Raw genomic sequence first — 56,526 nt, forward strand, 5'->3', positions numbered from 1 at the left:
CGCTTTATTTCATTAATCGGGATTACAATGATTTTTCTATATTCTAACTCATAATACAAATAAGCCAACATTTCCTCGGGAAATTCAATATCCTTTTCATATAACATATATTCAATATAGGTTTCAGCCCATTCATGATGATCTTCAAAAAGCTCCCGTACTCTATTTTTAAACAATTCATCCATTTTATCTTTTTCATAACGAGGCTTCGGAACGCCTTGCCAACTAAGAAGGTCATACCCAAAATGCTCGACTAAACCCATATTTATTGACCGATTATAGACATCCTCCAAAAATAACCGATCATGGATGCCGACTTTTCGAATAAAAAATTGTTTTGCCTCTTGTGAGCTATTCGCTTCTACAATAAAGCATTGATTGTGTATTGTGTTTTGATTGACTTGTTCCCCTTCTATAACCAGATAAGAAGCCATCAAATTCACTCCTCAACAGAATTTAAATAAAATCTGAAAATGATAATTACATTTTATACAATGATATAATGAGAGTATATCCGAAATGCCAATAAGAAGCGATAAGAATGCCTAGAGTCAAACCAAGACCAGAATGGATCGAACTGGAGTTAAAAGAAGAAGGAAAGCCAGTCCGCAGAAATATCTCTTGCTGACTATCTTGGTGTATCGAAGCGATGATCAGCTTCGATATGGTCCTTATATAATTGATCGGTACTTGGCTGCAACGGATAGAGGTGGAACGTCCAAGCGCCAGGACAAAAACCTTTTATCAGTCGGGATCCCCAGCAGATTTTAAAACATATCTCAATACAAGATGAAATAGAGGATCTTGCTTTTAAGAGGCGGGGAAAGTGTGACTTATCATGAAGCGAAAAACGTTATCCAGAAATATATCCGCCAGTAAACTCCAATATTAAATGTGGAAAGAGTTTTTAAGGTGGTGGGGGGAGAGGGCACCCAAGGATCTTGGATGAGGGAGTAGAAGCGATGATAGTATCACGGTCCGGAGTGTGCGAGTAAGCTGTAATCGTGTTGTCAGGATTGATGAGATAGGGCTTTTTGGAGAGGTAATGGCCAAGGGACAATTCCAACGGATGTTTGATTGTGTTCAACAGATTTTGTTTGAATGAGAAAAGGCCCGTGTGGGCCTTTTTTATTTCTGTTCTCCTTTTGCTACATGCTCCAAAGTCTTTCAAATCTTCGCGAATCACTTCTTCATATAACCTACGACCCGTCATAAGCCCCAAGACTTGGTATTGTTGGGCTATCTGTATGACCGCTTTGGGGCTTATCTCGAATTTCCCCCCTTGTTTATTTTCAGCCATTTTTCCAGTTCCATATTGGGGAATTCATCTGCGGTATCGATTTGAAGCGGAGAAATTAGTTCTAAAAGATTTCCATCAGGATCTTTAAAATAGACAGCTGCATGTGCGTGAGGAACGTTTGACAATACAAGAGGTTGTCTATCGGGTGAAAATTCAAAGAAAGGACTCACTTCAACCCCAATCGATTGTAACCATTCTTTTGCTTTTTTAATGTCCTCTACATAAAAGGCAATATGACGTAAAGAAACATGATAAGGCGTATGAACTTGTTCACATTGCCATAACCCTAACCAACTCTTGCTTTTTTGAATCCAAAAAAAAGCTAAATTTTCACTACGGTGAGCCAATTCAAGACCTAAGTTTTTATAAAACTCAATTGAACGATCTAAATCACTGACAGGCAAATGGGCTTCATATAATCCTTGAATCATTTTGTCCCCTCCCTCAATATCCGGAATAGCCGAAGGTAATAAAAATCAGAAAAATGAGGTTACTCAATCGATAACATATTTACTCACCCAGTCTTATGATATTCTAATACCCCCTTAAATATATTTTATAAACATATTTATTTATTAAATATAAAAATAAAAGAGAGCAACGCTGTCTTCCATCCCACGATTCAAACACTTCCCGGGGAATTCAGGATTGGTTCGATTGTCCAAGCGCCGGGACAAAAAACGTTTATCAGTAGGGATCCCAAGCAAATTTTAAAACATATCACAATACAAGATGAAATAAAGAATTTTGCTTTGAAAAGGCGGTGGGCATTGCGACCGAGGTTTGAATTTTTCATCTGCTTTGAAAAGGGCCCGGACCTGGGATAAAGTCTCTTGGACCTTCCAAAGTAGCAAAATTTTCTTTGGTCAAAAGAAGAAAGTCCGGTTATCCGTCGAAATCTCTTGAAATTCAAGAGCCAATGCGGTTCAAAAGTACCCGGAATTTTTGAAGATGAATCTAATCCAAACTGGATTCAATGAACCTTTAGATATTATCATCGCTGAAAACCCTTGACAAAAACTAACAAAACCCTGCTGATGGCAGGTTTTTTTAATGGAACACATGTCAATGGCGGATACTTCTGGGAGATCAAGCACGACCCGGAGTTTGAGGGGTATAAACCGTTTGACAGTTGATCAGTTTGCGGAAGCCCGGATGGAAGAGTTTTATAATGCGTTACGTGCTTTAGTTGTTCCCGAAGAAATGATATCCCATCGCATACGCGTCGTTTCTTGGAGACCGGGCGTGAATGGTTACTAGTTTCCCGAACTCCTACATTTAAGCGGTGGGGTGTTACTGCAGAACAAATTAAAGAATTGCGGTCTCCTATAAGCGAGGTAAGATTTGTTAATCCAAGAGGACAACATGGTAAAAGAGGATCTACGACGGCTCATAATGAATTAATAGAAATCATTGATACCTCTCCGGATTTCGATACATTTAAGAGACGTCTTCAAAATTGGGCAAATTACCGGCTTGAAGGTGGAGCTGAAGCTTTACCAGAAGGTCTTAGGCCATAATCTTTAGGAGGAGAGCAAGTATGCAGAAAGAAGGATTTGTGTCATTGTTTATTGGCAACATGAGTTCATCTGAGGAACTGGATCAGTATGTTTTAATAGAGTATACAGAAGACGGAGATGCCATACCTTCTCAGTTCGAAAAGGACTTTGGCATAGATTACTACGATGAGGATTTTAGAGAGGTTGAATTTTATAAAGAACCATTGGATGACTTACGTAATCTCCTTGAGGGATTTTCTTATGATGAGGAAATAGTTTGGAAGTTTATAGATCTTTGTGGTGTTTATTTAGATCATAAAGTAAACTCTGTGATTTTACTTTATAATTTTCAGTATACCGGTACGATAAAGCGGGCGAATCAGTTTCAATTTTTGGGTGCAGTACAATATAAATCGTAATCAAATAATGAGATCTGGCTTCATGCTTAGATCTCATTATTTTAGGATACTTATGGGTTCGTTTCCGCTATATTTGGCGTAATATATGAGGAGGATTTCTCCCTTTAATCGTCCCGATTGCACAGAAGCAATTGAGAAAAAAGACTTTTAGATGATTTCCAAAGCCGATACAATGAAGTCTTTCATGACTTCCAAAGCTGATATTCTGAAATCATCAAACCCTTTCCCATGGTCATTTTTGGCTGTGGGATTCTTTATTTTGTTAAAGCACAGTTCATTTCACAGTTCAAACCACAGTTACACAGACAACATTATAAATAACTATAAAAAGAAAAATATAAATAATTAAGACTAAAAAACAAAATGTTTTTTAGTCTTGAATCAAGGTTTATTTAACAAGTCTTTTTATAAGAAATCAATCACGAAGAGAAAAGGGTTAAAATAAAAATTCTTCATTCATTCAACTTTTTTGCTGTGAGAATCTTCAAGTCAAAAAATATATAAGTCAAAGTTTCGCCAGCGAAGAGGTGGCCGCCACCTGCACGAACGTGACACAATGGCATTTTCGTTCACTGTGAAAGTGGCGTGCCAGGAGATTGACTAAAGAAAAAGGAGGTTATCGTATGAAAAAATTAGACGAGAGACAAAGCCGGTTCATTGAATCCAGTTTGGAATAAAAAAAGACCGTCCGATATGGACGGTCTTTTTTTATGCATGCAAAAATACATGCTGATCCAATATTAAAGTTCCCGGGTATTTTTCATAACCACTCGACATTTGAATTTCAAGAGGTTTCGGTGGTTATCTGGACTTTCCTCTTTTGAAAAGTAACGTAAGATTTTTTGTTACTTATTAAATCTAGCCAATCCGTTCCATCATTCTGACGGAACCTTGTTTGGTTTCTCCTTTTGTTTATGATCATCACGGTGGGAACAGGTTCCTGGGTTCATGCCCTTGTTCATGCTGACGGGGGTTTTGATGTTCCTGAAATCAATGATGATTTTAATCAATTTGAGCAAAAGACTCCGGTTCAGAAGGAACAACCCGTTCAGCCTCCACCAGTTAAGGAAGAGAAAGGATTTTTCGATTCTGTTACCGAATCATTGTCAAAGGCAGGAGATTGGTTCGGGGACAAAATTTCCGGAGCATGGGAATGGACCAAGGTAAAAAGCGTCTGCCTTTTGGGATTGGTTTACTGAAATTTGCTCCAAAATAGCAGAAGTCGTAATTGATACACTGTCTGCAGTTTGGGACTGGATCGTCAAATTTAAGGAATACATAGCGTTTGCCGGTGTCCTGATTTTGGGCATTGTCTTGTGCATCTTTGCCACACCGTTAGGGATTGCCGTACTCAGTGGTATGGCTTTGTCATTTGTGATCAGTATGGCCCTGAATGGTTGGGAAATTAACAAAATGACCTTCTTGGAAGCAGCCATTGGCGGCCTCTTGGGATTGATCGGAGGAGGCATCACTGCAGGAGCTTCCCGGGGATTGGCGAGTGGCATCGGGCAAAAACTGATCATGGGTGCCAAAAATTCCAAATTCTTGGGTCCTGTTCTTCGCGGAGGACAGAAACTGGTTTCCAAGATGCCTGCTCCCATTCAAAAAATGTTTACCAAAGGCGGATTCATCGGAGCAGCCGAGGGTGCTGGAACCAGTGTGGCGGACGATATCCTGCATGGGCGGAAGATCAATTGGAAAAATGCCGTTTTGGCAGGTTTTTTCGGAGCCGGTTCTGTCGTAGTGGTTCATTTTGCCCAGCCAGCGGTCAATAAAGCCGTCGCATCAATGGAACCGGTTTTGGCCAAAACCCCGATTGTCAAAAATCTTTTCACCAAAGTTGACGATTGCATTGCTGCTCGGCAAACCGGAGGATATCATGCCTTCTTCCTGGTGGTTAAACCCGGATGTGTTGATACAGGCATAACAGACCTACTAAAAAGTGATTTGAAAAAATGGAGAGAAACAGTAGGTACTGATTTAAATACGATTGCTGTCGCCAGAACGGATATTGAAGGTTTGGAAAATAAAGTGTTTGAAGGTGCTTCTACACGAGTTATAGAAGCAGCACCACCAGCAGCTGGATTAGAGCCTTTGGATCCGAATAGAAAAATAAAAGCACCATATGATGAAAACAATCCTTTCCTTAAACAATACACCAATCATGCTGAAGAAATGATTGTTAATAAGTTTGCTGACGCTGTTGATGATTTATATCCAAACCTCCTCGATGTAAAAGGTAAACTATATTTACATCAATCTAATCCAAAAGGTATGTGGAGCATGTAAAGCAGGGTTTGGAAAAAGCTCTAAAAGACAAGGGGTTTTATACCAACTTAGTAAGTGGTATCCAAATCTTGAGATCATTGTATCATCTGAAGTTAAAGAGGGGCAAAAAGTAACTAAGAGTCATTTTTTTATAGTAAAAGATGGTAAACAATATGATTATCCGGAAGATAGGAGGAAATAGAGTATGAGATGGTATGAAAAGGTAAACATAGATGCGAAAGCAGCATATTTTTTAGCGTTATCAGACAAAATAATAGATAAACTTACTCCTTATGAGAATTGGTATTCAATTGCGAGAAGTACCCTTGATTTGTGTTGGGAATGGGTCGAGGATAAGAAGGTGGATGAAGATGATATTTATATGAAAGTTAACGATGAAGATGAAGGGTTCTTTATGGTTGGTTTGGCTGAAATCGATCCTTTTCAAGGAAATTCACAGGCGGAATCTGCTTATTGGTGTATCTTTGGTGCTGTAAGTTATGTCATATGGCTGGGTCATATCTTGAACAACAAGGAAAATGAACTTCCACAAGAGCTTGAAAGTTTAGATGATGAATTCAATGAACAGCGTTTCATGGAAGAAATAAGAAAAGTAGAAGGATACCGAGAAGAATGGTCCGAGTACTTAAAGCAATACCTGTTGGAAAACTATCCGGCAGGCAGTGATAGGAAAATTAAGAGAGAAGAATTGTTGAGATTGATTGCATAAAAAAATGATTAAGTGGAAACATTTCCGCTATATTTGGCGTAATATATGAAGGGGATTTTCCCCTTTTAATCGTCCCAATTGTTCAGAAGCAATTGAGTAAAAGACTTTTTGATGATTTCCAAAGCCGATACACTGAAGTCTTTCACGACTTCCAAAGCCGATACTCTGAAATCATCAAACCCTTTCCCATGACCATTTTTGGCTGTGGGATTCTTTATTTTGTTAAAGCACAGTTCATTTCACAGTTCAAACCACAGTTACACAGACAACATTATAAATAAATAACTATAAAAAGAAAAATATAAATAATTCCAGCTTAAAAAAACAAAACGTTTTTGTTTATTTATCAAGAGTTTTATAAGAAATCAATCACAGAGAGAAAAGAGTTAAAATAAAAATTCTTCATTCATTCAACTTTTCTGCTGTGAGAATCTTCAATTCAAAAAATATCAGTCAGAGTTTCGCCAGCAAAGAAGGCGGCCACCTGTACGAAGTTGACACAATGGCATTTTCGTTCACTGTGAAAGTGGCGTGCTGGGAGATTGACTAAAGAAAAAGGAGGTTATCGTATGAAAAAATTAGACGAGAGACAAAGCCGGTTCATTGAATTCAGTTTGGAATAAAAAAAGACCGTCCGATATGGACGGTCTTTTTTATGCATGCAAAAATACATGCTGATCCAATATTAAAGTTCCCTGGTATTTTTCATAACCACTCGACATTTGAATTTCAAGAGGTTTCGGTGGTTATCTGGACTTTCCTCTTTTGAAAAGTAACGTAAGATTTTTTGTTACTTATTAAATCTGGCCAAATCCGTTCCATTATCTCCACATGCCAGGACAATAATTAAAAGCCCTCTCCATATCCGGAGAGGGCTTTTTGTTTCAATCCTCTAGAAGAGGTGTAACCATTTTGACAGCATGCGTCTGAAACCCTTGACACGCTTGAGGTTCAATATCGTTTTTCGAGCACCTTCGTTTTTTAAAGAGCATTTTATGTATCAAGTCAAAACGAAGGTGGCTTTTTCCTTTATTTCATACGGGTTTCAGCTTTTACGAGCAACCCCGGGGATTTTTGACATATCAAGGCGCTCGATAAATCCTTGTATGAACATCAAAAATATCAACTAATTTCAGTCTACAAAAAAATAAAATTCTTGTAAACCTTCAGTTCTAATATTAAAGCCCTCTCCGGGAAATGGAGAGGGCTGTTTTTGTAATCCTCTAGGTTCATGCTGACATTTCTTTTTGTTTATCCTTGCGGAAGATTCCCATTAATCCTGCAATTACAAGGAACATGGTTGCTAATACATAGAATATCGAGATGCTAATTATTCCGCCGATCCCTGAAATCAGCATCAAAGTGCCGCCGATCTTTGGATTGATCTTTACTACAATTGCTCCTACGATTGCCAAGATGGAAAAAAGGAAAGCTCCCCAACCTAACCCGGTTACCTCCGATGTACCGCCTGAAACAGCCTCATCCACAGCTCCAAAAAAGATAGCAAACAGTGCACCACCAAAACCGAAAATCCCACCGATAAGCCCAAGAACAAATTCTGTTGTCCGGCTCATTGTCTATCCTCCTTATTGCACTTTGATTTCAAACTTAACCTTTTTAGTGTTCATAAAATCGGATGACATCACTTCGCCTAAATCCATTTTGATTTCTTTGGCTGACTTGGGGTCCAGATGGTCATTATTATTGATCAAGAAAGTTAGAACGCCATTTTGTTTGACACCGCCAGCAATCTTGCCGTCAACCGAATCACCCATAAACATGTTGGCGTTTAATTGCTTATCGCCGACAACGATTTTCCCTTCTTGATGAGGCCGGGCATGTGACCGAAACCCCTGACACGCTTGAGGGTCAACACCGTTTTTCGGCACCTTCTTTGAGTTTGGAATGGGTAGACAGCACAAGTAACCTAAGGGATTGATGAACTGTTTGTTACGTATTATCTATATACAGGTCTTCGAGAAATTGTTTAAATGTATTCCTTACCACTACAACAGCTTCCGGATTAAATTTATTTTCACGGAAAAGATCCTGTGCTGCATGATTTGAGTCTACCCAAACAATAATAGGGTCATTTTCGTTATTGGCTGGGTAAAAGAAACAATACTGATTGATGAATCAAAAGCGAACGGAATGAGTTTGCCTTTGCTTTGAATTGATTCATCCTCATCCAATCTGACGTCATATTCTTCAATCATTTGGTCTGGCAAATAAAACCCATCCAGTTGAAGGGGATATGGGTAACCTTTTGCCTTTATGTATATTTCTCCTTCAAGATTTTCCGGCAAATCATATTGGCTGTAGAATCTTACAAAGTCTGGTGGCAATTTTATTCCACAATGTTCTTCTACTTCAGCCAATTCATCATCAGCAGGTTTCTCAGTTTCCTCTAATATCCGAAATTCAATCATATTTGTTTTTACCTCATTTTTTAAATGTCCAAAATTCCAAGAATGTCATCTTTCTTTATTTATTCAAGGCTTACACGTAATCAATGACCCGACACAGCCAAATCATATGATGGCGATCTTTTCCCCAGTAATCTTTGGCGATGTGATAAGGCTTGCCAAATTTCCTTAACCACTTTTTTTGTGCATGCATGTAACCGCTGTCCAAACAAAATTGTTCAATTCCGAATTGATGAAGCCGTTGCATCATGGAATGAATCAAAGCGGACGCCACGCCTTTTCCTTGAAAGCCGGGCAATACATAAAGACTGCCAAGTTCCCCGATGGACTCCAGCTTGCCACGGGTCAATTTTTTGATTTCACTTCCGCAAGGCCCGAAAGAAATCGTTCCGATCAGGCGGCCGTTCATTTTGGCAACCAGAAAGGAAATACCCGGGTTGGCATTCTCCAGTGAAGAGGTGAGCAGTTTCTTTTTGGAATCAATCTCAAAGGCCATATCATTGGTTAAATCTCCAAGGCCTTCTTTTTCAAAAGCGTCAATGATTGAGGCTTCAAACACGTCAAACGCTGCTTGGGTATCTTCTTTTGCCAGTTTGGCAATGGATAAATGATTCATCATATTGATTGTCCTTTCATGGAGAAGTAGGTGGGTTAAGACATCAAGTGGATTCAGTTGGATTGAAGCGGGGTTCTTGGAATTATTCGAATACTATGATACTGGTTTTATCTTATAAATGACGCTGAATGCCTTCAATGGTTTATTTGATAAATTTTTGCCTGCAGGTTGGAAGAAGGGGGAGATGATTAATTACAGCCGGCACTGGGGGCAATGGATTCAAGATAAAAACCATTATTTAATAAAAACAAGTTTGTAAAACAAACTAAATCAACAAAATACAAAGGACATAAAGCACACTTAGAGAAGTATATTTTGATCGCATCAAGTTAAACAAAGGAATAAATCATCTTAAACAAGGAAAAGGGAGGAAACCCCGATGAAAATTGTTGTGATGAGCTTGTTGGTGAAAGACCAGGACAAAGCACTTCGGTTTTATACCGAAAAACTGGGGTTTATAAAAAAGGAGGATATCCAAGCCGGTGAATACCGATGGTTGACACTGGTCTCCCCGGAGAATCCGGATGGCACAAAATTGTTGCTGGAACCTGCCCATCATCCGGCCGGCAAGGAATACCAAGAGAAATTATATGCTGACGGGCTCCCGGCCGTTCAGTTTGGGGTCGCAGATGTTCATCAGGAGTATGAGCGTTTAAAAGAGAAAGGTGTGAAATTTACCATGGAGCCGACCAACATCGATGGAATCTCCCTGGCAGTATTTGATGATACATGCGGGAACCTGATCCAGATTGTCCAAAGTTGAAGGGGGCTTTTTGGTTATTTGTATTGCTTTCTAAGAGGTATTCGATCCAAACAGATTTATCACATTTACCAAAGGGCAGTAAGAACCACATGGATTCCAGAAATGTCAATGATAAAACACCATTATATGCCCAAACCAGTTTGTAACACAAACACTCATCAACAATAAACATAAAAAACAAAAAACTATCACATACAAACAGCCTTGTCAAAAGGTTTGTATAAAAAGGACTTGGAATGCCCAAGTCCTTTTTATATGACATTGGAGTGCAAAACAAACTTGCCGAGCCGGTATTGCACAAGTCAATGAATGCCGCATAAGAAAGAGATGATCCCGATAACAAGCCCGGTAACGGAAATTCCCAGTTGCTCGTAAGCCCATCCGGATACAATATAGGATAATTGCATCACTCCGCCATAGGTTGCCATATGCAGAGAGAAGACACGGCCGCGAACGGCTTCGGTTGTATTCATTTGCAGCATGTATGTATCAAGCGGGATGATGATGCCGGAAAACAGCCGCATCAAGTAAAGCATGAAGATTCCCGTGAGCAGCGTATTGGTATGTGCAGAAAAGCGAAAAAAACGGCTTGGAAGAGATACGAAGCCCCGTACCACACAATCCCCCGGCGATATTGATGATTCACGAATTTCTTGACAAGATACGCCCCGGTCAAAACGCCCAATCCGTCAACGGCATACAGGATGCCGATCCCCAACCCCTGCATTTGATAAACATTGTTACCGAGCAAAGGGATCAATATGTAATATCCTCCGCCGGCAAAACCCCAACTGATGCCGATGAGGATGATGGCCCTGGCGACTTGATTGCGGGAGGCTTCATGAACCCCTTTTTTGAGTGATTTGAAATACGAATCAGAGTGTGAAGGAGAGACGGATTCGGACCATTTCATCTGAAAAATGCAAAAAGCGGACCAGAAATAAGAGATTGCATTGATGACAAAACAAACCAAAGGGTTGAAAGCTGTGGATACAATTCCGCCCAAAACCGCTCCCAGAATCCCGATCATGCTGTCCGTTGCGGAGGAAAATGAATTGGCTTCCGCCAAGTCTTTTCTGGCCACCACCGAAGGAATGGCTGCTTGGCGGGAAGGGTTAAAAAAAGCACTCAGGCATCCGATCAAAAAAGAACCGGCATACAAGATCCAAACTTGCTTGAAAAGAAAGGCAAACATAAAAGAGGATACTATCAGGCCACGCGCCAAATCCGAGAGAATCATGATTTTTTTCTTGGAAACATGATTTTTTTCTTGGAAAAATGATCAATCACGGGACCGGTGAACACCCCCAAAAGGGCAGAAGGCAGGGCGCGGCACATCAAAAGAATACCGACCGACAAGGCGGAATCAGACAAAAAAAAGAACGGTTTGTGCCAGCGCGACCTGATTAAACCAATCCCCCAAGACGCTTCCTGTTTGTCCCAACCACAGAAAACGGTAATTGCGGTTTCTGGATATGAGTCTTTTTTTCATCGGTGATCCATCGGTGATCCTCCTGTTGTGCGCAGGTTTATCTGCTTGAAGATGTTGTGATTTAAAGCACCGGCTCCTCGTTAGCGATAACCGGGGAACCGGTACCTGGAAGATTTAAAAATCGAGTTTCAATTGTTCGTATTTTAAAAAAGGTGGTGGCGCCATGGACGAGTTTAACGATTCCAACAAATATGGATCGGACAACACATTCTCTGCTGAAACCTCAAGCCAACGGGAAGATGGGAGACGGGGACTTTGTGCTTCATCAATGATTCCGATATAAAGAAGGGCTTTTCCGTCTTCGTCATGCAGGGAAAGATGGGAGGTGCGGTCACGGAAGCGTTGATCCCATTTGATCTGATAAACCGGGTTTAAGGGAATGGGATGCGGAGGTTGGAAGAAGAAACTGATTTGAATGGGAGTGGTGTTTTTTTGTGCCAACCATTGCTGAAAAACATGGCGGAGAGCCCATTTCGCCAAGGTGACCTGTGAATGGTACAGCAAACATTCGCTGTCTTTCATGTGATGATGGGAGAAATGTGTTTTTCTGCGGTTGCTTTTCCTTAATTTCAGCGGTTCTCTACACTCCGGACACCGGTATTTTTGAAAAGAGTCGGCATCCCGGGGGGCAATGAGTGTTTTGCCGTCGGGCGAAAGTCCACATGGGACCAACCCGTATAACTGACGAAACTTCGCTGGGATTCCGGAAGCCAAGCAGACAACCCCCGTTCCATTCGAATTAAAATTTTTATCTTCTAACAATATTATAAATATTTTATCCGAATAAAACTATTGTTTTCAGAGCTGTTTTTATCGGAATACAGACGTTGAACCATAAACTCCCTGGATGACTCCGCAAGCCAGGCGTTTTCCGGCATTTCCCGAAGGTTGGGAGCGGAAGTCATCCGGGTTTTGATGGATCATGACCGATTTTCCGATCACTTGGGATGGACGGAAGCGGTTGGTGAAAAAGTTCATCCGTGCATACCCGTTATTTGAAAAAAGAACGGGGAAATCGCCGGGATGATTGCCATGAGGTTGGTTGTCCGGATTCCAATGATTACCGGCCGCTTGAAACGGATCGCCAGGATTTCCAACGGCACAGCTGCCGTTTTCATGGAGATGGAATCCAAACGGACCAACGGGTTGCCGGCCGTTTCCTCCCGGTTGATAGGGAGGCAGTCCGCTCACTTCAATAAACACTTCGGTGCCGCCCGGCACTTCTGTAAACGTCACATAACCTCTGAGTTCCGGTGCAAGCGGACCTCCTTGGATCCAAGCATAAGCTTGATAATTGGGTTGATTGGCCAAATAACCGCCAACAGGGTAATGAGCAAGGTACATGTCATGCCACCTCCGGATGAAAAAAGAAGTTTCTTTTTATTCTATGAAGGGATTTCTGGATATCGACCCATTTTGCCGCCCATTTTTGCAGGTTGATACTTTACCGGTTTCCGGGCGTCATTTGTTGTCTTGGATAGTTCCAAGACGATCGCTTTGGACAATATGAAGGAGTGACGGTCTTCTTTTGGATGTTCCCGAAGAAAATCGACATATCAAATATCTTGATATGAACAGCGACGGCCGGGGAAAGTGGTGACAGGAATGAAGCCATTTGATCCATTCCTAGCCAATCTGTTCCATTATGCCGGGACAATAAAAAAGCCTTCTCCAGTCATGGAGAGGCTTTTTTCTATGGGTAAAAGTATGCGAGTTACGATAAAAAAGCACCGGAAATTGTACTACATTTACGATAGCGCTGTAGAAAAGATATTAAAGTTCATACAGACTTTCCAATAATTCATTAAACGATTCTTTTATAAAGGTTACAACGTAGTCCGGATCATCTTCATAATGAGCTTCCCAGTTAATAAGCACAATTGCGGGGGATTCAGTGGATTCCCGATAATCAAAACAATACCATTTATTCTGTCCATCCAATGCGAAAGGGACAAATCCTTCAGGAAGAGTCGGATCTGAGTTTTCGTCCAAGTACATATGTCTATAGGCTCCGATTACATGGCAAAAATCCTCTTCTTCTCCGTCTTCTTTTGAAACAGATAACAATTGATCAAATGGGTAAGGTTCCCCATCAACATCAATGCATACTCCTGGAACACTTCCGTGATAAACCTTCGCCAATTATACATAATCTCCAGGCAACTTTTTACCAACAAAATCCTCAATATGTTGAATATCTTCATCTGTCGCTGGTTGCTTTACAGCTTCCCATTTAATCATCTTTTTTACTCCTTTCTGTTTTTCCTGAATACAATACTTCGCTTGTATGATGATTCCTTTTACGATGCCACGCATAACTTCCGATTGGATGGGGTGTTGGATTCCGGGTAACGGATTGACAAAAGGCAGTTGGTAACCTATTATACTTATTAAAAGTAAGTTAATTACACAAATGTATGAAAGGAGAGGGGAAATAATCATTTTCATCAACCATAGCAAAGAAAGAATAGAAGAATCGGAAAGGCTGTGAACCATGATTCAAATTTATCCTGCCGAAAACCGTTTTGTGTCTGATCACGGTTGGTTGAAAAGTTATTTCAGCTTTTCATTTGCTGAATATTTTGACCCCGGGAATATGCACTTTGGGCCTATGCGTGTGCTCAATGATGACACCGTCCAACCGGGGACGGGATTTGGCATGCATCCCCACAAGGAAATGGAGATTGTCTCCATTGTGTTGAAAGGGCAATTAAGGCATGAGGACAGTGCCGGCCACATGGAAACATTATCTTTTGGTGAAGTGCAACGCATGAGTGCCGGTACGGGAATTATTCATTCCGAGATGAATCCGTCAGAAACGGAAGAAGTGAATTTCCTGCAGATGTGGTTTTTGCCGGAAACCAGCGGGCTTCAACCTTCCTATGAACAGATATCTTTTGACCCGGAAAACATGAAAAACCGTTTGTTGCCGGTGGTATCCAAGCATCCTGCATCGGATCAGACGGCATCGATTCATCAGGATATGACGATTTATCTTTCCAAACTGGAAGCCGGCAAATCCCTTACGTTTGAGCAGAAAGAAAACCGCCGGATCTTTTTCTTTGTGATCGAAGGCGATGTCCTTCTCAACGGGGATCATGTGTTAAAGCGCCGGGACTCGGCAAGAATAACAGATGTATCTTCGTTAACGGCGGAGACCGATAAAGGTTGTTTTGTGATGTTGATTGATCTTCCTTAACCGGGTGAATTTCCGGTGAGGATCAACCATGACCAACAGGAGGCATGAGCATGGAAAATGTGAAATTGGCGATCATTTATTACAGCTCGACCGGCACCAACTACAAGATGGCTCAAATCGCTGCAGAAACAGCCAAAAAAGAAGGAGCCGAAGTCCGTCTGTTGAGAGTGCAGGAATTGGCCCCGGAAGAAGCCATTGCATCCAATCCGGCATGGAAAGCCCACTATGAAGCCACCAAAAATGTTCCGGTTGCGACGCCGGATGACATTGTTTGGGCGGATGCGATTATTTTCTGCACCCCCACCCGCTTTGGCATTGTCTCATCCCAAATGAAACAATTCCTGGATACAACAGGGGGCATCTGGGCCCAAGGAAAGACGGTCAACAAAGTGGTCAGTGCGATGACTTCGGCCAATAACCCAAACGGTGGGCAAGAAGAGACGGTTTTGTCCTTGTACACAACGATGTACCATTGGGGAGCGATTGTCGTTGCACCGGGATATACCGATCCTTCCATCCCGGCATCCGGCGGCAACCCGTATGGCACTTCCGTGACCATTGACAATAACGGCAATTGGAAAGATGATGCGGAAAAGGCGGTTCAACATCAAACCCGGCGCGTCCTCACCGTGGCGGGCTGGATCAAAAAAGGGCAAAGCCAAAGCTGATTTTATGGCTTTCGGGAAAAAGCACCGGACTTCAATCACCGGTGCTTTTTCATATTATAATGGAAGGGATGGAACATCTTGAGAAAACAAGGAGAGTCTTCACAGTGAAAACAAGAGAAACCGCCCGTATTGTATTACTCAACGAACAAGACCGGATTTTGCTGTTTAAGATGAAAGACCCTTCCGTCACCAGCAAAGAGAATCCGGCCGGAGAGCCGGTTTGGTTTCCGCCGGGAGGCGGGGTGGAAGAAAACGAGTCTTATCTCGAAGCGGCCAAACGGGAGCTGTGGGAAGAAACCGGATTGGCGGACGGTGTGCATTGGGGGCCGTTGGTATGGATCCGGGATATTCATCTGTTCGTCCATCAAAGGAAAACCCGTTTTATTGAATATTATTATGTGGCACGGGTGCAGGGAAAGCAGATTTCGACGGATCATTTTACAGAGGTGGAGAAAGAGACTTACCAAGCCCACCATTGGTGGAGTGTGGATGAAATCTTGAACACCGGGGAACTGATTTTCCCCAAGCAGTTGGGACAAAAATTGATTCCGCTTTTAAAAGGGGAGTATCCTGCCGAACCCATTGCCATTGAATAACCGAATCCATTCTGAACTTTATTCGCATACAGATGCAAATGGGGTGAGTTGGAAAAAGCCGATTCCTGATAAAGGAACGGCTTTACAATATTTATATTTTCAGAAATGTCATACTCTAGGTCCTTGCCCACCTTACAAAATGAGTTCTTTTAATTGCATGGATTCAACTCCTACATCGATCCAAAAGAAACAAAATCATAAAAATATTCAGGGGGACATGAAAATTGCAATCAATTTTACAAAGCGTATGTCGGTTGCTTAGAACCACGGTTAATGACTGATTAACGGAAATAAAAAGTTCGCAATTCTCATTTATATGGGGGAGTAGTTTAAATGGAACCATTAAATCTTTGGAACAAAAACTTTATTTTGTTATGGTTAGGAAACGCACAATCTGGAATAGGAAATACATTTTATATTATTGCCCTGAGTTACTTAATGCTGGAACTAACGGGCTCACCTAAATATACCGCTTTTACTATGGCAGCCTTTGCTGTTCCTTTTGTACTCAGTCCATTAGTGGGCACGATGGTAGACCGGGTGAATATGAAACCATTTCTTGTGGTCGGCGATATAATCTGGGGTTTTTGTATGTTTTTGATTTGTTATTTATATGAGATAAACCTTTTGTCATCGTCTGTCATTGTCTGTTTAGGGTTTGTTTCAGGGGTGGTTGGTTTGATTTACCGTCCTTCTTTTGGTGCGCTGTTACCAAACTTAGTTCCTAAAAAAGATATTTCCAGAGCGAATGCATTAAATGCTTTAGCGGGGCAAATTTCGAGTCTTTTTGGTTTTGCATTCGGGGGATTGATGATTGGTTTTATAGGTACCATACCAGCGATATTTGTTAATGGGGCAACATTTATTATTATGGCCCTGTTATTATGCTTTATTGATTTCCCAATGGTAAAAAAAGAAAGTCAAGAAAGAAAATCTGTTTTGAATGAAACAATTGAAGGGATTAAATATGTTATTTCTTCAAAATTACTTTTTATCGTCCCTGTTATTTTCTTTGTATTAAGCGCTACTTACAGTCCATTGGAGTTTCTTATGCCTGTTAAGTTGAAAAGTATTAATGTAGGTGCAGAAGGTTATGGTGTATTTTTTACTATCCTGACCATTGGTTCCATTTTAGCCAGTGGAGTTATATCAAAGATTGGTAATCATTTGTCAGTTGCAAAAGGGACACTGACGGGTTTAGTCATAATAGCCGTTTCATTACTGGGGATTGCTTTATCAAATTCTTATATCTTGTTTTGTGTTTTTGCATTTACATTGGGATTTGGGATCTCCCTGTCTTCTGTTAATGTTATCAGTTATGCTCAAACGAATGTCAGCGAGAAGTTCAGAGGCAGAATGTTTGGTATATTTGGAGCGATTGAACAAGTTGCAATGCCGGCAACATTAGCTGGTGCCGGCATATTGGTTGATTATTTTCCGGTTCATTTTATATTTATTATGGGAACTATCGTTATTGCTGTTGTTTCAATATGGTGGTTTGTCCTTAATAATTTTGCAAGGTATGCAAATTAAGTTAAAGAATGAGCGGCATTCCGGCAGTGGTGGGCCGATGAAACGGATCCAAGACGGACAAAGAATCCGTGTGGATGGAAATCAAGGGAGCGTGTAAATTTTGGATGACGTATCATGAAGGGGAAATGGGGTCCGGTTTGGGCCCCGTTTTTTTGTCATTTTGAAGGTTTCCACTCGAACCAACGGCCATGCCCCTCGGTTTTGGCCAAAACCTCATGGTTTTTCCTTCCGCCAATATACGACTCCAAATGAAGAACGTCCCGGTCCTCCATGTTGTTGTATAAATGAAAAACGGTTTGCGTTCTCCCCAACTCCCCGATCTGATCCTTCAGCTTTTGCTTCACTTGATCCGGCATTTGGTTGGCCACATGGGTATGAAAGATGCAGAGGGCGGTATTTTCCGGTACCTGACGGGCTAACTTGGGAAGCATTTCAACTCCGTCGCCTTCAATCAGTCGGAGGGGGTGTTTTTTCAATTGCCGTGCGGCTTTTTCAAAAAGTCTGACCCGTTTTTGGTGTTCCGGCCAGATGAGGGATCGCATCCATAAAAAATCCTCCTGGTCCGTTAAATCCATGATGTGCAAGTCGATGCCCATCCGGAAAGCGACAGGGGGACTATCCGGGAACAAGAAGGGTTGCCGGCTCCCCCGTATTTCCGATTCAATCCGGACAGGGGAAGACGGATGCCCGTAAGTATGGCTTCCTCCATATGCATAACTGTAATGATCCCATAACAGTTGCAACCCCGCACTGGTCCCGATTTCGATCAGGGAAAGGGACTTTTTCACCCGGTTGTAAATCAGGCAAAAGCTTGGATAAAGATAAGCGCAACGTCCGATTTCGTTGGTTTGCACCCTTTTTTGCCGGAGAATAGGGATGATTTCGTCCTTGAACAAAAGGCAAAAGTCGCGAAAGGCAGGAAAGGCCTCGTCTGCTTTCCGCGGAGATTTCACCAGATCCGGATAATAGTCTCTTAAAGGATGGTCTTTCCCTTTTAACAACAGATAATGGACCGCCCCAAACAGAAGATTGGGAACGGGTTGTCCACGCAGGGCATGGGATGCCACGGCAAGAAGCTCATCGTCTTGGGCGATTTTTAATGACAACTGTTGATAGAGCGGGCTGGAGAGGTGACATTCTTTCCAAGCAAAATTCCGAAACAAAAAAGATAACTTTTCTCTTTCCATTTCCGAGCGCACCTTCTTTCGCTAAAAACAGTTTCAAAATAAAGGGAATCCGCCAGTTGTTTCCTAATACTATAAAGGGTTCCGATTTATTCCACGGAAAAGGCAGGGGACAAAATGAAAAACAGAGAGACGATTCCTGGGCATTTGCTCTATGATATCTATAACGACGGCGATCTGAATGTTCATTATTTAATGGAACCTTATGATGAATGGAGACAAATCTGGCGGAAAGTCCCTGTGGAGGTGACGGACTGCCTGACAACCCTAGGCTTGAAATACCGGCATAACTTGCATGTGATGAGCCAGAAGGAAAAGGAGATTTTGCAAGATATAAAGAAATATTTCCCTGAGGTGTGGAATTATTTACATCCGAACGGGGAGTTCAGCCGGTATCTTTGGGATTATGCCAAGTCGGCTTTCTGGTGCCGGTTGCAATTCAAAAAACAAGGCATTTCCGAAGAGGAGGAAATCCTGCAGGAATCCGCGCTTTAATCCCCGCGAACGTTTTACACCGATATGATATCAAACAGAAAAGAAGGGAAATATCATGATTACGATTCGTCCATTAAGCGGGTGCACGTGGGAGCAAACGTTGCAGTTGTGGAATGAAGCCTTTGCGGATTACTTTGTGAATATGAATTTCACCTTTGACCGGTTAATGAACAGGATGGTCCGGGAAAGAATTTCGCCGGCTCATTCCCTGGTGGCTTGGAATGATGCCCGGCCGGTCGGTTTTGTGTTTACGTCCATTGGGGAAATCAAAGGAAAAAAGATCGCCTGGAACGGAGGGACCGCCGTTCTTCCCGGATGGAGGCGAAAAAGGGCGGGGAACCGGCTGATGGAAGCGTTGATGGAGTTGTATCAACGGGAACATGTGCAGCTGGCGACACTGGAAGCAATTGCCGAAAACAAACCGGCCATCCGGTTATATCAGCAACACGGGTATGATATTGCCGATTCCTTGCTCATTTACCAGACAGAAAACTTTCGCCGTGGACAAAAAGGGGCTTCCGGATACAACATCCGCACCGCCCATCCGGCAACTGTCACCGCTTTTTCTTTTTACCCCGACTTGGCCCCGTGGCAAACCCATTGGTTTCAAGGAGATGAAGCATGGATCATTTCCGATTCTTCCGGAAAAGAAGCCGGGTATGCGCTGGTGAGGCGGAAAACCGATGACCAAGGACGAGGACGAGTGCAAGAATTGACTTTGTTGCAATTGGAGACAGCTCCGGGGCATCCGGAAGCGGAAGAACTGGCCCGTCAGTTGTTGCGACATGTGATGGCTTCTGCGGAAGCATCCCGATGCCAGTTTTTATACTGCCCCGAAAAGAAGAAAATGGTGACGAGTCTTCTGGAGGAGGAAGGATTTCACATGTTTTTAAGTAACGTCCATATGGTGAAGAAAATAGCAGAAGATTGATGTCTCATTAACAAGTTAACTTGGCGAGACAACCATTTGGCTCTCAAACGGATGGAGAAACCTGTGGAAAACATCCGATCGCCAAACCCCTTGATTTACAAGGGGTTTCAGTGTTTTACCCTTATATAGTTACAAAAGAATTGTTTTGTAACCCTATAGGACGTGTAAAAAGGATGGATCGGGAAGAAGGAGAAGAGCGCCCGCGACTGTTTTGCACCGAATTTGTTCTTATTTATCTGAACATACAAAATAATCTCAAAATAAACATACAAATAAAGAGCAATCGATCCCAATAAATGGAATTCCGATTTCCGTCCCAGGAAAAACGGCCTTCTGATTTTCGATTTAAGGGCGGTTTATTTCATTTGGAGATAAACAGGTCGAAAAGAGGGTCAAAAGGCTGTAAGAGGCCTTAGAATCGCTCTCTTTATGTTGGGGTTTTAAGGAAGAAAAAACCCTCTGAAAAACAGAGGGGAAGCGGCCGGAGGAATCCGTTTCTTAACTTTTGTTCCATTTTTTAGTCACCTCGCGGATGCGATCCAGTTGTTCCCAATAATTACGAAGCGCAGCCCGGCCTTCATGTGTGATTCGTATGGTGGTGTGCGGGATTTTTTTGCGTACGAATTGTTTTTGAATTTGGATATATTCGGCCTTTTCCAATTTGGATAAATGAGAAGAAAGGTTTCCTTTTGTCAAGCCGGTCAATTCTTGCAAAAACAAAAATTCAGCCATCGTACAGGCGTCCAGCGCACTCATAATGGCAAGGCGGGCCGGTTCATGGATCAATTTATTCAATTTCGCCATTTCCTTAAAGGGCATCAATGGAACCACACTCCATATGTATTATTAACTAGTTTGCATTATAAACTATGAAAGTAAATTTGAAAAGGGCAAAAGAAAGCAAAAGAGGCAAACATAAAAACAAATCAAATATTAGCTCTCAACTGAAAATGGTGCCGAAGAAGTAAATCCGTTAATACTACAAAAATACGGGAAAACCTCTGGAAGGGTTCTCAGTGAAAACAAACATGATATTAGTCAAAATAAGGCCAGTGAGGTAGAATCAAAAAAAGACTTGGGCCAGAATAAGACACTTCCTGATTCGGGAGAGGGGATTCGTCTGAAGGGGGTGGTCGCTTTTCCATTGATAAGCCGACCAAAAAACATAAAGGAAAGATTAGCATCGATGATGGGGATCATCATATCTAAAGCAAAGCCAATTGCAAAGTATTTGAAGGATGTTTTTTTAAGTGACTCAATTAGATATTCTTTGAAATCGGGTTCATTTTTTGTAATAAACCTGTTCCCTTATCTTAAGTGTTAAAAATGATTAAGCCACTTGCACAATAAAATAGGCATCCGGAGATGAATACAGTGAAAAAAATATCATTCTTCGGGTTCTCGTTGGCTTAGTTATAATTGGTGTTTCAATGTGATAGCGGCTTACAATGGATTCTTGCTTTGGATTAGATACGCTAAGTCGGAATTATTTTCGGGGGAAGTTAATGCAGCTATTATTACAGGAATAATTGGTCTTTTGACATTGATCGGTTCAATAATCATGTCCATTTATTCCGCGAAACAGGGGTAGAGGTAGCGAACGACGATTTTACCGCCATCTGTCCAAGAAACACTTTTAGATTTTTCGATTTATATGCCCTATTTCATTTCGGTTAACGATTTTTCGTCGCTCTGTGAGGCTCCTAGACCCCTGTTTTTACGAATGAAAACAGCTGCCCTTTGCGCGGGGCAGCTGTTATTATTCCAGGGGACAGAGTTTGCAGTTCTGGTACACATTGATTAATTCGTAAGATGGCACGAATTTATGACAAGGGTGATCCACCTTTTCCGCATGGGATCGCCTGCGAAGGTCTGCCACATTAGCGTCAAAACCTCCACCGCCTGCACCCGAGCCTTAATTTCAGAACGATTAGCTTTTTAATCTCTCAAGGGATAGAACCTCAACAGTAAATCCACCCGGCGCTTTAACATAAAAAGTCCAACCATGTGCGTTCTGTGGAGGATCTACATCGATGCCGTCTTCTTTCATTCGTTTATTGATCTTATTCACCTGCTCATCGCTTTCCTGCACAAATCCGATGTGAAATGTTTTGGGATATTCGGCTTGCCTTCCTTTCATTAAAGCCAGTAACATCCCTTGATCGTCAGTTAACAGAGTAAACGAGTCGCCGCGGGTAGTCACGGTTTTCAGATCGAAATATTTCTTCAAGAATTCTTCAGTGGCTTGAACGTCAGTAACCGTCAGATTCAGATGGTTGAGATTCATCGAATCTCCTCCTCATGATTTTTTTGTAAAAATGATCGCTGTTTTAGTGATCCTTAACGATGGCTTTCATGTACAAATTTACAATCGCTTCAAGGTCTTTGGTATCAGGTTGTTGGGGTGGACGGTCAGTAACAATGAGTCCGCCAAGCAGGATATAAGTAAGCAATGGTCCGACAAACATGCGTACGGCTGCATTGACGTCAACAACATTTACCAATCCTTTATTTTTCGCTTGCTCTAAAATAGCGGAAACGCTCTTTATGACCTTCTCCGGCAAGGTTGAACGAAAAAGGTTTCCTAGCTGTGGAAACCGAGGAGACTCGGCAACGATAACTCGCATCAATGCCAGGTAATTGGATTGCATAAGACTGGAGATATAGTGATACGCCAAGTTGTTCAATGCTTGGTGCAGTTCGTCACGATTATTCAACGACATATTTTCAAACGAACACAGATTTTCAGTTAAACTGTGAATCAGTTGCTTTAAGACGTCAACCAAAAGATCCTCTTTACTTGAATAGTAGCTGTACACGGTTTGTTTGGAAACACCAGCTTCAGTGGTAATGGCGTCCATGCTCGTCGCTGCAAAACCGTTCTTAAGAAATAAGCGTTCAGCCGCTGTTCGAATCTGATCCTGCTTTGTCCGTGATCTGGGTGAACGTTCTTTGGAAATCAAACAGTCACCTCCGTTATTCCTAGCGGTAGGTTTAATACAGAAATCAAACTGAACCGTTTGGTTTGATCATATGCTTTTATTTGTTAGTCTGTCAAGAAGATTCATCGTGTATTATTGTCCAAAATTGTTCAAACGTACGTTTTGCCCAAAATGATACGGTGACCCCGAATAGATGCCTCTTTTTTTGCTGCATTGAGGCTTTTGGATATAAAAAAACCGCCTCAGCGGAGGAGAGGGAGCATCCGTCGATTTTGGGGCCATCTCTCCAGTAAATGGAAAAATGACTTGAGACACTCTTTAGGGAGACTCAAGTCATTTCGTATTTATACAGGAAACTCAGGGATGACACGTTCATATTCATCCTGAGCATCGGTTATGGCCAATTTAGAATACACTTCAAGCGATTTACGGCTTGCATGGCTGAATGAGTGCATCGTCAATGCCTTGTTTCTTGAGCCACCTTAAAGCTGTGCTTCCCGATTGTTTACCCAATCATGCGCTTTACTTTTGGCTCCAGCCGTTCAGGCTCTTGACTGCAAATGTCACACTTCAACAGCAAATCGAATGTCCTGCAATGTTCTTCCGCCAAATGTCTTAAAAGCCATCATTTTCGAACATACAATCGAAACAAAAAATCAGTTTGTATTCAATCGATCTGGTTGGCAAAATAAGCGCGTAGTTCAATACATATGCAGGGGGGGCTGCCAATACGAAATCAATAATTGAACAAATTCGTACGTGTAGAATTTGGGTTTAAAGGAATACTTGTGACGAGACTAAGAAAAAACAAGGCTTTTACTTTTGGGTTTTAAACCCCAAAGTAAGAGCCTGTTTAACACGCCCAGCGCATTTTTTGGTCAAAGAGGAGACAGTTTCAAATAAAAAAAAGCTCGTATACAGGCAGCCGGAGAAAGACGGATGATTTAGCCATTATTTCATTGATGCACCGCGAGAGATAAATTCATGTTGAAGAATCCCCATGATGATGACATCATGATATTGCCCCTTTATCAATACGGCATCTCTTTTTCTGCCTTCTTCCACAAATCCTGCACGAAGATACGCTTGGTACGCCCGCTGATTAAAAGAAAACACTTCCAGTTCGATTCGGTGTAAATTCAGTTTTTCAAATCCAAACTGCAAGGTCATCTGTATCGCTTCTGAACCCATCCCACGACCACAGTCTTCACTTTTAAATAGTGCGATCCGAAAGTGTGCACACCGAAACTCTTCATCGATTTCATTGATCACGGACTCGCCGATGATCTTGCCTTTGGAATTGATGATTAAGAAATCATACCTTGAATCATCTTCTGTAATCTTTTCTACATAAGTCCTGATTTCATCCTCCGTCGGTTTCTTCATCGTACCAGTGTAAAGCTGAACTTCTTCATCAGGGGATGCAAAACCGCTTTGATAATATTCCGAGATATCGCTGTTTTTTATCAACCGCAAGGAGATCTTTTCTCCCTGAATGTCAATGTTTTTATTTTTCATGCCGTCTTATCTCCTGTGAAAAAGTTTAAAGGCTTGAGCGGAAAAGACCACTCAGGCCTTGTGCTCCCATGCTTCCTGCTCTTGAGCAAAGAGATCGCTTTCCACCCGGCTGTCGGTGTCAAACACCATGACCGGCCGATCTTTTTCTGCAAAGGGCAACCACGCATCAGGGAGATGGTCACCGTTCGGATTCCCTGTCCGGGCAAAAGCAATCCATGCTTCATGCATTTGCCGGGAAATTTGCTCCCGCTTCGGATGCGTTCCGGTGAAAACATCGGCACCCGGCTGATGCAGGTTGTGAAAGACAAAGGGGATTTCAAGCGCGTGACATGCTTTCAACCGGCCGTCAAAGAGCGGGGTTTCGTAATCAAACCGGTAGACCCAAACCTTCCCGCCTTGCTTGATTTGGGCGTCGGCCGTTTTTAACATGCCCCGGGTAAAGATGTGGTAAGTCATGGCACGCAACAGTTTTTGCCATACCGGTTGGGATGGATCGCCGGAAGACAAGTAATATGGAAAGACTTTTTCCGGAACCGGCCCGATTTCCTGTTCGATCCGGTCCATCAGTTCTTCTTTTCCTGCTGTTGTCCAAGAAGGATCGGTCAGTGTAAATAAATTGTATTCATCTTTGGTAACCCCGATGATGATCGGGATGTCGCCGGCTGCTCCGTTATCCAACGCTTTAATCGGATGGGTTTTCAAAACGGTTCCGTCCACAACAGGACCAAAAATCATTCCCGGATGCACGGATTGTGCGGCTTCAAGAAGTTCACCGGCCGGGATGGATAACAACCGGTCGCGGTCTCCTTTGCGAATGCCGGCTTTCGTAAGAATGCGATCGGCGATGTCCAAAGCGGTCTGAGGGGAACGGAGCAAAATAGCACCCGAACCGCTTTGCAAGATTGCCCGTTGAAACAGCCCTTTGGTTTCCGGGAGGGAAAGCAGAACCCCGACACTTCCGGCTCCGGCCGATTCGCCAAAGATGGTGATTTGTTCCGGGTCGCCGCCAAAAGCGGAAATGTTTTCTTTCACCCAACGCAGCGCAGCCACTTGATCCAAAATTCCCAGGTTGCCCGATGCTGCAAATTCGTCACCGAACCAATCCTCCAAGTGCAAAAATCCAAACACGTTCAACCGGTAATTGATCGTGACAACCACCACATCTCCGTTTTTGGCAAACTCCGCCCCGTCATACCAGGGGGAAGAGCCGGACCCGAACTGATAGGCGCCGCCATGGATCCAGAAGAGAACGGGCCGCTTTTTTCCGTCGGCCGCAGGCGACCAGATATTCAGATAAAGCCCGTCTTCACTCACCGGGTGATCCGCTTCCCCAAGCACGGTGCTGAAGGTGGTGCCGGACGGCTGCATCACCATGGAACGGAATCGGGTGGCATCCCAAACACCATCCCATTTCTCCAGTGGTTCCGGCTTTTGAAAGCGGCGTTTTCCCACCGGGGGTTTCGCATAAGGAACCCCTTTCCAAAAACAAACCTCTCCGTCTGTCCCGCCTTGCACTTTTCCCAAACGGGTTTCCACCAAAGTATTCATTTGAATCACTCTTTTTAATTTATTTTAATTTTCATTTAAATCGTAAATGATTAAGGAGAGGTTGTCAAATTCAAGTGTTTTGAGGTTCCCTTGATGCGACCTGTTGCACCGGACCCCAGATATCCATGCAGCGATCACAAGATCCAGCCGGACCATTCTGTCTGTGAACCGGCGGTTGAAGATTTAAAACACACAGGAAAGATCCAGCATGAATGTGTTTTATCATCCGTATGGCGACACGTATAAGATGTTGAACCAGTTGTCCGTTTGAAATCTGTTCCTCTTTATTTTTCGTGCTGAATTTTGTTTGGGATGTTGTTATTCACACCTTATTGACACTGAGGGACAAGCCCGTTAACCTGAACGATATTCCAACAAAAAAAGGAGGAAGAGGGATTAGTGAAAGGGAAGGATGTCATCGGCTTTCTCATTCCTTTTGCCATCGTGCTCATCATTGTGCGGGCCGCGAACTTTTTTGGTTTTTGGAAGGTTGTGTCCATCATCTTAGGAGCCATTATTCTCGTATCAGGAGCCATCTTTCTGTTGTTCCTGATCCTTAAATTGCTGGTTTGGATTCAAAAAAAACGCTTGGCAAAGCAAAGAAGGGATGAATCCCAGACGTCATGAAAAGGCAAAGAGACTCAGGCAACATGCGGACCTGAGTCTCCCGGATTCATTTACAACTTCACGGCGATGTTCTTTGTTAACTGGCGCAATAAGGTGAGAAAGAGGACAATGACCGCCACAGAACTCAATACATTCAGCCCAAGCGAATATTTTTCGCTCCATTCCAGTGCTGAAACAGAAAGAAGGAAAAAGGCAATAAATCCGATTCCGGTGATCCAGTGGAACCGGTAAAAACCGACTGCGATCAGGTAGCCTGCCAAGTAATAGAAAAAGATATTAAGCAGATATTGAATCACCAGCCACCCGTTTCCGTTCAAAAACTCGTCAGACAGCAAATGGGACAGCTGGAACATCTCCAAAATCACGTATTCCAAATAAGTGAGAATCACGGCGAAGAAAGCGATCGTAGCCGTCAGCCCGAGCGCGGCAATCATCGAACCGGCCCAAAAATCTCTCCGGGTGACTCCCTGTCCGACATAATAAGACAGGAATCCGTTGACGGAAATAATTGCGATTATGATCATATAAACCTTTGCCGATGGAAAAAGATGCACCAAAATCCCTTTCACCGCGGTATCATCACCGATTGTAAAATAACTGGAATAAAGATGTACGATGTGGATAACCAACGCAAAAACCAGATACCAAACCGTCCATTTCATTTGTTCCAAGTACATGTCTTTGGCCACTTTAGGAAATACGGCTGTTGGTTTCATATGCATCCTCCTTGCCTGTTAAATGAATAAACAGATCTTGCAGGGAGCAGGTCCCGGTTTCCAATCCTTGTTTTTCGGCTTCCAACCGGAGATCTTCATGGAAATCCCCGAACACAATCACCGATTTTGTATTTCCGAGCTGCTCTTCATTCAAAATCTTCCGGCCTTTGGTAAATTCATCAACCGTCTTGGCATCCCCCGTGACAGTGAGCCCCTTGGAAATCAAGGTTTCATAGTCTTCGTGCAACAACAGTTTGCCCCGATCGAGAATCAGCACTTCTTCAAACAAATAATCCATTTCAGACACCAAGTGGGTGGATAAAATCATGATCCGGGGATGTTTGGCTTGGTCTTTCAACAATTCTTTATAAAACAATTCCCGGGTCGGAGCATCCATGCCCAGATAAGCCTCGTCGAAAATGGTGACGGGCGCCCGGCTGGCCAGTCCGATGGTCACATTCATCGCCGATTTCATCCCTCTTGAAAGTTTCCTGACTTCTTTGTTTAAAGGAAGTTGGAATTTCTCAACCAGCCGGAGTGCATAATCCATATCAAAGAACGGGCGGAACTTGGCTGCATTCTGAATGAAGGTGGAAACTTTTTTCCGCTCTTCCTTGTAATCTTTTTCGTAAACCAACGCAACATGAGGCATGATATTCGGGTTTTCAAACGGCGGTTCCCCACCAATCCGGATCGATCCTTCCGTCGGAAGACGAAAAGACGACAAGAGAGAAAGGAGGGAGGTTTTTCCGGCTCCGTTCCGGCCGAGCAAACCATAAATCTTTCCGCTTTCCAATCGGAAGGAAACATTTTTGAGCGCCTCAAAGTCTTTGTATCTCAACGATACATTGTCAAATTCCACTTTATAATTCATTCTTCATCCCTTCCCTTTCTTTTTTGATCAGTGCAAACACTTCACTTTCCGTAATCCCCAGTTTGTGGGCTTCTTGCACCAAAGGGACGACAAATTCATCCACAAAAGCCTTTTTTCGTTTTTGGATCAGTTTTTCTCTGGCCCCCTTGGCCACAAACATGCCGATGCCCCTTTTTTTATAAAGAATTCCTTCCTCAACCAGTTGATTGACGCCTTTGGAGACCGTGGCGTGATTGATCTTATAAAAGTTGACCAGTTGCGTGGTGGAAGGAGCTTGTTCGTCTTCCTTCAGCTGTTCGTTGACAATCATGTCCTCGATTTTTTCCCGGATTTGCAGGAAGATCGGTTTGCGGCTGTCCAGCTTCCGGCTCAATTCGTATCACCACCTTTACTTCCATACTAACCTCGTTAAACGGTTATATACTTGTGTGTATAAGTGTAACAGTAATTAAGAATCCGGTCAACAGGTTTTGTGGCTGATTTTGGATGAGGATCGAAAAAAGCCTGATGGAAAAGGGGGGGACCGGTACAAGAAAACGTTCCAAAAACCAAGAAATAAACCCATAAACCAAAGAAATGGCCCATGGGTTTTAAACCGGTTTTTAATGATTGGATTTTTGTTTGATAAAGAGTGAGATTCCTCCAATCAAAAACAGAATCAGCCACATGAGAACAATGATCAATACTTGAATGTGAAAAGAACGGAGCAATATTTGGTTCGTTCCGACCGCCGGGAGAGCCCAAGGGTAAACATAACCCAACCAAGTGTATTTTTTTGAACCGATGATCAAAAAAACCGGAAGGATGAGTAAAATATTGAGAATGACTGATTGTACATAGTTGCTCCAATATGCGCATACTGCCAAATGAAATGCGGCCAACGGCAAAATCCCTATCCATCCGAGAACCAGGCATTGAATCAGCAAGGTCCATGGAAACGGATGATTCAACCGGGCGAATTCCCCGATAACGGCAAACTCCGACAAGGCAATTACCTGAGCCAATCCCAATAAGAGGACAAGCCACAGATACTTGGATAAATACAGTTGTTTCCAAGAAACAGGACAGGTTAAAGCTCTAATCCAATTATGTCCTTCATGCTCCACCTTACACAGATTGGCTGCCAATAATACGGAAAGGATTGGAAAGAAGATGGTTGGATAAAAGTAGTTTGCCATTCCCCAAGCCATCAGCCAATCATTGGTCGCTTGATAATTTTCGGAGACAAACCGGGCATAAATGAAGATTCCATAGGCAATCGGAACCAATGGAAGAACCAGAATCAACCGCCAAATACCGTATTTTCATCCATTCAACCATTAATAAATTCCCCAATCATATCTCCCTTTCAGTCGATTAATCAAATTCTTTTCGGTAAAACACAGTAATTCCGATCACCAGCCAGATGGCGCCAAACAAAACAGATAACAAGAGGATTTCCCAGTTAAGCAATGCACTCGTTTCCCCAGGGGACAAAGCCTGAACCGACAAAGGCGGAGAGGGGAGGAACGTAGACCAAAATCCCCACGGTGTCCACCAACCCCATCCTTTAAAAACAGGGGCAAGAATAATTGAGGCGATTCCAAATGAAATCGGCACAGATTGGTTCTTGCTGGCCATGGATACGCATAATTGAAAAGCCACAAAGGGGATGGCCAGAAGAAAAGGGGCTACACATAAGAAAACAATTGGCCGATGGTGACAAGGTGTTCAACATCGTGCAATTCAGCCATGATGTATATGCCAAAAACAAACAAAAGCCCCATAACCAAGGTGGTGGCGAATCCCCAGAAGAATTTGGCAACATAGATTTTCCATTTCGCCAAAGGCATGGCAAAAAGAAACTTCCACATATTCGAAAACTGTTCCATGTTGACGATGTAGGCAATGAAGACAGGAACAGTGAAAGCGATGATTTGCCATAAGTATCGGCTGGTAAGTGACAAGATCAATCCCCAACCCTGTTCTGGAGAGTGGCCTTTTTGCAAATAGTACCCAAGGGCAAGTGTGAGGAGAAAACAGGTCACAACAGGAACAAAAATGAAAAGCCAAATGACCCAACTACGGCGGATTTTAATCCATTCGTTGATAACAGATGAATTCATGATCAATGATCTCCATTCTCCAAAATCTGAAAAAACATTTGTTCCAGCGAGTTTTCTTCTTCTTGGAAGTGATAAATGATAAAGTGATGGTCGATGAGTAATCTTTGTAATGAATTAATTTTTTCCGTCGGCAGGGAGTCGATATAAATAAACTCATGATCCCGCGAAATGGAATAGTGATGTTGCTTCAGCAATTTTTCCGCTTCGTCCAACCGGTCTGTCTTCATTTTAAACTGTTTTTGGTTTTGTTTTTTCAAGTCCGCAAGTGATCCCTGAAACAAAAGCCGGCCTTGATGAATAATACCAACATGGGAAGCCATTTGTTCCACTTCACTCAACAAATGGCTGGACACGAATACGGTCACATTAAACATCTGCGGAAGTTGTTTGATCAATTCCCGGATTTCTTGTATTCCGGATGGATCCAGACCGTTTGTCGGTTCATCAAGAATGAGAAAGTCCGGTTGATTCAGAAGAGCCATGGCGATTCCCAGCCGTTGTTTCATACCGAGCGAATAATCTTTGGCTTTTTTATGTTTTGCATCTTCCAAATGAACCATTTTCAGCACTTCGTCAATCCGTGACGGAGGAACTTTAAGCATCCGGCGGGCGATATCCAAATTTTCGTAACCATTTAAATGTCCATAGTAGCCGGGGGTTTCCACCAAACAGCCTACCCGGCTCAGTATGGAAATGCGATGTTTGTGAAATTCTTTCCCGATAATCCGGACCGTCCCCTCCGTCGGGCGGGTAAGTCCCAAAATCATGCGAATGGTTGTTGTTTTCCCGGCGCCATTCGGGCCCAAAAAACCGTAAATTTGTCCTTTTTCAATTTGTATGTTTAACCGGTTTACAACCATTTGGCCGCGATAAGCTTTCGAAAGATTTTCGGTTTGTAAGACCATGTCTTCCATAGGATCCTCCTTAAGTTGACAGATAGTTAAAACCAGATAAGGAACTTGGGATAGAAGGGTTAAAGTTTTGAACATTCATGTTTCGGGGATATTCAATTATCCATCAACTTTTTTCACCGGCTTGGTAGTTTATGCAAATCACACCTGAGCAAATGAAGATGAATCCGGATATAAAAAGAACAGTCAGAGGATTACCTCCGTTTGCTAATCCGTTGGCAAAGTCGTGGGTTGCACCGCCTGCACACCAAAATCCCAAAATGATACTAAGCCATCCGCTAAGTTTTGAATGAGCTTTTAGCTGTTCAGGCAGTGAATAATACATATGGAATAAAGTGAGTATAAATACGATCCAGAAAAACGGAACGTAGGATTTTGCAGTTTCTGCGATGCTTTCATTAAATAGATAATCACCGAATAAAACCATTACCGAGGAACCGAGTGTAATAAAATCACCGAAATAATTTAAAACAAACAAAACAGAAGGTGCTCTCAGTGAAAACATGTAGTGACCCCCTAACTGAATTATAGATACTGAATTTTTAACTCCTTGGTTGTTAAAACCAGTGTTTTTCCGTGGAAGCCATAATCTCAATCCTGTGTTTTCCCTGTAATGCCCGGGGCGGGTGATTTATGCTGTGGAACAATCGGCAGAGAAGAATTACCCCTTTTGGATGATCAACAAACACAAGTATTAAAAATATTCGTAAACCGAATAATTTTTATGGTATTTGCAGGAGGGAAAGCGGGGGTTTAAACAGAAGGGATCCATGTCATTGATTTTTCAGAGGGGATTACTGGATATGAACATCTTTAATTTGATTTACAATTTGGTGCTCATTGGTTTGGTTATTTTATTTTTCGTATCGTTTGCAAAGTTTGTTTACACCATCGTGAGCAGCTTGAAACAAATGGTGGTAATGACTCGCCAGATCAATCAGAAATTGGATCAGATCCTCTGTCATTTGGAGAAAAAGAAGGATGAACCAAAGGAGCAACCGGAAGAAAACCGCCCTTAGACAAACCGTCTAAGGGCGGTTTCAGTATTAATGATAGCGATACCAGACTTTCCATCCCTCATTCGTTTTGGCCACGAAAACTTGTCCTTGCGACAAGCTGGCGCTGGGGAGGAACTCCGGAAAGAACAGTTCCACCAGCAGGGATTTTCCGGCAACTTCTTTTCTGCATTGTTGTTCGGCGATGCCGGAGTAGGGGGAAGATTCGGGAGCCTTGAGGGTAAGGATTCGTTTGACCTCATAATTTTGGTAACGGGAATCGTCGCCATAGGTTTCTTGAATCAATTGCGGAAGGACATCGCGGATTTCTTTTTCCGCGTTTTCATCCGGTTGGATCAAATCCTCCGCTTTCGGGCACTGTTCCGAGGTTGCCGGCTGATCTTCCGCTGCTGACGGAAGGGAAGAAAAACCGGTTGTTCCGGCAATGGCCAAGCCCAGCAAAAAGCAGAACAAACCCTTTCCGATTAAAGAAATCCGTTTCACTTTTTCACTTCCTTTATGGTTCATTTGAGGAACAAATGTCCCCAACTTAATTTTATAATATCCATTTCGCGAATCCATCTCACCTTTCGCACCAATGGACAGGATCAACCGAAAAGTTTCAGGCGGAAGGAAGGGGGAAATGAACTTTTAAGGTTGATGAAAACAAACATCCATGTTAGACTTTACCGTGTTATTCCATCAAGAACGAAGGAGGATTTACCTGAAATGTATTTCTGCAGACTCCGATTCCAAGCTTTGAACAACTGATTTTAAAAAGTTCAAAGCCCTGCCTTGTGCAGAGTGAATCGGGATCAGTCTGCCCTTTTTCAGGTAAAACCTGTGCATATGAATAGATAAAAAAGGGAGGGGAATCCCCTCCCTTTTTTTGCTTTCATTGCCGACATCCCGCCAAGCCGGAACCACAGGCTTGGTGTGTCTTCGTGCGCCTGAAAAACAGGCTCATCTCCGCATTTGCTTTGCACCGGGCAGAATGCGGAAGGTGAGATAATATGAGTAAAAAGAAGTTAAGAAAAAATTTTCCGGGACAACATTTAATGAAAAGTAAACGGCTGGCAGCGGGCATTGTGGAGATGTCCGGAGTCGGCCCGGAGGATCAAGTGGTGGAAATCGGTGCAGGCAAAGGAGCTTTGACCGTTCATCTGGCGCAAAAAGCCAAAAAGGTCATCGCCATTGAAAACGATCTTTCTTTTGCAAAGATTTTGCGGGAAGAAATGAAACCACACAGGAATGTCAGGGTGATTGAAAAGGATTTTTTGGAAGTGAACTTGCCCGATAAACCGTATTCGGTGGTATCCAATATCCCTTATTCCATCACCACCCCGATATTGAAAAGATTGATGGACCGGCCTGAAAATCCGTTTCAAAACGGTTTGCTGGTGATGGAAAAAGGGGCGGCCAAACGCTTCACAAGCCATCCTTCCACGAACCCGCGCATTCTGGCTTGGCGGATGTATTTTGATTTAACGATGGGAAGGACCATCGCCCGGTATCATTTTGCACCGCCTCCCAAGGTGGATTCGGCCGTCTTGTTTATCAAGAGAAAAGCCCCTCCCTTGATTCCCGTCCGGTTTCGCACTTTGTTTTTTAAACTGGCGTCATATGCCCTGAAGCATCCGGAGTTGCCGGTCGGTGAGGTTTTCAGAGGGATTTTCACGGCACCGCAAATCACGCATCTTGTGAAAACGTTGAAGAAGAGCCGGAATACGCCGGTCGGACGGTTAAGCGACACAGAGTGGGCCGTGGTTTTCCATACCATGGTCCGGCATGTCCCGCCGTACCGCTGGCTGAAATAGCCGAAATAAAAAATCCTCCTGAAAAACAGGGGGATTTTTTAATATAATGAAAAGCGATTTTTCATGGAAAGGAAGTACGCCTGCTCATGGACATGACCAATGTTCTCTATTTTCTGCTGGCTTCTGTTGCACTCACTCTCATGCCGGGACCGGATATTCTTTTTGTGGCAACGCAAAGCATGGTGCAAGGAAAAAAAGGGGGAATCATGACAGCGCTCGGCTTGTGCACCGGTTTGTTGGGGCATACGGCCGCCGTGGCCGTTGGAATTTCCGCTGTCATTTATCATTCGGCGCTGGCATTTCAAATTCTCAAGTATTTCGGCGCGGCTTATCTGCTTTTTTTGGCATGGCAAGCGCTGAAAAGCTCCGGCACCGGTCCCGTGAAGCAAAAAACCTTGAAACAAAGCGCTTTTGCCTTGTATAAACGGGGAATCTGGATGAATTTGCTCAATCCCAAAGTATCCATATTCTTTTTGGCTTTTTTGCCGCAATTTGTTTCACCTCACGCGGGATCCGCCACTCTTCAATTCATCGGGCTCGGAATGTTGTTTATCTTTCAGGCATTAACTATCTTCAGCCTGGTCTCGGTGGGAGTCGGTGCGTTGGGGGAAAAATTTTTGCAACCCTTCATCCGTTCCCGGAGCGTTCATTGGATCGAAGCCGCCATTTATACAATTTTAGGCCTTCGCCTGGTGTTTATGGAAAAATGATTATTCCCGGTCTGCCGGGACAAATGTAAAAAAACCTCTCCATTACCGGAGGGGGATTACTCACCTTACGTTTTAAAGCCCAAACGGATTATTCATTAATGGAAACGACACAGATTTGTATGGTTAGCGCAGGTAACAATCCTTCTTAGGTTACTGGATCCAGATACCATTTCTCTGATCAATACTTGGGACGGCGCCAAAAGTAAATGAAAACCGAAGTGGATCAACAATGGGTGGTGATGTTTGAAAATAGTTATTATTGGATTGAAGAATATCATAGAAAAGTATTAAACGGATTTATCTTTGCCATCTATGGCCTGTATAATTATTACCATCCAACGAAATATAAAGAAACAAATTCAATGCTCTAGGCATCCTTGTCCATAATCTATGATCATCTTACAAAGTACCGGAAAGAAGAGATTCGAGTATGTACTGTCTCAAGAATGATTACCAGTCGCTTCATTACTTAGTCTATATCGAACAATTACAATCACTAAACCATATGATGGGAGACTTATTTCTTAGAATGAGTGAGAAATTTCACGATGTTTTGCGTGGACTTCCTGCTAAGGCGAAACGGAATGTTGAGTAGATTGTTGAAAATTAAATGAATGAAAATTTAAAGCATTTTTAAATAACCAATCATAAAACTTTAAAAATTCACTAGATTGTGTCTAAAATCATTTTTTTAGAGTGTTCACTCATCATGCGTAAATCTGGCATAAAATCCCGTGAGGATAATCAATAGTTATCAAGATAGAGAGAAGAGTAAATATTATGGTTCACTCGCCGAACAGAAAAAGCTGACTCCTCCATCTGTAAAAAAGGTTATTTTTCCATAAATTATTCGATTCCTGATTCAAAAAAAGAGCGAGGATTTCCCCTCACTCATTTGGTTGATGTAGATAGTGAAATGGATTGTCAAGAAGTTTTTCAAACTGTCCTGCTACAGAGTGATAGCCAATTGCATAAGCACCAAGCAATGGTGCCCAAGCGGAATAACAACGACAAGCATTGATTAACTTTTGCTGGATAGTGGAATCAGTTGGTGTATCTTTCCAACCTCCACCGGGAATCGGATCTCCTTTGGATTCAAGCTGCATACGTGTGGCCATTGAGATGATAAATCGAACATAATAATTGATTTCTCCTTCATTATAAAGATCCAGCAGAGCTTGTCCGACATGTGCGTGATCAGGATGCACATCATGATAAGAAAGAGTGTAATGGTCAGCATCCGGGAACATTATAATATATTTTCGAATGATTGCTTTTGCTTCGTCATATTCAAGCGTTTCTTCCTTTGAGGGGTTATCGAGATATTCCACAAATTGATTTTCCCGGGGAACACCCAATTGTGTACAAGCATGATGGAATTCGGTGACTCTTGCCTGTGCTAAGGTGTCTTTCGTGAGCGGTTCGTATCCTTCAAAAGAAGGATTATGATATCCTTTCCAGTAGCCGGAATATATTTCGCCATTAATCGCTTGCAAAGCGCTTGTTAAACGGCCTCGTGTCATCAAAACGACATAAGTAGGACGAGATGCAGCAACGTGCTCGGCAATCGTTATACCCATATTTAAGGTTTCATCATCTGCATGAGGTGCATAGAAAACAACAGGTCTGCTCATGATGTAATCCTCCTTAAGATGTAAAAAGAATCTTACGGTTTTATTCAGCTAGATAAGGAGAAATTTATTCTATTTCTTCAGAATTTAATTCTTTAGATTTATTTGTATGGCCCATAAATTCGAATAGTTTTACGAAAATATATACAAACAAAGCAGAAGTGGTTGAAAAGTATGCGAAAATGTTAGGGGTATCTATTTGTAAAATCCATCGGTCAGCAATAAAACCAAACAAACAATAAGAAAAGAATGCAATTACATGTTTCCATAGACTATTGAATGACCGTAAAAGCAGATCGGTTACATAAGAAACTGCTAGGCCATAAGTGAATATCCCTAATCCGCCATATAAAAAAGAAAGAACAAACATCACTTCAAGGATAGAACCGTCCTCTTGAGGAGTATCAATGACGCCAAGAAACATATAGTAAATTGCAAATAACCCTGTGGCACATAATAATGCAAGCAATCTTTTTCCGATATTTAGCATAATCAAACCCCTTTATTTCGTAATAATAAAAATTATATAAAAAATACTTATTATAAACAATATATTTTTGATTAATAATAAAATTGTTTTTTAAAATAAATCTGTTATAATATTTCTGTACAAAAGGGGGATTCGAATATGAAAAAGTGGTTTCTTATTTTTATCTCATGCGTTTTGGTTTTTTCATTCAGTTTTTTCGGGTACTCTGATTGGACATCTGCAAATGAAAAATTAAATCCAGAAATAAAAGTGGATGAAAATAACTTACGAATTTCGTTCAATTCAGTCGGGGATAAAGTAACAATTCAAAAAGATGATGATCAAGAAAAGGAAATTAAGATAAAAAAAGGCATAAAAGCTACCCTGGATTCAACATCTAACCAATTTGAAATGACTAACTTAGCAGTATTTCCTATGATGTAGAAAGTGAACTAAAAGCGACTGGGATTACAACTATCGAATTATCTCCTTGAATATTTACCATCCATAGTTCATGTGAAGGAGCTCTATCTTGATAACCGACAGCAGTAAATACTCCATTTTCATAAACTTTTGCTGAATATTGATAGTCAATATCTGGACCAGGATTAGCTAACGGGTTTCCAACTTGATGGATATAACCAAATTGCACATAGCGTCCTCCAGAATCACTTCCTGATTGTCGTTTATAAAAGTAAACTTTGTCCATACTTGCTCGGGCAACTCCGGCTACACTACCGTATTTATTATAAGCAACAGTAAGGTTAGCATGACGTGTCCCAAAATATGCTTTTGCTGGGCTCGTATCAAATCGTGCTAAAACATCGACACGGGTTCGATACTTTCCGCCTTCATCTCCCCACCATTCCGGCTTATACTTATTATCTCCAGCAAAGCTCTTATACCCTTTGGTAATTCTTGTACCACTAGGATTTGGAGCCTTTGATAGAGGGATAAAAGTTTGGTATCTGAATAAATAACCATAACCCATGTAATTAGAAGAAACGTTTTTATCGTTCGCTAAGTTATTTTCGCTTTCTTTCATGGTAACTCGTTTAGTTAGAGTTGCTGTCTCTGTAAAAATTTCGTTTTCTTTACTCTTTGGAATAAAAATATGGTTTTCTTTGGCAATTTTTTTTGCTTGAAAGAATTAGTGGAGCAAATAACTATGCCGTTGCTACAAATATTGCCTCACGTGTTCTTGATGACAATACCGACACAGCCATAATTACACCTATCGAAAACTTTGCTGATACATTGTCTGCATCATCTATTGCTGGTTATTCTCAAACACCAATTTTAACAACATCAAGTAGTAATTTATCTACTGAAGTGAAGACGTTTTTAGAAAAAAATACACAAATAAATCATTTTATTATTGTAGGAGGTTCGATCTCTTCTAGTGTTGAAGCGCAACTAAAATCATTTGGAACAGTAGAGAGAGTTTCGGGGAGCAATCGATTTGAAGTGGCCAATAATATGGCAGAAAAATACTTTGTTGATCCTTCCGTTTCTGTAGTTGCTGACGGTACAAACTATCAACAAGCTTTAGCTGGTTCCGTTTTAGCAGCTAGAAATGGGGGCCCCTTGATGCTTGTTACTCCAACATCTACTCCAAATGAAACCTTGGCATACTATGAAAAGTACACTCTCGGTTTAGATGCAATATACTTTCCTGGAGATACTAGCTCAATATCTGATTCCACTATTCAAACATTAAATAACTATATTCATTAAAAGGTGGTCTTTTTTGGACCACCTTAATTATTCCTTCATTGGAGAAATCATAGATTTACGAATAAATGTTATCGAGCTCTTAAGAAAGAAATAATTATTTAATCAAAAAAAGTTTCAAAATGCTTTCCAAAAAACGGGAGGAACCGGTTCGTTGAAAAGAAGGCAAAGGTTTCGTCTGCTTTTGTTGTGGATGTTTCTGTTCCTGGGGTTCCAAACCGGTGTATGGGCGATGTTGTTGGACGATTTGGTTTCTGATTTTCATCTGTCTCCGGGTCAACTGGGGATGGCATTGACGCTTCAGTCCGGGGCCGGACTTCTCAGTTTGTGGTTGGGAGGGCGGATCGCGGACAAAGCAGGCAGGAAGCCGTTGGCGTTGCTCGGGATCGGCGGGACGGGAATATTTTTCATTTCTCTTGCGTTTGTCGAAAGGGATCCGGCCTTATTGGCGGTATTCTTTGCCGGAGGGATTTTTATCAGCTGGTATGACATGATCGCCAACACATTGGGCGGGGATTATGAACGCAATTATTCATCGCACGTGATGACGCATCTGCATGCCGCATTCAGCGGAGAGGCGGCTGCCGGGGCATGGGCTTCCGGTTTGTTGCTGGCCCGGGGAGTAACTTATACGAAGATTTATCTTTTGACTGGATCGGCTTTGGTGCTGTTGGCCGTGTTGTTTCTGATGGTTCCGTTGCCAGGCAAATCCGGTAAGAGCAGGGAAGATGGCGGGGATTTCGCAGGAGAGAAACAAAGACCCGGACTTAAAAAGGGACTGTCCGTGATTTTGTTTGCTGGCACCATGGTCGCACTCTGTTTTTTTATCGACGGATCGTTGGAAGGTTTTCTGTCCCTTTACTTGCGCGGGTTTCTTCAGTCCGGCCCGCTGTTGGGAGGAATCGGGATCGCATCTTTGCATTTTTCGGCAATGATTGGACGCTTGAGCAGTTCCGCCTTGATTGAGAAAGCGGGGGAAAGCCGTATTTTAATCTTCAGCGGGCTCATCGCTTCTGTCGGGATCGCTGTGGTCATACTCACGTCCAGCCCGGTTGTGGCCGCTTGCGGATTGCTGGGGGTCGGGTTTGCTCTTTCACCGGTTGCCCCCGTCTCGTTTTCGCTGGCTTCCCGTGCCATCCCCGGACGGGGAGCCCGTTCGTTTCCATTGTAACGGGGGCCGGGTATTTATCCTTTATCGTGGGGCCGGTGCTGATCGGCCGGGTGGCGGAAATCGGTTCTTTGCAAACCTCCTTTGGTTTGTTGCTTGTCTCGTCGGTGATGATTCTGTTTTTGGCAGTCACGGGACTCGCCTCGGGTGTGACCAAAACAGGAGGAAGACCAACCTTAAGGAGATAACCTTTTGCGATACCCGGACGGACTGATTCCAAACTTTTTTTTCCAAACGCCCGTTCAAAAGAAGAAAGGCTGTTGAACCCGGACTCCAAAGCGATGGAGAGGATGTTTTTTTGGGAATGACGAAGCAGCTGCTCTGCCAATTGTAATCTTTGATCCCGGAGATATTGGCCCGGTGTGGTTCCGACATGTTTTTGGAACAAGCGAATGAGATGATATTTGCTGATTCCCGTGACTTTGCACAAATCGTCCAAGGTGACGGGGGATTTGCCGGCAGAAAACCAAAAGGCTGAGTGCCTTGCGACACTCAGCCTTTTCATGAGACTACAGTTTCAAGGAGATATTGTAGTCTTTCATCCATTTGTTGACTTGGAGGATATATTCCATCATTTTTCCGACTTCAAACGGAGATTTTTCAAAGAGATTGTCGGAAATGTGACGGATTTTTTGTTTGTCCAAAAGCACTGCAACCGGCGCTTGCGGATCTTCGATTAATTCATTCAACATCTTGCGGATGTTTTGATAGTAAACCGGATCCGTTGTGGACGGATATGCACTTTTCTTGCGGGTGCGCACTTCTTCCGGCAGATAACCTTTGAATGCACGGCGCAACAGGCTTTTTTCGACTTTGTCGACGGTTTTCATCGAATAAGGAATATTGAATAAGTATTGAACCAACCGGTAATCGCTGAACGGAACACGCGCTTCAAAACTGTTATGCATGCTGATGCGATCTTTCCGTTCCAACATAAACGGCAGGAAGCGGGTGATGAAAAGGTAAGACATTTCCCGTTGTTTTTCTTCGATTCCCGATTCCCCGTCCAATTTCGGAACCTCACTGACCGCTTCCTGGTATCTGCGGTTTCTGTGCTCCTCCGGCTGGAGCGTTTTGATCGCCTCTTCATTCAAAACATCTTTGAAGTAGCGAATTTGTGCGCTCCACGGGAACGTTCCGGAGAACAAAAATTCATCCTGATGGAACCAAGGATATCCGCTGAAAACTTCATCTGCGGATTCTCCGGAGAGCGTGGCTGCCGCATTTTTCTTCATTTCACTGAACAACAGATGCAACGATGCTTCCATTTCACCCAGTGCCGGCAAGTCGTGTGCCTCTACAGGGAGGAATACATGTTCCGTCAACTGATCATGGTTAATGATGACAGTATGGTGATCGGTATTTGCATATTCCGCAACGATTTTAACATACGGCTCATCCCGGCTGACATGCAACAAGTCGGCTTTGAAATGTTTGTCGCTTCCGGCAAAGTCAAGGGAATAGGTACCGAGTTGTTTTCCTTCTTCCGCCAAATACCGGGCAGCCATGGAAGTGAGACCGCTGGAATCCAATCCGCCCGATAACATGGAGACGACCGGGGCATCGGCGATCAATTGGCGTTTCACAGTGTCTTTCAGGATTTCCCGGATTTTTTCAACAGTGGTATCCACATCGTCTTCATGCGGTGTGCTTTCCAATTTCCAATATTGATGATGATCGGCTTTTTCTTTTGTGAAAACAACGTAATGACCCTGTTTGACTTCCTGAATTCCGCGGAACACACCAAAACCGGGGGTGCGGATGGGTCCCATTCCGAAAAGTTCGCTGAAGCCTTCGACATCCACTTCCGGTTTGACTTCCGGATGGGCCAGGATGGCTTTCAATTCGGAACCAAATAAAACTCCGGAATTATGTACTTTGTAAAAGAGGGGTTTGACTCCGATGCGATCCCGGGCCAAAATCAATGCCTGGCGACGTTCATCCCAAATGGCAAAGGCAAACGCCCCGTTGATGCGCTGGATGAAATCTTCTCCCCATTCCAAATAGCTGTGCAGCAAAACTTCTGCATCCGATTCCGTTCCAAAACGATGTCCGAGATTTTCAAGTTCTGCTTTCAAATCTTTAAAGTTATAGATAAACCCGTCAAAGGAGAGTACGATGGAATGATCCCCTGAGCGATAAACCATCGGCTGTTTTCCACCGGCAGGATCGATGACAAAGAGACGGCGGTGACCAATCGCTGCACGTTCCGAAAACCAATAACCTTCATCATCGGGACCGCGATGTTGAATCGCGTTGGTCATTTTGCTTAAAACATTTTGTTCTCCCGACAAATCTCTTTCCCAATCAATCCAACCTGCAATTCCACTCATGAATGAATCATCTCCCATAAAAGAATCAACAAAATTATCGATATATTTAATTATAAAACAAGAAGAAGAAAATAAAAATATTTTTTTACATATTTATATAATATTCTATGTGAAATATTAAAAAAACCGCTTTTTGAATGCGTTTTATGTAATTTATCATGAAAACAAGTAAAATTTTTACATAACGCAAAACATATGGAAATGCAGGGGGAGGATTGGCAAAAAAATCCGGTTTAGCTCCCAAAGAACAGGACGCAAAAGCCGTCCCGACAAATTGCAAAAGGCAACGAAACAAACCGTAACCGTCGGCATCATGCGCTGCAGAGGAAAGGGGGTTTGAGTTCTTGGGCTGAAAACAAGAAAGGGCATTTGCCCTCTTTTTTACGTAACAATGTTATGTTACAATGATGACGAGGAGGTGTCGGGAAATGGATCAAGACTTAATTTCAAAAAAAGACCTGTTGAAAGAAACTGGCATTTCATACGGACAATTATACCGTTGGAAACGAAAAAACTTGATCCCGGAAGAATGGTTTATCCGCAAATCCACCTACACCGGGCAAGAAACATTTTTCCCCCGCGATAAAATACTGCAACGGGTCAATAAAATCGTCAGCTTAAAAGACGATTTGTCCTTGGATGAGATTGCGCAAATGTTTTCTCCCCGGTTTATGGAAATCTCTCTTACGAAAGAGCAAATTCAAGAGAAAAAGATTGTTTCGGATGTTGTGCTTGAACTGCACCTGTCCGCCCATGATCAAGCCAATGTTTTCACCTTGGAACATCTCTTTTATCTCTTTGTTCTGGATCAGTTGCTTGAAACGGGCGAAATCACCCTGGACGAAGGAAAATCGCTTTATCAGTTTTTGAAAAACAATTATCACCGGTTTGAAAAGAAAAATGCAGAGTTATTCGTCATCCGCAAACTGGGGGTCACCTCTTATATTTTGGTGAATGAAATCAAAGAAATTTGTTTTGATGACCGTGTGAAAGTGCTCCTGCGCATTTCGCTTGCAGAGGAATTGGAAAAGTTAAAAGGGAAAATTCAACATTTCGGATGGGGAGATGCAAATGAGTGATTTACTGATCAACGGGTACGGAAATTTTTCGGGCGGTACATTCGAAAAGGTCCGCATCAACGGATTGGGAAAAGTAAATGGCGACCTGGATTGCCGGTTGTTTATCACAAACGGGGACAGTGTCGTGGAAGGAAACGTGCAAACACAAACGGTCAAAGTCAGTGGTTCGTCGGCGATTGAAGGGAAACTGAAGGCGGATGAAACAAAAGTGAATGGCCAATTGACGACAGAAGGGGATGTGCACACCCAAAACATCACGCTCAACGGGACCGCCCAAGTAAAAGGAAATTTCATCGCCGACCAGGCAGACATCCGCGGAACCTTAAAGGTTGACGAAGACTTGGAAGCAGAGTCCGTGGTGATCAAAGGGGTTTTTATCATCAAAGGGCTGTTAAATGCCGGAAACATTCAAGTGGAATTGCTCGGCAATGCCAAAGCAAAGGAAATTGGCGGAGAGAAGATCGTCGTCAAAAAGAACAGCTTTGCTTTAAACAAATGGCTGAAATCCTTTTTTGCCGACAAAACATTGCAAGCCGAAGTGATTGAAGGGGATGATATCGAATTGGAATACACCCACGCCGGCATTGTCAGGGGAAAAAATGTGAAGATCGGCCCCGGCTGCAAAGTGGACGTGGTGGAATACCAAAATTCGTTTGATCAACATGATCAAGCGGAGGTCAAAGAAAGCAAGCAAGTCTGAGGATGCCGCCCCGGACTTGCTTGCAGGGGCGGCTTCATGCTTGCTTCCATTTAATATTGCAACCCAGACTGGGTTTTTGTGTGACCGTCACCGGCTCACCGTTAATGATTTGATCCAATGCGGCACGGATGGATTCGCCGGTCACCGGAATGTCATTCCCCGGGCGGGAATCATCCAATTGCCCCCGGTAAACACATTTCAGATCGCCGTCAAAAATATAGAAATCCGGCGTGCAAGCTGCTTGGTAAGCCTTGGCTGTTTCCTGGGTTTCGTCGAATAAATACGGAAACGGGTATTGGAGTTTTTCTGCCACTTCTTTCATTTTCTCCGGCGAATCATCCGGATATTGCTCCGCATCATTGGCGTTGATGGCGACAAAGGAAATTCCTTTCGGAATGTAATCATTGGCCAGTTGCACCAACTGATTCTGAACATGTTTTACATAAGGACAATGGTTACAGATAAACATGATGACCGTGGCAATGGAGGATTTTACATCTTGTAAGGCCACCGTTTTTCCGGACACCGCATCCGGCAATACAAAATCCGGGGCTTCTTTTCCGAGCGGGAACATATTCGATTCCGTTTTCGCCATATCCGCATCCACCTCTTTATGTTTTTTCCGTATTATAACATTTCGCTCTCTCCTAGAGGAAGATGCAAAGAGGGAACGGATTTTCGTCAAAAAATTCTAAAATAAACAAGGATTTATGCTATAATAACGTTAAAGCGATGAAAGATTCGCAGAGAGGATGGGCTCTTTGCCACCGGTGAACAAAAGAATTCCGATTGAAGTTGTGCGGGTGATTGACGGAGACACTTTGAAAATCAAGAGGAATCAAAAACTGGAACGGGTCCGGCTTCTGTATATTGATGCCCCCGAGCTCAATTCCGCCAATTTGTTGGAACATTTCAAAGCGCTTGAGGCCAGAAAGTACATTGTCAGTCTCATCCATCGCGGCCGGAGTGTCACCATCGAGCAAGGCGCCTTTAAGCGGGACCATTACGGCCGGATTCTTGCCCATGTGTATGTGGATGACATGCATTTGCAACCGCTTTTGCTGAAAAGAGGATTGGCCCGTTGCGTGATTCCGAACCGGGCGCGAAAATTGAAATCAGAACGGAAATATCTGAAAGAGTTCCGGCGTTTGGAAATCATGGCGCAAAAAGCCGGGCGCGGGATATGGGAATATGAGCAAAACAACGGCACGATCTTAAGCCGGGTGAAAAGCATTCAATCTTAAAGACAGGGATCCTGGGAAAGGGTGTCCCTGTTTTTCATTTTCGTACGAACCGCATCATGATATAGTCAAAGCATGGAGGGGGGATGGAAAGTTGCATGAAAAGAAAATCATTTCTTCATCAAAGTATCAGTGGCTCCAGATGGAACTTTCCCGTTTTGAAGAAGCCGGGATCATCGATTCCTCGCAAGTTCAACAGATCTTATCTTCTTATGAGGTGAAAGGGAAAGGGAGTGCAGGTTTTATCCGCATCTTGTTGATTTTGGGTTCCGTTTTGATCGGTGTGGGCATTCTCAGTTTTATCGCCGGGAATTGGGAGGCGCTTCCCCGAACGGTAAAATTTCTGCTGATTTTGTTTGGACTGACGGGCGCTTATTTCACCGGCTGGAAACTGGAAGATTCATATCCCAAAACTTCCAAAAGCTTTTATTATATCGGCGCGGCAATATACGGAGCAGGGATTTTTCTCGTGGGTCAGATGTTTCACAGCTCATCGCCTTATCAACAGGCCTTTTTGGTTTGGGCCCTCGGGACCGTACCGTTGGCACTCTACTTAAAAGACCGTTGGGTGATGATCCTGTCCATTGTGTTTATCGGCATTTATGCCTCGCCGGCTTGGGATGCATCCGTGCCGTATCCTTTCTGGGTTTGGGTTTTTATTCCGCTTTTTTACGGATGCAATGAGCGCTGGTTGAACCGAAACCGTCAAGTGTTTTTCTTTGCCAATGCGCTTTTGATCCTCACGATCTGGGCGACTTTCGTCCGGTGGGAATGGCACGGGGGAGTCAATGCATTCATTTTGTTATTGCTGGGAGCAGGCATGACGTTTCTCAACATCCGGCCTTATGCGGAGGTGTTGAAACAGCAAGGAGCCCTCATTCACGGGGTTGCTGCCATTGTACTTACTTATCCGGACTTTTGGGAAATGTGGGGGGGAGTGTTTCATGCCCCGCTTTTGGGATATGCAGTCGCAGTGGCTTATCTTGCCTTTTTGATTTTTTTGCTCAGAAAGAAACAGCTTTCGGCTGTGGTGATTTCCTGTGCACTCATTTTTCGGTTCTATCTGGACTTATCCATCGAATTTCTTCCCAAGTCACTCTATTTCTTGATCGGCGGCATTTTGCTCATTCTCAGCGGTTATTGGATTGAAAAAAGCCGGAAAAGGGGGGGAGGGAAATGAAAAACATCCCCAACCGGTGGTTTTGGATCGTTCTTCTCATTCCGGTCGTTTCCCTGGTTTCCATGACCGTGCAACCATTGCTTGCTTTCATGAGCGGCGAACAGGTTACGCTCAAAACCATCCCGGTGGATCCGAAAGATTTGTTTTACGGGGACTATGTCCGGTTAAAATTGGAGATTGAGGAAGTGGACCGTTCCCGCTTTGATCCGCAGCTCGCACAGAAGGCTGCCCACCATCTGCCTGACCCGGGCATCCCGGTTTACGTCTCCCTAAAACCCAAGGGGAATCACTACATCGTGGACCGGGTTTCTGAAAAGAAGCCGCCCGGTGGCTTGTATCTGAAAGGAACGCTTCAAAAACCGGTGTTTCCCTTTCGGGATGGAGAGAAATACCGGGTGGATTATCATTTGGACCGCTATTATGTCGAGGAAGGATCCGGAGAAAAGTGGGAAGCCTTGGCCCAAAATGGCGGAGTTCTGGTTGAAGTCAAAGTGAAAAACGGTTACGGGGTGATCGTCGGAATCAAAGAAAGCCCCGGCAAATCATGAAAAACACGAGCGATTTCCCGCTCGTGTTTTTGGTTTAATCGACGGATTTTTTCCTTCTCATCAATTCTTCCCGTTTAAATCCAAACCGTTCATAAAGACCGTGCGCATCCCGGGTTGCCAAAATCATGCTGGTATCCCGCACAGCCTCATGTGATAGGAGGAATTTCAGCATCCATTTGGCCAATCCTTGCCGGCGATGATCCGGATGGATGATAACGTCACAAACCCACGAAAAGGTGGCATAATCCGTTACCACCCGCATGAAACCCACTTGCCCTTCTTCTCCGTAGACGCCGAAACACAATGAATTTTCCAAACTTTTCTCAATGATATCTCTGGTCCGGTGTTTGGCCCAATAAGTGGTTTGTAATAAACCGTAGACAGCATCCACATCCAACAAATCCTTCTGGTCACTGATCCAATAGGGTAATGTTTCGTGTCTCCATTCCATCTGTATCCCTCCCGAAAGTTCCTCTTCAGTATAATGGATGAAAATGAGTTGAAAAATGCTTAATTTTCTTATCTGTACCGGTACACAAGATAGAGGGAAGAAACCATGGCGGAAAGGAAATATGAAATGATTAAAAATGCGATAAAGAAAGAACTTCAGTCCGGAGCGCTGCAACCTGGCGAAAAATTGCCTTCCATCCGCTCGCTGTCCGCCAGGTTTGCCTGCAACAAAAACACGGTGATCCGCGCTTACCAAGAGCTTGAAAAAGAACATTTGATTTATTCTGTTCCCAAAAGCGGTTACTATTCCATCCGCCGCCCCGGAGTGCCCGACGAGGATGAAGCTGCGGAATTCGTCGATTTTTCGTCAGCCAATCCGGATCCGGAAATCATGCCATACAAAGATTTTCAACATTGCCTGAACCGTGCCATTAAACTGTATCAGGATGAACTCTTCACCTATTCCGATCCACAGGGGTTTTTGTCTTTGCGCAAAGAATTGGTCAAACATCTGGCGGATTATCAGATTTTCACCCGTCCGGAACAGGTTTCGATTGTCTCCGGATCCCAGCAAGCCCTGAATTTGTTGGCCATGATGCCTTTCCCCAACGGAAAAAATGTGATTTTGGTGGAACAGCCAACCTATCATGGGATGATTCGGATTATTGATGCACTCGGTTTAACAGCCATTGGCATCCGGCGAACCAAAAAAGGGATTGATCTTGATGAGTTGGAACGCCATTTCCGTAACAATCAGATTAAGTTTTTCTATACCATGCCGCGTTTTCACAACCCGCTTGGCACCAGTTATGACCAGGAAGTGAAAAAGCAGATCGCTAAACTGGCTGCAAAATATGATGTCTACATTGTGGAGGACGATTATTTGCTGGACTTGGAAACGGATCCCAAGAACGACCCGTTTTCAGTTATGATTTGTCCGGTCATACCATTTATCTGAAAAGCTTTTCCAAAGTCATGTTGCCGGGGCTGAGGATGGGGGCGATCCTTCTTCCGCCCATTCTGACAGAAAGCTTCCGCCTGTTTAAATCCGCCTGTGACATCAGTTCGGCCACACTGTCCCAAGCCGCTTTGGAAATCTATTTAAAATGCGGCATGTATTCCCGTCACACCGCGTCGATGCGCAATCTTTACCAAAAACGGATGAAAATTCTAAAAGAAGTGTGTAATCTGCATCTTCCCCCGGAGATGAACGTAGCCGCGGAAACAGGCGGCATTTTCGGGCAATTGGATCTCCCAAAGCAACTGCCGGCCAAAGAATGGATTGCCTGCTTGAGGCAACACCACATCCTTGTCTCATCCATTGACCATTGTTTCCTGAAAACCTTCCCGAAAGTGAACGGATTCCGGTTAAGCATCATACAAACCGACAAAACTCAAATTGAAAAAGGCATTCGCGTGATGGGAGAACTGTACAAAAAACAGTTGAAATCCAAATCAAGCGCCTTCCCGCACAAAACGGTGATTCATTGGATATGACAGAAAAAACACGAAAAAATGATTGACATTGACGCATACGTCAAGGTGTACAGTGAAGATGCCAGGAGGTGAAATCATGGAATACACCGTGCAGAAATTGGCCCGGTTGGCCGGAGTCAGCACACGGACCCTTCGTTACTATGATGAGATCGGAATCTTGAAACCTGCACGGATCAATTCATCCGGGTACCGAATTTACGGCCCGAAAGAAGTGGACCGTCTGCAGCAAATTTTGTTTTACAAGGAGCTCGGGGTGAAACTGGATGTCATTAAAGAGATCATCACGTCCCCGGACTATGACGGGCTCAAAGCGCTACACGAACACCGTCGGCAACTGATGCAAAAACGGGAACATCTGGACCGTTTGATTGCCAATGTGGAAAAAACCATTGATGCGATGGAGGGGAGAGGAACCATGACGGATCAAGAGAAATTTGAAGCTTTCAAAAAACGGATGGTTGAAGAAAATGAAGAAAAGTACGGGGAAGAGATCCGAGAAAAATATGGAGACGAGGTGGTCAATCGCTCCAATGAAAAACTGCTTCGGATGACCAAAGAAGAGTACGAAAAAATGCAACGTTTGAATGATGAGATTTTTGAAACGCTGACCCGGGCTTATCAGCAGAGAGACCCGGCCGGGGATCTGGCCCAAAAAGCGGCGGATCTGCATAAACAATGGCTGATGTTTTCTTGGAGTGATTACAGCAAGGAAGCTCATGCCAACCTTGCGCAAATGTATGTGGTTGATGAACGTTTTAAAGCCTACTATGAGAAGGAACCGGGGATGACCGAGTTCTTGAGAGACGCCATTTTCATCTATACCGGCATGCACAAAGTATAAAGGATGCAAGCCCGTCATGACACATCCCGATGACCAACGGATTCCGGCTGGATCATCGGGATGTTTTTCAGTAATCGTTTATGAAGTGGCATAAACTTCTTTTCTCAGGTCTTTTCGAATCAAATCATCATAGGTTTCGCGTTCAATCACGACACGCGGTGTTCCGTTTTTGACAAAAACGACGGCCGGCCGGGGAAGGCGGTTATAGTTGCTTGCCATTGAATATCCGTAGGCGCCGGTGGAAAAGATGGCCAACAGGTCATTGCTGCTGACTTTCGGCAAACAAATATCCTGAATTAAAAGATCGCCTGATTCACAACACTTTCCGGCAATGGTGACCGTCTCTTCCAAAGCGGCATCCGCTTTGTTGGCCAAAACGGCATGATATTTGGCTTGGTAAAGAGCGGGGCGGATGTTGTCCGTCATGCCGCCGTCAATGGAAACATATTTGCAGATTCCAGGAATTTGCTTGATGGCGCCGATCCGGTAAATCGTGATGCCGGCGTTTCCCACAATGCTGCGCCCGGGTTCCACCCATATTTCCGGGATGTTCAATCCACGTTCATTCCATGCTTTTTTCACTTCTTCCGTGATGGCTTGTACATAATTTTCAATCGGAAGCGGCCTGTCTTCATCGGTATATTGAATCCCAAACCCGCCGCCGACATTTAAAACTTTTGCTTCATAGCCGGTTTCGGCGCGGATCTCATCCAGATGCTTCCGAATCATTTGAATCGATTGAATAAACCCTTCCGTTTCGAAAATTTGCGATCCGATGTGGACATGAACCCCCAGCAATTCATAACAGGGTTTGGCCAACGCCCGTTTTACCGCCATCAATGATTGCCCGTGTTTGACACTGAAGCCGAATTTGGAATTTTCCTGGCCGGTGGTAATGTATTCATGCGTATGGACTTCAATGCCGGGGGTCAATCGGAGCAAAATTTTCACGTTTTTCCGGTACGCTTCGGCCAAGTCATGAAGCATCTCCAGTTCAAAAAAGTTATCGACGACAAAACAGCCGATGTTTGCCTCCAGAGCCATCCGGAGCTCTGCTTCCGATTTGTTGTTCCCGTGAAAATGAATGCGCTCTGCAGGAAAACCGGCCTGAAGAGCCGTATAAAGTTCACCGCCGGAGACGACATCCAGCGAAAGGTTTTCTTCATGAGCCAATTCCGCCATGGCCAGGCAACTGAACGCTTTACTGGCATAGGCCACTTGGTGGGGACAACCGCTTTTTTGAAAAGCCAGCAAAAAACGCCTTGCATTTTGGCGGATTTGCATTTCATCATACACAAACAGCGGCGTGCCGAATTGTTCTGCCAGTTCGACCGTGTCACATCCGCCGATTTCCAAATGGCCGGAATCGTTTATCCTCAAGTGATGCAAAAACATATAAAAAAACCTCCTAATCAACTGGTGTTAGGAGAGACAGGCAAGGGCAGAATCCCCATCCGTGAGACGGGTCGATATTTCACCACACCATAACCATTTCTCCTAAAGATAGCGCACCACACGATTCAAGAGAAGTGAACCGTGTGACAGTCCCGTTCCTGTTCGGAGACGGGCCCAGCCTGCTTGCCCAGAGAAACAAACAGACTTCGGCGGCTTTTCCTTTCCTTCACAGTCATCGGCATCTCTGTACCTCGCGGGAAGTAATCATAAAAGCCGCAACCTCTACCTCATCACTAGTTATGATGAGGTTTTTTTCAATATGATTTTTATTGGTGATTTTAATTACGTTCCAGTATAAAGGAAAGGACACATGAATTGCAAGGAATTGTTCAGATCTTTACAAATTAAAAATGAAAAAAGGATTTTTTAGGCATAATGATAAGATAAGAAACCAAAAAAAGGTGATCGGATGAAGCTCAAATCCAAATTGCAAACCCCGATGGCGGCAGCGTGGATCGGGTTGGTCAGCAATATTGCCCTGACCATTTTGAAACTGATGGTCGGCTTTCTGTTTCAAAGCCCTTCCCTGATTGCCGACGGCTTTCACAATTTGGCCGATATCGCGGCATCCGGCGCCACCTTGGGCTCCATGCGGATTTCCAAGATGCCGGCCGACCGGGAGCATCCTTACGGCCACGGGAAAGCGGAAGTAATCGCTTCCGGCATGGTCGCAATTGTGTTGCTTTTGATTTCCCTGTTTATGATTTATGAATCCGTTGCTGCCCTGTTTGAGCCGTTTGTCGAAGCGCATGTCCTTTCCTTGCTTGCCGCCGTGATTTCGCTGATTTGGAAACAAATTCTTTATGTCTATACCATCAAAATTGGAAAAAGGGTAAACAGCAAGGGATTAATCGCAACCGCATATGACCATTTGTCGGATGTTTACGCTTCCCTTGCCGCCGTGGTCGGGATTGGTCTGGCATTATGGGGACAGCACCAGTCGGTTCCTTTTGCGGAATACGGCGATCCGTTGGCTGGCATCGTCGTTTCTTTCCTGATTTTGCGCGTTGCCATCCATATGGGGAAAGAAGCCGTCGATATTTTAATGGAGCGAAACATCCCGGAAGAAGAGTTGAAGATTTACCGTGAATTGATCCTGAAAGTGGATGGTGTCAAGCGGATTGATCAATTGCGGGGCCGGGAACACGGCCATTACCGTTTGATCGATGTCCGAGTCGGGGTGCCTGCGGATTTGACCGTCAAAGAGGGGCATGATATTGCTTCGTGGGTCAAAGAAACATTGATGAATGAATTCCAGGAAATCCAAGAAGTCTTTGTGCACGTCAATCCCTGGCAACCGCCGGAACCGTAAATTTTTCAAAGAGGACACTAGAAAGGAGAATAAAGATTCGATATACATAATAATGGGAGTGACACGGGAGGAGGGATCCGGACGATTCATTACGATTTCCATCTGACAAGGAGCGATTATTGGCTGGACAGTCAAAAAAAGCCGATCGGAATCGGGGAATGGCAACAAGTTGTGGAAAAAGACGAGGAAATGAAACTGGTCAATGCCGTCGAATTAAAAACCGTCACCGGCGAAGTGATCAAGCTTGAAAACGAAGGACTTTCTTTATGGACCAACCCCGAAAACGGGGATATGACTTATTTTACATATCGCGACGGGCGGATCTCGGTGAAAAGCCCGGCCGACGGCAAATTGCAGTACCAGGTATTGCGCAAAATGAAGCAACTGGCTGAAGCATTGGAAGCCAATGTTCAAGGGGATGATGGTGAACTTTATTAACAATTCAGTGTCGCTCCCCGGAACATAAAATTCATCAAAAAAAGAAGCACTTCGGTTTGTAAGTGCTTCTTTTTTAATGCTTTTTACAACTATAAATCACATAATCTCTTCTTCACAGCAGTTTTCAAGACTATCGAAAGTAATTTTTTTTGCTCCAACTTATGATTAATATTAAGTTTATAAAATTAATAAATGAATGAGAAAAAACCGCTATACAACAAGTTGAGAAGTAATTTTGACTAATAAGCAATTCAGTGGGCTTATATTGACCAAAGAAGGGTTTTAGAAAAAAATAAAGAAATATAATTATATAAAAATAAAATTATTATTAAAAATATTAGTTATTTACTGAGTGCAGGAGGGAGCATATTGGATAATTATATATTAACAGAGTATAAAGCTGGGATTCATGCCAGTGAAATTAAGATTCATATCTACCGTATGCCGGTTAAAGACTTGGAAAAAATTGATTATGAGTATGGGAAATATACTCGTGATTTAAGACAAAAGAACCGCAAAACAATATCTTTTTATCGTTCGTTAATTGGTTCATTCGAAAAACTAACTATTGTACCAAAAGGTTATGAGAAATATGAATATCGCTCCATTAAACTGGACCAATCGGAAGAAAGCTTACAAGAAAGAAAATTATTGGAAAGATTGATTTTCGATGGATTAAGGGATTCAAACCGTAATCATTTTATGTCAACAGAGCAAAGTATTATTGAAAAGGAACCGATAAAATCTCTCTCCAAATGTAAAATTCATCGTGGAATATATATTGATATTACTGTAAAGGAGAAAGGTGACATCTTCATTGGCTTTGAACTAAAACACTCCATTCAGTCTACTCATACCATTATAAAAGCTTTAAAGGAAAAGAAACTTAACAAGGGTGACAAGGTATTTGATTTTTTGAATAGTGCACATTATGAGTTTGAGGGTATTTCTGACAAGACTATCAGTGATCCTCTACCGGAATTGGGTAATAAGAGTATCATTCAACATTATAAAACTAAACCAAGTATATATTGCCATTTAGTTAAGAAGCCAAATATGCCAGCTATCCTTGTTCGATCTAAATCAGGCAAAGTGTATCCTTATCCGCCTCAATTATTAAAAAAAGAATGCTTGATGAAAGACGTCCCCGCAAAAGAACATTCCTCTATTAAACTAAATCCTAATGACAAAATAAATTACTCCATAGAAATAATGAAAAGGATTATTGATGCCTTTGAAAATCGATATTTTCCAATTGGTTTTGAAAAAAACAATTTGAATATCGCCAAGTTAGGGTATCGTCGTCGTCTTGTGCCAGATCCACTGCTTCGTATTGGAAATGGTGCCACGTGTAACCATCGGGACTTAAAAGGAGCTTTTCTAAGGCATAAAATATATGATTCAGTTTCTTCGCCTATTTATTATCAACTTTTGCTCGATCAGCCATTTGAAAGAGAGTGGCAGAAAAAGATGTCCGAAGCGTTCATAACCAAAATGGAAAATAGATCAAGACAATGGGGAATTAAATTACAATGTACAGGTAATCAAATTCTCCCCACTTCTAATCCTTACGCTCTTAGGCTTCATTTGAAAGATATCAATTTAGACACTGATATCATATCTGTAGTTCTTCTTGATGAAACAAAACAAGAAGGAGAAGAGGTTTATTCTACCATAAAAAAAGAATTAGGAGGAACTCGTGGAGCTCATACCCAAGTCATTCTTATTGATTCATTGAAAAATGAATATACGATCCCACAGATTCTCTTAGGAATTTATACAAAAGCAGGATTGCAACCTTGGGTATTACATCAGCCATTACATGCAGATTGTTATGTTGGTTATGATGTAAGCCATGAAAATGGCCGACATACCACGGGAATTGTTCAGGTGTTCGGCAAAGATGGCAGCCAAATCTTCTCTCAACCTATTTCTTCTGCAGAAGCGGGAGAAAAAGTCAGTAAGGAAACCATTCAAACTATGGTAATTCATGTTCTATATTATTATCAAAAGAAAGTTGGAAAAATGCCTCAACATATTGTTTTTCATCGGGATGGCAGGGGATATGTGGAGGAAATTGACTGGATCAAAGATATATTATCCAATCGAGATCTCACGAATGGCCAATCAATTGCTTTTGATTACATTTCGGTGATTAAAGAATGTGGTCGGAGAATGGCATATTTTGATGATATAAAAAAGAAATACGTCAATGTTCCTGGAATTGCCTATCTTGATGACAATGCCCAAAAGGCTTATCTTTGCTCGACGAATCCATATGAAAAGGTTGGGATGTCGAAACCTATAAAAATAGTAAAGAAAATAGGAGAAATGACACTGGAACAAATTGTAGAAGATATCTATCATTTGTCATTCATGAACATTCATACCGATCGCAAAGTACGTTTACCGGTGACAACGAACTATGCTGATAAAAGTTCCACTTTCTTCAGCAGGGGTTATTTATCTTCTCAAAAAAAAGGGATTGGATTTGTGTAAAATGGATATAATTTTTTTAAAAGCCCTCTCTATTACTGAGAGGGCTTTTTTCTTACATAAAATAACCACTACTAATCAAGTTGGAATTTCAATTAATCCTATCTTCACGCAACCGTTTTGGTTGCTTCTTTTTTTGTTTTGTCCATGGATGAAAGCGCGACGCCGGCGATGATCAAAAATGCCCCCGGATAGAAGTTCCATGTGAGTTTCTCATTTAACAGCCAGGCTCCGAGCAGGGTACCGACTACAGGCTGGCAAAAGAAAAACAGGGACCCGACGGAGGCGTCGATATATTCAAATCCCTTGTTCCATAAATAAAAAGCAAGAGCAGTCGAAATGATTCCCAAATATAAGATGCCCAGCCATATCCCCCAATCCGTCGGCCATGTCACTCCTTTGGCGTGCCATTCCCACCAACTGACGGGAAAGGTAAACAACACGCCAAAAAGGTTGGCCCAAAATGTCGCGGTGAGTGAAGAATATTTGAGCGTTTGCACCCGGCTCAATACGGTATAAAGTGCCCAAGTGACCGCGGCGCCAAACAAGATCAGATTGCCGGTGAAGGTGGAAGAGCCGGTTTCTGCTGGATAACCGATGACAAGGATCACCCCGACGGTTGCGATGATCAGCGCCGATCCTTTGCGAAAACCGGGTCTTTCACGCAACAGTTTCCAAGCGAAAACGGATATGAGTGCCGGGGAAGCGGAAGTAATCAGTGAGCCGAGGGAAGCCCCGGACAAATGCGTGCCGACAAATTGCAATCCAATGGAACCGGTATAACCGATCAATCCGATCAAGGCCATCTGTTTCACATCGCGGAGGTCAATTTTCCATTCGCGGGCCAAAAAAGCCCAAGCCCCCAACACGCACAAACCGATGACAAAACGCATCTCCAACAAAACCCAAGGAGGAACGGTATTTAAAACCACTTTGCTTATTACATACATTCCGCCCCAGATGGAAGCGGCGGCACTTAAGCAAAGGGGACCGAGCCACCATTTTTTCATCTTGCTTTCCTCCTGCCAAAAAACTCTGCCGGTTTGACTGCGGTCTCATTGTGGGAAGAAAG

The 56,526-nt window shown here is 43.1% G+C and carries 63 protein-coding genes, 1 pseudogene and 1 riboswitch (1 of these 65 running past the window's edge); of the genes and pseudogenes, 29 read left to right on the forward strand and 35 right to left on the reverse strand.

All coding sequences use genetic code 11. From position 1 onward, the window contains the following. Positions 1-434, reverse strand: partial view of a hypothetical protein gene (locus FA954_RS07555; RefSeq protein ID WP_037996010.1) — the 5' portion only. The gene continues 7 nt to the left of window position 1, outside the view; only the first 434 of its 441 coding nucleotides appear in the window; its start codon is at positions 432-434; its stop codon lies off the left edge, out of view. 829 nt (positions 435-1,263) lie between these two features. After that, entirely contained in the window at positions 1,264-1,731 is a 468-nt protein-coding gene (locus FA954_RS07560) for a VOC family protein (RefSeq protein ID WP_049720141.1), read from the reverse strand. A 1,109-nt stretch (positions 1,732-2,840) separates the two neighbouring features. Here FA954_RS07560 and FA954_RS07565 point away from each other — a divergent pair. The 3 genes from FA954_RS07565 (at position 2,841) to FA954_RS07575 (ending at position 6,216) form a co-directional block, all read left to right on the forward strand. Continuing rightward, positions 2,841-3,218 carry an immunity 22 family protein gene (locus FA954_RS07565; RefSeq protein ID WP_037996005.1) on the forward strand — a complete coding sequence of 126 codons (378 nt, stop codon included), beginning with the start codon at positions 2,841-2,843 and terminating at the stop codon, positions 3,216-3,218. A gap of 1,302 nt (positions 3,219-4,520) precedes the next feature. Next, positions 4,521-5,507, forward strand: a complete 987-nt coding sequence (locus FA954_RS07570; protein ID WP_138614967.1) for a hypothetical protein — start codon at positions 4,521-4,523, stop codon at positions 5,505-5,507. A 184-nt stretch (positions 5,508-5,691) separates the two neighbouring features. Further along, a complete protein-coding gene (locus FA954_RS07575) occupies positions 5,692-6,216 on the forward strand; it encodes an Imm6 family immunity protein (protein WP_037996000.1) in 525 nt (174 codons plus the stop codon). 1,229 nt (positions 6,217-7,445) lie between these two features. On the opposite strand, the gene FA954_RS07580 is transcribed toward FA954_RS07575, so the two are convergent. The 4 genes from FA954_RS07580 to FA954_RS07595 form a co-directional block, all read right to left on the reverse strand. Beyond that, positions 7,446-7,790: a DUF4064 domain-containing protein gene (locus tag FA954_RS07580; RefSeq protein WP_037995997.1), complete on the reverse strand. Its 345-nt coding sequence runs from the start codon at positions 7,788-7,790 to the stop codon at positions 7,446-7,448. 12 nt (positions 7,791-7,802) lie between these two features. After that, complete coding sequence (locus tag FA954_RS07585; RefSeq protein WP_052186737.1) at positions 7,803-8,105, reverse strand: hypothetical protein; 303 nt, start codon at positions 8,103-8,105, stop codon at positions 7,803-7,805. Positions 8,106-8,285: 180 nt separating this feature from the next. Further along, on the reverse strand, positions 8,286-8,645 hold the full coding sequence (locus FA954_RS07590) for an SMI1/KNR4 family protein (protein ID WP_049720135.1): 360 nt from the start codon (positions 8,643-8,645) through the stop codon (positions 8,286-8,288). 70 nt (positions 8,646-8,715) lie between these two features. Next, entirely contained in the window at positions 8,716-9,258 is a 543-nt protein-coding gene (locus FA954_RS07595) for a GNAT family N-acetyltransferase (protein WP_231564609.1), read from the reverse strand. Positions 9,259-9,637: 379 nt separating this feature from the next. Here FA954_RS07595 and FA954_RS07600 point away from each other — a divergent pair, with 379 nt between their 5' ends. Continuing rightward, a complete protein-coding gene (locus FA954_RS07600; protein WP_037995994.1) occupies positions 9,638-10,021 on the forward strand; it encodes a VOC family protein in 384 nt (127 codons plus the stop codon). 302 nt (positions 10,022-10,323) lie between these two features. Here FA954_RS07600 and FA954_RS07605 read toward each other — a convergent pair whose 3' ends face one another. From FA954_RS07605 to FA954_RS07630, 6 genes are all read right to left on the reverse strand, one after another. Beyond that, positions 10,324-10,557, reverse strand: a complete 234-nt coding sequence (locus FA954_RS07605) for a hypothetical protein (protein WP_037995993.1) — start codon at positions 10,555-10,557, stop codon at positions 10,324-10,326. Next, entirely contained in the window at positions 10,545-11,261 is a 717-nt protein-coding gene (locus FA954_RS07610) for an MFS transporter (protein ID WP_037995990.1), read from the reverse strand. The genes FA954_RS07605 and FA954_RS07610 overlap by 13 nt, the downstream gene beginning before the upstream one ends. A gap of 366 nt (positions 11,262-11,627) precedes the next feature. After that, a complete protein-coding gene (locus FA954_RS07615; protein WP_037995988.1) occupies positions 11,628-12,227 on the reverse strand; it encodes a competence protein CoiA family protein in 600 nt (199 codons plus the stop codon). 96 nt (positions 12,228-12,323) lie between these two features. Next, a complete protein-coding gene (locus FA954_RS07620; protein WP_037995987.1) occupies positions 12,324-12,857 on the reverse strand; it encodes a superoxide dismutase family protein in 534 nt (177 codons plus the stop codon). 429 nt (positions 12,858-13,286) lie between these two features. Then, on the reverse strand, positions 13,287-13,655 hold the full coding sequence (locus FA954_RS07625; protein ID WP_049720133.1) for an SMI1/KNR4 family protein: 369 nt from the start codon (positions 13,653-13,655) through the stop codon (positions 13,287-13,289). Next, on the reverse strand, positions 13,656-14,009 hold the full coding sequence (locus FA954_RS07630) for an SMI1/KNR4 family protein (protein WP_037995985.1): 354 nt from the start codon (positions 14,007-14,009) through the stop codon (positions 13,656-13,658). Between FA954_RS07630 and FA954_RS07635 the strand changes: the two genes are divergently transcribed. The 4 genes from FA954_RS07635 (at position 14,008) to FA954_RS07650 (ending at position 17,509) form a co-directional block, all read left to right on the forward strand. Continuing rightward, positions 14,008-14,712, forward strand: coding sequence for a pirin family protein (locus FA954_RS07635; RefSeq protein ID WP_037995982.1), 705 nt, complete (start codon positions 14,008-14,010; stop codon positions 14,710-14,712). The genes FA954_RS07630 and FA954_RS07635 overlap by 2 nt on opposite strands. 50 nt (positions 14,713-14,762) lie before the next feature. Then, entirely contained in the window at positions 14,763-15,380 is a 618-nt protein-coding gene (gene wrbA / locus FA954_RS07640; protein WP_037995980.1) for an NAD(P)H:quinone oxidoreductase, read from the forward strand. A gap of 104 nt (positions 15,381-15,484) precedes the next feature. After that, on the forward strand, positions 15,485-15,976 hold the full coding sequence (locus FA954_RS07645) for an NUDIX hydrolase (RefSeq protein ID WP_170151225.1): 492 nt from the start codon (positions 15,485-15,487) through the stop codon (positions 15,974-15,976). Positions 15,977-16,309: 333 nt separating this feature from the next. Continuing rightward, a complete protein-coding gene (locus tag FA954_RS07650) occupies positions 16,310-17,509 on the forward strand; it encodes an MFS transporter (protein ID WP_138614968.1) in 1,200 nt (399 codons plus the stop codon). A 155-nt stretch (positions 17,510-17,664) separates the two neighbouring features. Here the strand turns inward: FA954_RS07650 and FA954_RS07655 are convergent, their stop codons facing one another. Further along, positions 17,665-18,696 (reverse strand): DUF2332 domain-containing protein, encoded by a 1,032-nt coding sequence (locus tag FA954_RS07655; protein ID WP_062843030.1) that lies wholly within the window; start codon positions 18,694-18,696, stop codon positions 17,665-17,667. Positions 18,697-18,810: 114 nt separating this feature from the next. On the opposite strand from FA954_RS07655, the gene FA954_RS07660 reads away from it, so the two are divergent. Continuing rightward, entirely contained in the window at positions 18,811-19,188 is a 378-nt protein-coding gene (locus tag FA954_RS07660; protein ID WP_037995976.1) for a hypothetical protein, read from the forward strand. 55 nt (positions 19,189-19,243) lie between these two features. Continuing rightward, entirely contained in the window at positions 19,244-20,119 is an 876-nt protein-coding gene (locus FA954_RS07665; protein WP_037995974.1) for a GNAT family N-acetyltransferase, read from the forward strand. 498 nt (positions 20,120-20,617) lie between these two features. On the opposite strand, the gene FA954_RS07670 is transcribed toward FA954_RS07665, so the two are convergent. The 5 genes from FA954_RS07670 to FA954_RS07695 form a co-directional block, all read right to left on the reverse strand. Beyond that, positions 20,618-20,914: a transcriptional regulator gene (locus tag FA954_RS07670; RefSeq protein ID WP_197052010.1), complete on the reverse strand. Its 297-nt coding sequence runs from the start codon at positions 20,912-20,914 to the stop codon at positions 20,618-20,620. Positions 20,915-22,049: 1,135 nt separating this feature from the next. Beyond that, positions 22,050-22,406, reverse strand: a complete 357-nt coding sequence (locus tag FA954_RS07675) for a VOC family protein (protein WP_037995970.1) — start codon at positions 22,404-22,406, stop codon at positions 22,050-22,052. Between the two features lie 43 nt (positions 22,407-22,449). Next, positions 22,450-23,082, reverse strand: a complete 633-nt coding sequence (locus FA954_RS07680) for a TetR/AcrR family transcriptional regulator (RefSeq protein WP_037995967.1) — start codon at positions 23,080-23,082, stop codon at positions 22,450-22,452. A 930-nt stretch (positions 23,083-24,012) separates the two neighbouring features. After that, positions 24,013-24,579 (reverse strand): GNAT family N-acetyltransferase, encoded by a 567-nt coding sequence (locus FA954_RS07690; RefSeq protein WP_037995966.1) that lies wholly within the window; start codon positions 24,577-24,579, stop codon positions 24,013-24,015. Positions 24,580-24,630: 51 nt separating this feature from the next. Beyond that, complete coding sequence (locus FA954_RS07695; protein WP_037995964.1) at positions 24,631-26,127, reverse strand: carboxylesterase/lipase family protein; 1,497 nt, start codon at positions 26,125-26,127, stop codon at positions 24,631-24,633. A gap of 399 nt (positions 26,128-26,526) precedes the next feature. Here FA954_RS07695 and FA954_RS07700 point away from each other — a divergent pair, with 399 nt between their 5' ends. Then, on the forward strand, positions 26,527-26,754 hold the full coding sequence (locus FA954_RS07700; RefSeq protein ID WP_037995961.1) for a hypothetical protein: 228 nt from the start codon (positions 26,527-26,529) through the stop codon (positions 26,752-26,754). Positions 26,755-26,804: 50 nt separating this feature from the next. Here FA954_RS07700 and FA954_RS07705 read toward each other — a convergent pair whose 3' ends face one another. The 7 genes from FA954_RS07705 to FA954_RS07735 form a co-directional block, all read right to left on the reverse strand. Then, positions 26,805-27,470 carry a hypothetical protein gene (locus FA954_RS07705; protein WP_049720126.1) on the reverse strand — a complete coding sequence of 222 codons (666 nt, stop codon included), beginning with the start codon at positions 27,468-27,470 and terminating at the stop codon, positions 26,805-26,807. Then, a complete protein-coding gene (locus tag FA954_RS07710) occupies positions 27,445-28,344 on the reverse strand; it encodes an ATP-binding cassette domain-containing protein (RefSeq protein WP_037995956.1) in 900 nt (299 codons plus the stop codon). The genes FA954_RS07705 and FA954_RS07710 overlap by 26 nt, the downstream gene beginning before the upstream one ends. Beyond that, positions 28,334-28,717, reverse strand: coding sequence for a GntR family transcriptional regulator (locus FA954_RS07715; RefSeq protein WP_037995954.1), 384 nt, complete (start codon positions 28,715-28,717; stop codon positions 28,334-28,336). Before FA954_RS07715 ends, FA954_RS07710 begins: the two co-directional genes overlap by 11 nt. Before the next feature lie 229 nt (positions 28,718-28,946). Then, positions 28,947-29,630, reverse strand: a complete 684-nt coding sequence (locus tag FA954_RS07720; protein ID WP_049720125.1) for an ABC transporter permease — start codon at positions 29,628-29,630, stop codon at positions 28,947-28,949. Positions 29,631-30,014: 384 nt separating this feature from the next. Continuing rightward, the gene (locus tag FA954_RS07725; protein ID WP_138614969.1) at positions 30,015-30,449 is read right to left on the reverse strand and encodes an ABC transporter permease; all 435 of its coding nucleotides are present in this window, start codon (positions 30,447-30,449) and stop codon (positions 30,015-30,017) included. Between the two features lie 2 nt (positions 30,450-30,451). Then, positions 30,452-31,363, reverse strand: coding sequence for an ABC transporter ATP-binding protein (locus FA954_RS07730; protein ID WP_138614970.1), 912 nt, complete (start codon positions 31,361-31,363; stop codon positions 30,452-30,454). A gap of 103 nt (positions 31,364-31,466) precedes the next feature. Beyond that, entirely contained in the window at positions 31,467-31,865 is a 399-nt protein-coding gene (locus FA954_RS07735) for a hypothetical protein (protein WP_037995942.1), read from the reverse strand. A 298-nt stretch (positions 31,866-32,163) separates the two neighbouring features. On the opposite strand from FA954_RS07735, the gene FA954_RS07740 reads away from it, so the two are divergent. Then, positions 32,164-32,379, forward strand: a complete 216-nt coding sequence (locus tag FA954_RS07740; RefSeq protein ID WP_231564608.1) for a DUF4083 family protein — start codon at positions 32,164-32,166, stop codon at positions 32,377-32,379. 27 nt (positions 32,380-32,406) lie between these two features. On the opposite strand, the gene FA954_RS07745 is transcribed toward FA954_RS07740, so the two are convergent. Then, positions 32,407-32,859 carry a hypothetical protein gene (locus tag FA954_RS07745; RefSeq protein ID WP_138614971.1) on the reverse strand — a complete coding sequence of 151 codons (453 nt, stop codon included), beginning with the start codon at positions 32,857-32,859 and terminating at the stop codon, positions 32,407-32,409. 509 nt (positions 32,860-33,368) lie between these two features. Here FA954_RS07745 and erm point away from each other — a divergent pair. From erm to FA954_RS14105, 3 genes are all read left to right on the forward strand, one after another. Then, positions 33,369-34,172, forward strand: coding sequence for a 23S ribosomal RNA methyltransferase Erm (erm, locus tag FA954_RS07750; protein ID WP_037995939.1), 804 nt, complete (start codon positions 33,369-33,371; stop codon positions 34,170-34,172). A gap of 86 nt (positions 34,173-34,258) precedes the next feature. Then, positions 34,259-34,882, forward strand: coding sequence for a LysE family translocator (locus FA954_RS07755; RefSeq protein WP_037995937.1), 624 nt, complete (start codon positions 34,259-34,261; stop codon positions 34,880-34,882). A 239-nt stretch (positions 34,883-35,121) separates the two neighbouring features. After that, complete coding sequence (locus tag FA954_RS14105; RefSeq protein WP_386090474.1) at positions 35,122-35,253, forward strand: D-glucuronyl C5-epimerase family protein; 132 nt, start codon at positions 35,122-35,124, stop codon at positions 35,251-35,253. 516 nt (positions 35,254-35,769) lie between these two features. Here the strand turns inward: FA954_RS14105 and FA954_RS07765 are convergent. After that, a complete protein-coding gene (locus FA954_RS07765) occupies positions 35,770-36,516 on the reverse strand; it encodes a PIG-L deacetylase family protein (protein ID WP_037995935.1) in 747 nt (248 codons plus the stop codon). A 64-nt stretch (positions 36,517-36,580) separates the two neighbouring features. Then, the gene (locus FA954_RS07770) at positions 36,581-37,003 is read right to left on the reverse strand and encodes a hypothetical protein (protein WP_037995932.1); all 423 of its coding nucleotides are present in this window, start codon (positions 37,001-37,003) and stop codon (positions 36,581-36,583) included. A 138-nt stretch (positions 37,004-37,141) separates the two neighbouring features. Here FA954_RS07770 and FA954_RS07775 point away from each other — a divergent pair, with 138 nt between their 5' ends. After that, positions 37,142-37,426 carry a hypothetical protein gene (locus FA954_RS07775; RefSeq protein ID WP_138614972.1) on the forward strand — a complete coding sequence of 95 codons (285 nt, stop codon included), beginning with the start codon at positions 37,142-37,144 and terminating at the stop codon, positions 37,424-37,426. Here FA954_RS07775 and FA954_RS07780 read toward each other — a convergent pair. Beyond that, positions 37,416-38,027, reverse strand: coding sequence for a hypothetical protein (locus FA954_RS07780; protein WP_138614973.1), 612 nt, complete (start codon positions 38,025-38,027; stop codon positions 37,416-37,418). The two genes, FA954_RS07775 and FA954_RS07780, sit on opposite strands and share 11 nt — an antisense overlap. Before the next feature lie 92 nt (positions 38,028-38,119). Between FA954_RS07780 and FA954_RS07785 the strand changes: the two genes are divergently transcribed. After that, positions 38,120-38,719 (forward strand): cell wall-binding repeat-containing protein, encoded by a 600-nt coding sequence (locus tag FA954_RS07785; protein WP_138614974.1) that lies wholly within the window; start codon positions 38,120-38,122, stop codon positions 38,717-38,719. A 151-nt stretch (positions 38,720-38,870) separates the two neighbouring features. After that, on the forward strand, positions 38,871-39,887 hold the full coding sequence (locus FA954_RS07790; RefSeq protein WP_037996336.1) for an MFS transporter: 1,017 nt from the start codon (positions 38,871-38,873) through the stop codon (positions 39,885-39,887). 283 nt (positions 39,888-40,170) lie between these two features. On the opposite strand, the pseudogene FA954_RS14110 reads toward FA954_RS07790, so the two are convergent. Next, a pseudogene (locus FA954_RS14110) lies at positions 40,171-40,389 on the reverse strand (helix-turn-helix transcriptional regulator); the annotation flags it as partial. A 4-nt stretch (positions 40,390-40,393) separates the two neighbouring features. Continuing rightward, positions 40,394-42,217: an asparagine synthase (glutamine-hydrolyzing) gene (asnB, locus tag FA954_RS07800; protein WP_138614975.1), complete on the reverse strand. Its 1,824-nt coding sequence runs from the start codon at positions 42,215-42,217 to the stop codon at positions 40,394-40,396. Positions 42,218-42,645: 428 nt separating this feature from the next. Here asnB and FA954_RS07805 point away from each other — a divergent pair, with 428 nt between their 5' ends. Beyond that, positions 42,646-43,296 (forward strand): YhbD family protein, encoded by a 651-nt coding sequence (locus FA954_RS07805; protein WP_138614976.1) that lies wholly within the window; start codon positions 42,646-42,648, stop codon positions 43,294-43,296. Next, positions 43,289-43,996, forward strand: coding sequence for a bactofilin family protein (locus FA954_RS07810; protein ID WP_049720116.1), 708 nt, complete (start codon positions 43,289-43,291; stop codon positions 43,994-43,996). Before FA954_RS07805 ends, FA954_RS07810 begins: the two co-directional genes overlap by 8 nt. A gap of 34 nt (positions 43,997-44,030) precedes the next feature. Here FA954_RS07810 and FA954_RS07815 read toward each other — a convergent pair whose 3' ends face one another. After that, positions 44,031-44,591, reverse strand: a complete 561-nt coding sequence (locus FA954_RS07815) for a thioredoxin family protein (RefSeq protein ID WP_049720115.1) — start codon at positions 44,589-44,591, stop codon at positions 44,031-44,033. Between the two features lie 175 nt (positions 44,592-44,766). On the opposite strand from FA954_RS07815, the gene FA954_RS07820 reads away from it, so the two are divergent. The 3 genes from FA954_RS07820 (at position 44,767) to FA954_RS07830 (ending at position 46,965) form a co-directional block, all read left to right on the forward strand. Beyond that, positions 44,767-45,240 (forward strand): thermonuclease family protein, encoded by a 474-nt coding sequence (locus tag FA954_RS07820; protein WP_236533612.1) that lies wholly within the window; start codon positions 44,767-44,769, stop codon positions 45,238-45,240. A 91-nt stretch (positions 45,241-45,331) separates the two neighbouring features. Continuing rightward, positions 45,332-46,417 (forward strand): DUF2157 domain-containing protein, encoded by a 1,086-nt coding sequence (locus FA954_RS07825; RefSeq protein ID WP_138614978.1) that lies wholly within the window; start codon positions 45,332-45,334, stop codon positions 46,415-46,417. Beyond that, complete coding sequence (locus tag FA954_RS07830) at positions 46,414-46,965, forward strand: GDYXXLXY domain-containing protein (protein WP_138614979.1); 552 nt, start codon at positions 46,414-46,416, stop codon at positions 46,963-46,965. Before FA954_RS07825 ends, FA954_RS07830 begins: the two co-directional genes overlap by 4 nt. Before the next feature lie 34 nt (positions 46,966-46,999). On the opposite strand, the gene FA954_RS07835 is transcribed toward FA954_RS07830, so the two are convergent. Beyond that, positions 47,000-47,416, reverse strand: coding sequence for a GNAT family N-acetyltransferase (locus FA954_RS07835; RefSeq protein WP_138614980.1), 417 nt, complete (start codon positions 47,414-47,416; stop codon positions 47,000-47,002). A gap of 105 nt (positions 47,417-47,521) precedes the next feature. Here FA954_RS07835 and FA954_RS13980 point away from each other — a divergent pair, with 105 nt between their 5' ends. From FA954_RS13980 to FA954_RS07845, 3 genes are all read left to right on the forward strand, one after another. Further along, entirely contained in the window at positions 47,522-48,373 is an 852-nt protein-coding gene (locus FA954_RS13980) for an aminotransferase-like domain-containing protein (RefSeq protein WP_280524648.1), read from the forward strand. Positions 48,374-48,408: 35 nt separating this feature from the next. Then, complete coding sequence (locus FA954_RS13985; protein ID WP_280524649.1) at positions 48,409-48,912, forward strand: aminotransferase-like domain-containing protein; 504 nt, start codon at positions 48,409-48,411, stop codon at positions 48,910-48,912. A gap of 76 nt (positions 48,913-48,988) precedes the next feature. After that, positions 48,989-49,753, forward strand: a complete 765-nt coding sequence (locus FA954_RS07845; RefSeq protein ID WP_138614981.1) for a MerR family transcriptional regulator — start codon at positions 48,989-48,991, stop codon at positions 49,751-49,753. 78 nt (positions 49,754-49,831) lie between these two features. Here FA954_RS07845 and lysA read toward each other — a convergent pair whose 3' ends face one another. Further along, a complete protein-coding gene (gene lysA, locus FA954_RS07850) occupies positions 49,832-51,148 on the reverse strand; it encodes a diaminopimelate decarboxylase (RefSeq protein WP_138614982.1) in 1,317 nt (438 codons plus the stop codon). 101 nt (positions 51,149-51,249) lie between these two features. After that, a riboswitch (Lysine riboswitch) is annotated at positions 51,250-51,441 on the reverse strand. Between the two features lie 176 nt (positions 51,442-51,617). Here lysA and FA954_RS07855 point away from each other — a divergent pair. The 3 genes from FA954_RS07855 to FA954_RS07865 all read left to right on the forward strand — a co-directional run bounded on the left by FA954_RS07855 (position 51,618) and on the right by FA954_RS07865 (position 55,457). Next, positions 51,618-52,520, forward strand: a complete 903-nt coding sequence (locus tag FA954_RS07855; RefSeq protein WP_138614983.1) for a cation diffusion facilitator family transporter — start codon at positions 51,618-51,620, stop codon at positions 52,518-52,520. A 171-nt stretch (positions 52,521-52,691) separates the two neighbouring features. Further along, entirely contained in the window at positions 52,692-52,958 is a 267-nt protein-coding gene (locus tag FA954_RS07860) for a hypothetical protein (protein ID WP_049720107.1), read from the forward strand. A gap of 369 nt (positions 52,959-53,327) precedes the next feature. Continuing rightward, the gene (locus FA954_RS07865) at positions 53,328-55,457 is read left to right on the forward strand and encodes a Piwi domain-containing protein (protein ID WP_121874085.1); all 2,130 of its coding nucleotides are present in this window, start codon (positions 53,328-53,330) and stop codon (positions 55,455-55,457) included. Between the two features lie 104 nt (positions 55,458-55,561). Here FA954_RS07865 and FA954_RS07870 read toward each other — a convergent pair whose 3' ends face one another. Beyond that, complete coding sequence (locus tag FA954_RS07870) at positions 55,562-56,464, reverse strand: DMT family transporter (RefSeq protein ID WP_037994440.1); 903 nt, start codon at positions 56,462-56,464, stop codon at positions 55,562-55,564. Positions 56,465-56,526: the final 62 nt, after the last annotated feature.

Source organism: Thermoactinomyces vulgaris, assembly GCF_005886755.1.
In the GTDB taxonomy this organism is placed as follows: domain Bacteria; phylum Bacillota; class Bacilli; order Thermoactinomycetales; family Thermoactinomycetaceae; genus Thermoactinomyces; species Thermoactinomyces vulgaris.

What these genes read in the sequence shown, in the direction of transcription:
- FA954_RS07560 (WP_049720141.1), bottom strand. Translation starts at nt 1,731, where the DNA reads ATGATTCAAGGATTATATGAAGCCCATTTGCCTGTCAGTGATTTAGAT.
- FA954_RS07565 (WP_037996005.1), top strand. Translation starts at nt 2,841, where the DNA reads ATGCAGAAAGAAGGATTTGTGTCATTGTTTATTGGCAACATGAGTTCA.
- FA954_RS07575 (WP_037996000.1), top strand. Translation starts at nt 5,692, where the DNA reads ATGAGATGGTATGAAAAGGTAAACATAGATGCGAAAGCAGCATATTTT.
- FA954_RS07580 (WP_037995997.1), bottom strand. Translation starts at nt 7,790, where the DNA reads ATGAGCCGGACAACAGAATTTGTTCTTGGGCTTATCGGTGGGATTTTC.
- FA954_RS07590 (WP_049720135.1), bottom strand. Translation starts at nt 8,645, where the DNA reads ATGATTGAATTTCGGATATTAGAGGAAACTGAGAAACCTGCTGATGAT.
- FA954_RS07595 (WP_231564609.1), bottom strand. Translation starts at nt 9,258, where the DNA reads ATGAATCATTTATCCATTGCCAAACTGGCAAAAGAAGATACCCAAGCA.
- FA954_RS07600 (WP_037995994.1), top strand. Translation starts at nt 9,638, where the DNA reads ATGAAAATTGTTGTGATGAGCTTGTTGGTGAAAGACCAGGACAAAGCA.
- FA954_RS07605 (WP_037995993.1), bottom strand. Translation starts at nt 10,557, where the DNA reads ATGCTTTACTTGATGCGGCTGTTTTCCGGCATCATCATCCCGCTTGAT.
- FA954_RS07610 (WP_037995990.1), bottom strand. Translation starts at nt 11,261, where the DNA reads ATGATTCTCTCGGATTTGGCGCGTGGCCTGATAGTATCCTCTTTTATG.
- FA954_RS07620 (WP_037995987.1), bottom strand. Translation starts at nt 12,857, where the DNA reads ATGTACCTTGCTCATTACCCTGTTGGCGGTTATTTGGCCAATCAACCC.
- FA954_RS07635 (WP_037995982.1), top strand. Translation starts at nt 14,008, where the DNA reads ATGATTCAAATTTATCCTGCCGAAAACCGTTTTGTGTCTGATCACGGT.
- FA954_RS07630 (WP_037995985.1), bottom strand. Translation starts at nt 14,009, where the DNA reads ATGGTTCACAGCCTTTCCGATTCTTCTATTCTTTCTTTGCTATGGTTG.
- wrbA (WP_037995980.1), top strand. Translation starts at nt 14,763, where the DNA reads ATGGAAAATGTGAAATTGGCGATCATTTATTACAGCTCGACCGGCACC.
- FA954_RS07650 (WP_138614968.1), top strand. Translation starts at nt 16,310, where the DNA reads ATGGAACCATTAAATCTTTGGAACAAAAACTTTATTTTGTTATGGTTA.
- FA954_RS07655 (WP_062843030.1), bottom strand. Translation starts at nt 18,696, where the DNA reads ATGGAAAGAGAAAAGTTATCTTTTTTGTTTCGGAATTTTGCTTGGAAA.
- FA954_RS07660 (WP_037995976.1), top strand. Translation starts at nt 18,811, where the DNA reads ATGAAAAACAGAGAGACGATTCCTGGGCATTTGCTCTATGATATCTAT.
- FA954_RS07665 (WP_037995974.1), top strand. Translation starts at nt 19,244, where the DNA reads ATGATTACGATTCGTCCATTAAGCGGGTGCACGTGGGAGCAAACGTTG.
- FA954_RS07675 (WP_037995970.1), bottom strand. Translation starts at nt 22,406, where the DNA reads ATGAATCTCAACCATCTGAATCTGACGGTTACTGACGTTCAAGCCACT.
- FA954_RS07690 (WP_037995966.1), bottom strand. Translation starts at nt 24,579, where the DNA reads ATGAAAAATAAAAACATTGACATTCAGGGAGAAAAGATCTCCTTGCGG.
- FA954_RS07695 (WP_037995964.1), bottom strand. Translation starts at nt 26,127, where the DNA reads ATGAATACTTTGGTGGAAACCCGTTTGGGAAAAGTGCAAGGCGGGACA.
- FA954_RS07705 (WP_049720126.1), bottom strand. Translation starts at nt 27,470, where the DNA reads ATGAAACCAACAGCCGTATTTCCTAAAGTGGCCAAAGACATGTACTTG.
- FA954_RS07710 (WP_037995956.1), bottom strand. Translation starts at nt 28,344, where the DNA reads ATGAATTATAAAGTGGAATTTGACAATGTATCGTTGAGATACAAAGAC.
- FA954_RS07725 (WP_138614969.1), bottom strand. Translation starts at nt 30,449, where the DNA reads ATGAATTCATCTGTTATCAACGAATGGATTAAAATCCGCCGTAGTTGG.
- FA954_RS07730 (WP_138614970.1), bottom strand. Translation starts at nt 31,363, where the DNA reads ATGGAAGACATGGTCTTACAAACCGAAAATCTTTCGAAAGCTTATCGC.
- FA954_RS07735 (WP_037995942.1), bottom strand. Translation starts at nt 31,865, where the DNA reads ATGTTTTCACTGAGAGCACCTTCTGTTTTGTTTGTTTTAAATTATTTC.
- FA954_RS07740 (WP_231564608.1), top strand. Translation starts at nt 32,164, where the DNA reads ATGAACATCTTTAATTTGATTTACAATTTGGTGCTCATTGGTTTGGTT.
- erm (WP_037995939.1), top strand. Translation starts at nt 33,369, where the DNA reads ATGAGTAAAAAGAAGTTAAGAAAAAATTTTCCGGGACAACATTTAATG.
- FA954_RS07755 (WP_037995937.1), top strand. Translation starts at nt 34,259, where the DNA reads ATGGACATGACCAATGTTCTCTATTTTCTGCTGGCTTCTGTTGCACTC.
- FA954_RS14105 (WP_386090474.1), top strand. Translation starts at nt 35,122, where the DNA reads ATGTTTGAAAATAGTTATTATTGGATTGAAGAATATCATAGAAAAGTA.
- FA954_RS07765 (WP_037995935.1), bottom strand. Translation starts at nt 36,516, where the DNA reads ATGAGCAGACCTGTTGTTTTCTATGCACCTCATGCAGATGATGAAACC.
- FA954_RS07770 (WP_037995932.1), bottom strand. Translation starts at nt 37,003, where the DNA reads ATGCTAAATATCGGAAAAAGATTGCTTGCATTATTATGTGCCACAGGG.
- FA954_RS07775 (WP_138614972.1), top strand. Translation starts at nt 37,142, where the DNA reads ATGAAAAAGTGGTTTCTTATTTTTATCTCATGCGTTTTGGTTTTTTCA.
- FA954_RS07780 (WP_138614973.1), bottom strand. Translation starts at nt 38,027, where the DNA reads ATGAAAGAAAGCGAAAATAACTTAGCGAACGATAAAAACGTTTCTTCT.
- asnB (WP_138614975.1), bottom strand. Translation starts at nt 42,217, where the DNA reads ATGAGTGGAATTGCAGGTTGGATTGATTGGGAAAGAGATTTGTCGGGA.
- FA954_RS07805 (WP_138614976.1), top strand. Translation starts at nt 42,646, where the DNA reads ATGGATCAAGACTTAATTTCAAAAAAAGACCTGTTGAAAGAAACTGGC.
- FA954_RS07810 (WP_049720116.1), top strand. Translation starts at nt 43,289, where the DNA reads ATGAGTGATTTACTGATCAACGGGTACGGAAATTTTTCGGGCGGTACA.
- FA954_RS07815 (WP_049720115.1), bottom strand. Translation starts at nt 44,591, where the DNA reads ATGGCGAAAACGGAATCGAATATGTTCCCGCTCGGAAAAGAAGCCCCG.
- FA954_RS07830 (WP_138614979.1), top strand. Translation starts at nt 46,414, where the DNA reads ATGAAAAACATCCCCAACCGGTGGTTTTGGATCGTTCTTCTCATTCCG.
- FA954_RS07835 (WP_138614980.1), bottom strand. Translation starts at nt 47,416, where the DNA reads ATGGAATGGAGACACGAAACATTACCCTATTGGATCAGTGACCAGAAG.
- FA954_RS13980 (WP_280524648.1), top strand. Translation starts at nt 47,522, where the DNA reads ATGGCGGAAAGGAAATATGAAATGATTAAAAATGCGATAAAGAAAGAA.
- FA954_RS13985 (WP_280524649.1), top strand. Translation starts at nt 48,409, where the DNA reads ATGGGGGCGATCCTTCTTCCGCCCATTCTGACAGAAAGCTTCCGCCTG.
- FA954_RS07845 (WP_138614981.1), top strand. Translation starts at nt 48,989, where the DNA reads ATGGAATACACCGTGCAGAAATTGGCCCGGTTGGCCGGAGTCAGCACA.
- lysA (WP_138614982.1), bottom strand. Translation starts at nt 51,148, where the DNA reads ATGTTTTTGCATCACTTGAGGATAAACGATTCCGGCCATTTGGAAATC.
- FA954_RS07855 (WP_138614983.1), top strand. Translation starts at nt 51,618, where the DNA reads ATGAAGCTCAAATCCAAATTGCAAACCCCGATGGCGGCAGCGTGGATC.
- FA954_RS07870 (WP_037994440.1), bottom strand. Translation starts at nt 56,464, where the DNA reads ATGAAAAAATGGTGGCTCGGTCCCCTTTGCTTAAGTGCCGCCGCTTCC.